A 40,997-nucleotide genomic window follows, 5' to 3' on the forward strand; every position below is an offset into this window, starting at 1 on the left:
CGAACTTGGCCGCCAGCACGGTGGTGATGGCCGCCGTCAGCGTCGTCTTGCCATGGTCCACGTGACCAATGGTGCCCACATTCACGTGCGGCTTGGTCCGCTCAAATTTCTCTTTTGCCATTTTTCAGCTCCAAAATCAAAATTGCCGAAACACCAGAACAAATATGGTGCCCTTGGCGGGAATCGGACCCGCGACCTCTCCCTTACCAAGGGAGTGCTCTACCACTGAGCCACAAGGGCCAAGACGCCTGACCAAGAACCAGACATCTCAAAAAACACACATCACAACAACACCCACCGATGAATGTGGAGCGGGAGACGGGAATCGAACCCGCGTGATCAGCTTGGAAGGCTGGAGTTCTACCATTGAACTACTCCCGCTCGAACCTTCTCGGCACAAACCGAAACACTCAAAGCGCTTTGATCCCAATCGCTCGCACAACAAAACCGGACGCTGGTGGAGGGGGCTGGATTCGAACCAGCGTACGCGTTAGCGGGCAGATTTACAGTCTGCTGCCTTTAACCACTCGGCCACCCCTCCGTAACGCAGCCCAACATTATGCCACGCTTTTTAGCGCTGCGTCAGCTGCAGGCACAACGCTCGACCAAGCCACGCCAGACAGTCCCTGGGCACGCAACCACCGATCGACCTCGCCAAAGTGTCCACAACCCAAAAAGGGCATCGGCCCGCGGCTGGCCGACAGGGGCGATGGGTGGTTGGCGCACAACACCCGGTGCCTCCCGCCGTCGATCAGCGCCGACTTTTTTTGTGCATGGGCACCCCAGAGCAGAAACACCTTGGGCGAACCGGTCTCGCTGCAGCACCGGATGACCGCATCGGTCAGCACCTCCCAGCCCTGACCGGCATGGCTGGCGGGCAGGCCGTCTTCAACGGTGAGACAGGTGTTGAGCAGCAGCACACCCTGCTCGGCCCAGTGCACCAAGGAGCCGTTTGCGGGCGGAACCAACCCCAGGTCGCGTTGCAACTCCTTGTACATGTTGCGCAGGCTGGGCGGAATCCGCTCTCCGGGCGCAACCGAAAACGCCAGCCCCTCGGCCTGTCCCCGTCCGTGATACGGGTCCTGCCCCAGGATCACCACCCTCACCTGGGACAACGGCGTCAGATCCAGCGCCCGCAGGGGCTGGGGTGGGTACACCACAGCCCCACTGTCCAGCCGTTGCTGCAGAAAATGCCGCAGCGACTGCCCCGATGCCGAGGCCCAGCAATCGGCCACCCAGGGCGCCCAGTCGGCATGCACCGGCCACTGGGCGGGGTCGGCATCTACCAGTCGGGCAGCCTTAGCCGCCCGAGAATCATCCCAATCAAGAGTACCTTGCACCGCCGCGCTCAGGCAAACAGCTCGGCCAATGCCAGGCCCGGGTCGGGCGCGCGCATGAAGGCCTCGCCCACGAGGAAGGCATGCACGCCAGCAGTGCGCATCTTCGTGACATCGTCTCGGCCCAAAATGCCCGATTCGGTGATCAGCAGCCGGTCGGCTGGCACGTCGGGCAGCATGTCCAACGTGGTCTCCAGCGTCACCTCAAACGTGCGCAGGTTGCGGTTGTTGATGCCGAGCAGCGGCGTTTTGAGTTTCAGCGCGCGTTGCAGTTCGGTGCGGTCGTGCACCTCAACCAGCACCGCCATGTTCAGGCCCAGAGCCAGCGCCTCCAGATCGGCCATCTGTGCGTCGTCCAGACAGGCGGCGATCAGCAGGATGGCGTCGGCGCCCATGGCCCGTGCTTCATAGACCTGGTAGGGGTCCACCATGAAATCCTTGCGCAACACTGGCAGATCGCAGCTAGCGCGGGCCTGTTTCAGGTAGTCCGAACTGCCCTGGAAAAACTGCTTGTCGGTCAGCACCGACAAGCAGGCGGCACTGACCTGGCCGTCGCCTTCGGCATAGCTCTGGGCGATGTCGGCCGGGATGAAGTCTTCGCGCAGCACGCCCTTGCTCGGGCTGGCTTTCTTGATCTCGGCGATCACCGCGGCCTGGCCGGCGGCGATCTTTTTGCGCAAGGCACCTTCAAAGTCACGGGTGAGCACGCGGCTCTCGGCATCAAAGCGAACCACATCCAGTGGCGTCTTCTTCCGTGCGGCAACGATTTCTTCGTGTTTGACGGCCACGATTCTGTTGAGGATGTCACTCATGGGTGTCGGTTTCGTTGGGTTGGGACGGTGGCGGCGCCTTGAGGATGCGCAGGAACGCGCGATGCATCACGATGCCCGCCAAGATGAAGAACAGCGAAACGCCGATGGCGATCCAGGCGCCTGCATTTTGTAGCCAGGCAGGCATGGCGGTCTCAAGGGCCGGTGCTCGTGGTGGTTGTCTGGGTGAAATCGGTCAACTCGCGCAGCTTTTGAGCCGCGGCGCCCGACTCGATGACTCGGCGGGCCTGCGTGATGCCCTCTTTCATGTCTGCTGCGAGGTTGGCGGCGTACAGCGCCACCCCCGCGTTGAGCGCCACGATGTCCTTCGCGGCCTTGAGTGCAGGGTCATCGCTGTTGTTCAACACGCTCATCAGCATCGCCTTGGAGTCCTCGGGCGTTTCCACCCGCAAGGTGCGGCTGCTGGCCATGGTCATGCCGAAATCTTCCGGATGCACCTCGTATTCGGTGATCTCGCCGTGCTTCAACTCGCCCACCATGGTGGCGGCACCGAGCGAGACCTCGTCCATGCCATCGCGGCCATAGACCACCACCGCGTGTTCGGCGCCCAGGCGCTGCAGCGCACGCACCTGGATGCCGACCAGGTCAGGATGGAACACGCCCATCAGAATGTTCGGCGCCGAGGCCGGGTTGGTCAGCGGGCCGAGGATGTTGAAGATGGTCTTCATGCCCAGCTCGCGGCGCACCGGCGCCACGTTTTTCATGGCCGGGTGGTGGTTGGGCGCGAACATGAAGCCCACGCCGACCTGCTCGATGCAACGCGCGATGGCATCGGGCGACAGGTTGATGTTGACGCCCAGGCTCTCCAGCACGTCAGCGCTGCCGCTCTTGCTGGAGACACTGCGCCCGCCGTGTTTGCTGACCTTGGCGCCCGCGGCCGCGGCCACGAACATGGAGCAGGTGGAGATGTTGAAGGTGTGCGATCCGTCGCCGCCGGTGCCCACAATGTCCACCAGATGCGTCTTGTCGGCCACGTGCACCTTGGTCGAAAACTCGCGCATCACCTGCGCAGCCGCCGTGATCTCGCCAATGGTTTCCTTCTTCACGCGCAGGCCGGTGATGAAGGCCGCCATCATGACCGGCGACATCTCGCCGCTCATGATCAGGCGCATCAGGTGCAGCATCTCGTCGTGGAAGATCTCGCGGTGCTCGATGGTGCGCTGCAGAGCTTCCTGCGGGGTGATCTTGTGGCTGTGGGGCATGGCGTGTCTCCGATGACTTTATTGAGCGGGATTGTCCGACATGGCCAGCTTCAGACCAAAGCCGACAAACATGACGCCGGCGGCGCGGTCCAGCCAGTGCATGGTGCGCTGCACGGCACCCACGCGCCCCGCAGCCCAGCCGGCGAGCCAGGCGTAGCCGAAGTTGATCGGCAGCGAGTTGATGTTGAACAGCAGGCCCAGCAGCAGGAAGGCCGTCACCTTGTCGGGCGTGCCGGGTGCGATGAACTGCGGCACAAACGCCAGGAAGAACAGCGCGACCTTGGGGTTGAGCACATTGGTGAGGAAACCCCGCATGTAGATACGCCGAAAGTCGGCCGGAACTTTGATCTGAGCGGCATCGGCTGGCACCACCGACGAACCGCCCTTGGCCAGCAGCAGCTTGATGCCCATCCACATCAGGTAGGCGGCGCCGATCCACTTGAGCACCGTGAAGGCGGTGGCCGAGGTTGCAAGCAAAGCACTCACGCCGAGCGCTGCCGCAAACACATGCACAAAGCAGCCGCTGACGATGCCCAGCGCCGCCACGATGCCGGCACGCACGCCGCTCTTGAGGGCGTTCGTCACGATGTAGAGCACATCGGGGCCGGGTGTGAGGTTGAGCAGCCAGCCCGCCGCGATGAACATCAGGAGTTGCGGGGTATCGGGCATGGTGCGCTCCTGTCGGGGGTTCAGTACGGGCCGGTGCGCGAGGCGCTCGCCGCACCGGCCGGCGCCTCGGCGAAGAAGCGGCGCACGGTGGCGATGGCGTGATCGATGCCCGCTGCGTCCACATCGAGGTGGGTCACAAAACGCAGGCCGATCAGGCCGGTGGCCAGCACACCGTGGGCTTTCAGGAAGTCCAGCAGCGCCGGCCCTCGGCCATCGGCCACATCGACAAACACGATGTTGGTTTCGGCCGATTTCACAGTCAGGCCCTCAATGCCGCTCAGACCTTCGGCCAGACGGCGCGCGTTGGCGTGGTCCTCGGCGAGGCGGTCCACGTGGTGGTCCAGCGCGTGCAGCGCGCAGGCGGCCAGCAGGCCGGCCTGGCGCAAACCGCCACCGGCCATCTTGCGGATTCGGCGGGCGCTCTTGATCAGTTCCTGCGAACCGCACAGCGCGGAGCCCACTGGCGCGCCGAGCCCCTTGCTGAAGCAGACCGAGAGACTGTCGAAGTGGTCGGCAATCTGGCGCACACGCTCGTGGGCGCCCTGTCCTGCGGCGGCCGAGGCCACGGCGGCGTTGAACACCCGAGCGCCGTCCAGGTGCGTGGCCAGCCCGTGTTCACGAGCCAGCGCCGTGGCGCCGCGCAGGTAGTCGTCGGGCATCACATGGCCGTTCCAGGTATTTTCCAGGCACAACAGGCGGGTGCGCGCGAAATGGGGATCGTCCGGTTTGATGGCGGCGGCGATATCGGTCAACGCCATACGGCCTTGGGCATCCTGCACCAGCGGCTGCGGCTGCACGCTGCCGAACACCGCCGCGCCGCCACCTTCGTAGCGGTAGGTGTGGGCCAGTTGACCGACGATGTATTCGTCGCCCCGGCCACAGTGCGCCAGGATGCCGCAGAGGTTGCTCTGCGTGCCCGAGGGCATGAACAGCGCGGCCTCTTTGCCAGTGAGGGCAGCGATGCGCTCCTGCAGCGCGTTGACGGTGGGGTCGTCGCCGAACACGTCGTCGCCCAACGGGGCGGCCATCATGGCGGCGCGCATGGCCGCCGTCGGCTGTGTGACGGTGTCGCTGCGCAGATCAATGGTCTTCATGCGGTCTGCTCCAGGAAATTCTTCAGCATGGCGTGCCCGTGCTCGGTCAGGATGCTTTCGGGGTGGAACTGCACGCCTTCAATGGCGAGCGTCTTGTGCTTCACACCCATGATCTCGCCGTCCGGCGTCCACGCAGTGACCTTCAGGCAGTCGGGGCAAGACTCGCGCTGAATGGCCAGCGAGTGGTATCGGTTGACCGTGAACTGCTCGGGCAGCTCGGCGAACACGCCTTCCTGCGTGGTGGTGATGACGCTGGTCTTGCCGTGCATGAGCTCCTGCGCACGGATGATCTTGCCGCCAAAAGCCGCACCGATGGCCTGGTGGCCCAGGCACACACCCAAGATGGGCAGCTTACCGGCGAAATGCTGGATCGCTGCGACCGAAATACCGGCTTCGGCCGGCGAGCAAGGGCCGGGCGAAATCACCAGACGGTCCACCTGCCCGGCGTCCACACGGCATTGGATCTCGTCCACCGTGATCTCATCGTTGCGCACCACGGTCACGTCAGCGCCGAGTTCACCGAAGTACTGCACGATGTTGTAGGTGAAGGAGTCGTAGTTGTCGACCATCAGGAGTTGAATAGGTTTGCTCATGGTGTTCACTCCAGCCCTTCTTCCACCAGCTCCGCCGCACGCAACAGCGCGCGAGCCTTGTGTTCGGTTTCCCTCCATTCCATCTCGGGAATGGAGTCTGCAACGACACCGGCCGCCGCCTGCACGTAGAGCATCTGGTCCTTGATGATGCCGGTGCGGATGGCGATGGCCACGTCCATGTCACCGGCGTAGCTGAGGTAACCGCAGGCACCGCCGTATAGGCCGCGTTTGGTGGGCTCCAGCTGGTCGATCAGTTCCATCGCGTGCACCTTGGGCGCACCGGTCAGCGTGCCGGCCGGGAAGGTGGCTTTCAGCACGTCCATATTGGTCATGCCGTCCACCAGCGTGCCTTCGACGTTGCTCACGATGTGCATCACGTGGCTGTAGCGCTCCACCGCGAAAGCCTCGGTCACTTTCACGCTGCCGATCTTGGCAATGCGGCCGATGTCATTGCGCGCCAGGTCGATCAACATCACGTGCTCGGCGCGTTCTTTGGGGTCGTTGACCAGTTCAATCTCGGTCGCCTTGTCCTTTTCGGGGGTGGCGCCGCGCGGGCGCGTGCCGGCGAGCGGCCGGATGATGACCTTCTGCCCCTCATCGACCTGCTCCTGGCGCACCAGGATTTCCGGCGAAGCACCCACCACGTGGAAATCGCCGAAGTGGTAGTAGTACATGTAGGGCGAGGGGTTCAGCGAACGCAACGCGCGGTACAGCGAAAGCGGCGACTCGGTGTAGCGCTTCTTGATGCGTTGTCCCACCTGCACCTGCATGAAGTCGCCGCCGGCGATCAGCTCCTTGGCGCGTTCCACCGCGGCGATGTAGTCGGCTTTGGCGAAGTCGCGCTCGGGCGGATGGCTCTGGCTGGGCTTGACCACCGGCGCGCTCACCGAATATTTCAGCGCGTCTTTCAGCTCGCGCACGCGCTTCTTGGCGTTGGCGAAGGCCTCGGGCTGGGCCGGATCGGCGTAAACGATGAGGTATAGCTTGCCCGAGAGGTTGTCGATGACGGCCAGCTCCTCGCACTGCAACAGCAGGATGTCGGGGCAGCCCAGGGTGTCGGGCGGGCAGGTGTTTTCGAGCTTCTTCTCGATGTAGCGCACCGCGTCATAGCCAAAGTAACCGGCCAGACCGCCGCAGAAGCGGGGCAGGCCGGGGCGCAGCGCGACCTTGAAGCGCTGCTGGTAGGCGGCGATGAAATCCAGCGGGTTGCCGTGATTCGTCTCCACTACCACGCCGTCGCGCACCACCTCGGTTTGGGCCTCAGCGCCGAAGCCACTGGCTCGCAGCAAGGTGCGCGCCGGCAGGCCGATGAAGCTGTAGCGGCCGAAGCGCTCGCCGCCGACGACGGATTCGAGCAGGAAGCTGTATTTGCCGTCGCCGCGCCCATGGGCCAGCTTGAGGTACAGCGAGAGCGGGGTTTCGAGATCCGCAAAGGCCTCGGCCATCAGCGGGATGCGGTTGTAGCCTTGGCTGGCCAGGCTCTTGAATTCGAGTTCGGTGATCATGTTCAGACGCTCCGTCGGCCTCTTGCTGCGGCGCAGCGGGGAAACCGTTTTTTGGGGTGCCCGGTCAGGCGCGCTGCCGGGTTCGGGGCTGGGGTGGCGCGGACTGGGTTCGCCTAGGGCGAGAGCCGGGTTCCGCGCACCGCCGGGGGGAGTGCACGTTTACGCTGGCTTGCGCCAGGGCCAGGCTCCCCGGCCATTGCGGCTCGGCAGACCACCTGTGAAGGATGTGCATGGATTGAACATGGGGCCAAAGTGTAGCAAAGCCCGCGAGAAGCGCCTGCAACCGACCATTGCACGCTTTGGTTCTACGGTTGAACCCTGTTGCGGGAGGTAGCGCTGCCGGTCAGAATCCATATTAACGAACGACCGTTCTATTTTTCACCTACCCGCACCAGCACCTGAACAAGGCCCTCCGCATGACCACCAACACCACGCCACCGCGCACAAGGTACACCGCCGCCATGGCCCTAGCATGGAGCCTGGGTCTGGCACAGGGCTCGGTGGGCGCCGCCACCGTCGAGGTGGCGGGCGTCAAGCTGGAGGACCGGATCACGGTCAACAGCGCCCCACTGCAACTCAACGGGGCGGGCGTGCGCCACAAGGCCGTGTTCAAGGTGTACACCGCCGGCCTGTACCTGAGCAGCAAGGCCGACACACCGGAAGCCGTGCTGGCCGCGACCGGCCCCAAACGCATGACCATCACCATGCTGCGCGACATCGATTCGGCCGAACTCGGCAAGCTGTTCTCGCGTGGCATGGAGGACAACATGGAAAAAAGCGCTTTCTCCAAGCTGATCCCAGGCGTGCTGCGCATGAGCCAGGTGTTCACCAACCACAAGGTGCTCAAGACTGGCGAAACCTTCGTGCTCGACTGGGTGCCCGGCACGGGCACCGTGCTCACCATCAAGGGCCAGGTGGAGGGTGAACCGTTCAAGGAGCCCGAATTTTTCAACGCGCTCATGCGCATCTGGCTCGGCCCGAAGCCGGCCGACTGGCAGCTCAAGGACGCGCTGCTGGGGGTCAAGAAGTGACGGACTAAAGCCCCCACACGCCACCGCTGCGCGGGTCGCTGCCCACCGAGGAGGCTCGGCCTTGCTTGGGGCGGCCCGGCGCTGCGGCCCCCACGCTGCTCGACGCGCCGTCAGTCAAGCAAATCGGCCAGCGAATCCACCAGAAGATCGTGCGGTGCATCGGCAATCGGATCGCCGTGGTTGTAGCCATAGGTGACCAGCACCACCGGGCAGCCCGCCGCGCGCGCGGCGATGCCGTCGTTCTGTGAATCGCCCACCATCAGCGTCTGCGCCGGCAGCGTGCCCAGCGCTTCGCAGGTTTTCAGCAGCGGCAGCGGGTCGGGCTTCTTGCGCTCAAAGCTGTCGCCGCCAAACACCTGTTGAAAGAACCCGCTCAGGCCTTTGATCTCCAGCAGCGCCTGCGCAAACGCCAGCGGCTTGTTGGTGAGGCAGGCCATGGGCAAACCCATCGCTTGAAGCTTCTGCAGGCCCGTCAACACCCCGGGGTACACATCCGAATGTTGCCCGTTGATGAACAGGTAGTGGTGTTGATAGCGCTCCAGCGCCAGCTCGCCCACCTGATCACGAGGCCAGCTCAGGGCCATGGCGCCCGAGGACGCCACCTCGGGAAGCGCCAGTTGGTGGTCGATCACGGTGCACACCAGGTGCTCGGAGCCTTTGCCCACCGAACGTTCGACCAGGGCGCGGTCCACCGGCGGCAGGCGCAGATCGTCCAGCGTGTGGTTGAGCGCGACGACGAAATCGCCCAGGGTATCGACCATCGTGCCGTCGAGATCGACGATGACTGCCTTGATGCCGACCAGCATCAGACCAACGCCTTGCGCATGTCGTCGATGACGCTTTTGTAGTCGGGTTTGCCAAAGATCGCGCTGCCGGCGACAAAGGTGTCGGCGCCCGCGTCGGCCACGCGGCGGATGTTGTCGGCCTTGATGCCACCATCCACCTCCAGCCGGATGTCCCGCCCGGTGGCCTCGATGCGCTTGCGGGCCGCTTCGATCTTGCGCAGGGCCGAGTCGATGAAGCTCTGGCCGCCGAAACCGGGGTTCACGCTCATGATCAGGATCAGGTCGATGTCGTCGATCAGGTAGTCCAGCACGTCCAGCGGCTCGGCCGGGTTGAAGGTGAGGCCGGCCTTGCAGCCCTTGGCCTTGATGGCCTGCACGCTGCGGTGCACGTGGGTGCTCGCTCCGGGGTGGAAGTTCACCAGGTCGGCCCCGGCGTCGATGAAGGCGCCTGCGAGCGCGTCCACTGGCTGGATCATCAGGTGCACGTCGATCGGCACCGGCGTGCCGTCGGGCTTCTTGGCGTGTGGTTTCAGCGCCTGACAGACCATGGGCCCGAAGCTCAGGTTGGGCACGTAGTGGTTGTCCATGACGTCGAAATGGATCCAGTCGGCGCCGGCGGCGATGACGCTTTTCACTTCCTCGCCCAGGCGGGCGAAGTCGGCGGTCAGGATGGACGGGGCGATGCGGTAGGTGCTCATGGTGGGGCGTCGGAAGGATGGCCGAGGTGGTGAAGCCCGCATTTTCGCAGGCGGGCGCGGAAATGCCGCGCCGCGGTAACATGCCGCCCATGCCGAAATACCAGTTCACCTGCGAGGTCGAGCCGCAATACCTCAGCGAGCAGTCCATGCCCGACGAGGACATCTACGCCTTCGCCTACACGATCACGGTCACGAACACCGGTGAGGTGACGGCACAGCTGATTTCGCGCCACTGGATCGTGGAAGACGCGCTGGGCCATGTCGAAGAAGTCAAGGGCCTGGGGGTGGTCGGCAACCAGCCCCTGCTGCGGCCGGGCGAGTCGTTCCAATACACCAGCGGCACCCGCCTGAGTACACGCTCCGGCAGCATGCGCGGCAGCTTTTTCTGCGTCGCCGAAGACGGCGAACGCTTCGAGGCCGAGGTGCCGGTGTTTGCCCTGATGGCCGAAAGCGGTCTGGGCGGCGAAGCGCCCCCGCGCGTGCTCCACTGACCGCCGGTCATTGACCCGCCGCATGGATCTGGTTCACCTGCTGGACTCGCTGGACCCGGACGCGCCGCTGGCGCAACGCCACCTCTGGCTGATCGAACTGCTGCGCTGGGTGCGCGGCGACACCAACGACGTGCAGACCAGCGTGGCCCGCGTGAGGCTGCTGCTCGATGCGGCGCAGGCTCGCCCCGATTGGCTGGTGCGCTGGCGAAAGTGGTGGAGCCGTTTCACCGGCACCGTGGACCTCACGCCGTTGCTGGCGGACTTTGGTTTTGCGCCGCGCACCGCCTTTCTCAGCGAGTTCGGCCACCGCCTGCGGCGCAAGATGCTGCCCGGCACACCCGAGACCACCGACCTGAGCGAGCTGTTTGGCCTGCTGCTGCCCGACCGCTTCGACGTGCGCTGGATCCAGGCGCTGGACACGGACACCCTGAAGCGCCTGCGCGCCTTGCTGCTTTCGGCACCCGAACAGGACGTCGCCCCCAACCACTGGCAAGGCGCCCTGCTCGATGCACTGACCTTCAGCATCAGCCAGGTCAGCGCCACCGGTTTTGCCTCGGAAATCCGCACCCGCATGTCGCCCGAGGCGCTGGCCGAGCGCCACTTCCACGCGCTCCCGGCACACTTTGAGCACCTGCGTCGGGCGGTGCTCACCCAGGGCGTCCGAAGCGAAGCCGCCCACGCGGCCGCCGAGATGCTCTCCGCCCAGCTCGAGGCTTGCCGCGAGGCGGCCCAGACGGTGTACGCCCACCTCGAAGCGAATGGCGTGTCAGTCGGCATCGTGTTCCGGCTGCGCCAACTCAGCGAACGCATCCTGCGCATCCGCCAACTGCTGGACTGCATGCTCGCCGAACAGACCGAGCGCGCCACCGCCGCCCTGGTGGCCGATCTGGTGCAGATCGGTCAGGACAACCGCAGCATCCGGGCCCTGATCGCCAGCAGCTCGCACCTCACCGCGGCCAAGGTCGCCGAGCGCAGCGCCGAAAGTGGCGAGCACTACATCACCCGCGACGCCGCCGAATACCGCGAGATGCTGGGCAAAGCGGCCGGGGGCGGCGCCCTGATCGGGCTGACCACCTGGGTCAAGTTCCTGCTGGTCGGACTGGGCCTCTCGGCCTTCTGGGACGGGTTCGCCGCCGGCACGAACTACGCCTTCTTCTTCGTGCTGGTGCAGCTGCTGCACCTGACCGTCGCCACCAAGCAGCCGGCCGTCACGGCGCCGGCCATGGTGGCCAAGCTGCGCGAGATCCGTCAGCCCGGCGCGGTGCGGCGCTTTGTCGACGAAGTGGCCCACCTGCTGCGCTCGCAGATCGCGGCCATTCTCGGCAACGTGGGCCTCGTGGTGCCCGTGGTCATGCTCATCAGCGTCGGGCTCAGCGTGTCCACTGGCGCGCCCATGATCACCGCCGAGAAGGCCCACCACGTGCTGCACGACCTGCACCTGTTCGGCCCCACCGTGCTGTTCGCCGCCTTCACCGGGGTGCTGCTGTTCGCCTCCAGCATCATCGCGGGCTGGGTCGAGAACTGGTTCGTGTTTCACCAACTCGATTCGGCCGTGCGCCACAACCCGGCCTACACCCGTTGGCTCGGTCGCGACCGGGCGGACCGCTGGGCCACCTTCATGCGCGCCAACATCTCGGGCCTGGCCGCCAACATCTCGCTGGGCATGATGCTCGGGCTGGTGCCGGCGTTCGCCGAGTTCTTCGGCCTGGGCCTGCAGGTGCGCCACGTCACGCTGTCGGCCGGCCAGGTGGCCGCCGCCGCGATGGCGCTGGGCGCCGACGTGTGGCGCGAACCCGCGTTCTGGTGGGCCGTGGCCGGCGTGTTGGCCATCGGCCCGCTCAACCTCGCCGTGAGCTTTTACCTGGCGTTCCGCCTCGCGCTGCGTGCGCAGAACATCAACGCCGCGCACCGCGGCCGCATCTACGCGGCCATCCGCCACCGCCTGCGTCACGCACCGCAGAGCTTCCTCTTGCCGCCGCGCGTCGACACCGAGCCACCGCCCGACGCGAGCGACGACGCCCTCGGCAACGAAGGCATCGCCCCATCGCAGGGCCGCCCGCGTGGGTGAGTTCGAGCTGATCCGGCGCCACTTCCAGCGCGCCGCCAGCGGCCCGTCGGTGACCCTGGGCATCGGTGACGACTGTGCGCTGCTCCAGCCCAGCCCGGGCCACCAGCTCGCCATCTCCAGCGACATGCTGGTCGAAGGCCGCCACTTCTTTTCCGACGTCCACCCGCAGGCCCTCGGCCACAAGGCGCTGGCCGTCAACCTGAGCGACCTGGCCGCGATGGGCGCGCGCCCGCTGGGTTTCACCCTGGCGCTGGCGCTGCCGCACGCCGACGACGCCTGGCTGCGCGGCTTTTCGGATGGCCTGCTGGCCCTGGCCGACGCCCACGCCTGCCCGCTGGTTGGCGGCGACACCACGCGCGGCCCCTTGAACATTTGCATCACCGTCTTTGGCGAGGTGCTGCCGGGCCAAGCCCTGCGGCGCGACGCGGCCCGGCCCGGCGACGACCTCTACCTGAGCGGGCGCACCGGCGAGGCGCGGCTGGCGCTGGAGCGGCAACGCGGCACGGCGTGGGCGCTGACGGCAACGCCAGACGACGGCTGCCGCGAACGGCTGGAGCGGCCCACACCCCGGCTGGCGCTGGGCCAGGCGCTGGCCGGTCTTGCGCACGCGGCCATCGACCTCAGCGACGGCCTGGCCGGCGACCTGGGCCACATCCTGCTCGCCAGCGGCGTGGGCGCGGACATCCGCCTGGCCGAGTTGCCGCTCGCGCCATCGCTGCGCGGTTTGCCCGAGGCCCAGCGACTGGAGTGCCTGCTGCACGGCGGTGACGACTACGAGTTGCTGTTCACCGCGCCCCCCTCGGCACGCGACGCCATCGCGGCGGCGGGCGCCGCGAGCCAGACACCGGTGCAGCGCATCGGCGTGATCACGCCGCAGACCGGGTTGCGCCTGATTCGGCTCGACGGCGTCACCGAGCCCCTGAGCGCCACCGGTTTCGACCACTTCGCGTGAAATGAAACACCCCCCGCGCCGCTGCGCGGCACCCCCCTCTCTCGCCTTCGGCGGGAGGGGGGCGGCACTGGCCGTCCGGCAAAGCCGGCCCGGCGGTGCCCCCGGGCTGCACCGTTTCATGCATCGGGTTCACGCTCCGACAACGCGCAAGGCAGTTTCATAATCGGCCCATGTCCGACACCCTTGCGCCTCCCGTTGCCGCTTCCGGCCCTGTGCTGCGACCCACGCTGCGTTTCATGCTCGCGCACCCGGCCCATTTCATTGCGCTCGGTGCGGGTTCCGGCCTGTCCCGCGTGGCGCCGGGCACGGTGGGCACCCTGTGGGCCTGGGCCGCTTTTGTGGTGCTGCAGCCCTTCATGAACGACCTGCGATGGGCCGTGCTCATCGCCCTCGGCACGCTGATCGGCTGGTGGGCCTGCACGCTGACCGCCCAGCACATGCGCATCGCCGACTCGGGCCACATCGTCTGGGACGAGGTGGTCGCGTTCTGGCTGGTGCTGTGGCTGGTGATGCCCTCCGGCTTCTGGGGGCAACTGGTCGCGTTCGCCCTGTTCCGCTTTTTTGATGCGGTGAAATTCGGCCCCATGGCCTGGGCCGACCGCGCCTTCAAGGGCTTCGGTCCGCGCGGTGGCTTTGGCATCCTGCTGGACGACTTCGCGGCGGCGGGTTGCACGCTGCTGGTCATCGCGGCCTGGACATTCTGAGATGCCCACCATTCCCGACCTGGTCGAACACCTCGCCGCCGAACTCAAGGCGCGCGGTCAGATGATGGCCACGGCCGAAAGCTGCACCGGCGGGCTGATTGCGGCCGCATGCACCGAGATCAGCGGGTCGAGCGACTGGTTCGAGCGTGGCTTCGTCACCTACTCCAACGCCGCCAAGAGCGAGTTGCTGGGCGTGCCGGCGGCGCTCATCCACGAGCATGGCGCGGTGAGCGAACCGGTGGTGCGCACCATGGCGGTGGGCGCTGTGGCCAACGCGCACGCACACTGGTCGGTGGCGGTGACCGGCGTCGCCGGCCCCACCGGCGGCAGCGCTGAGAAACCGGTGGGCACGGTGTGGTTCGGCTGGGCCACCCCCGAAGGCGTGTTCACCGAACACCAGCGTTTCGACGGCGACCGCGCGGCCGTGCGCCGTGCCACCGTGGCGCACGCACTGGCCGGCTTGCTCGCCCGCCTGCGATCAGGCGCCTGATCGCCAGGTCAGGGCCAGCCCCTCGCCACAGAGCGTGGGCTGCAGGCCCAATGCCTGTTCGATCTTGCCGCTGTCAAAGCGGTAGGCGTTTTGGTACTGGTACATCATCTCGTCGTTCTCGCGCAGCACCGGCACGAACCAGCCCATGGCCTTGAGCAGCCAACGCGGCGCCACCTGCAGGCGATCGCGCTGGCCGGCCAATGCGCACGCGACGCGCGCCAGCGCACGGCCAGTCACCGGGCCGCCGTCCATGGTCTGCGCCGTGGGCAGGTGCCAGGTCTGTCCGAACGCCTCCGGGGCCTGACCCAGCGCGGCCAGCGCTCGGCCGGCATCGGGCGTGAACGTGAAGGTGTGGGCGAGATCGGGGTTGCCCACCCACTGCGGTGCCTTGCCCGCTCGCAGCCGCGCGAAGAACACCGCCTCCAGCAGGCTCAGCCGGGCGCCCGGCCCGTAGAAATCGGCCGAACGCGCGATCAGCGCCTGCAGCTCACCGCGCTGCATCGCGTCCAGCAGCGTGGTGGCGATGGCGGCGCGCACCTCGCCCTTGCGGCTGCAGGGGTTGAACGGCGTGTCCTCCAGCATGGCGCCGTCCACGCGCCCATAGGCATAGACGTTGTCGAAAAACACCAGGCGCGCACCGTGGCGGAGGCAGGCGTTGATCGCGTTCTGCATCACGCGCGGCCACTGCGCCTGCCAAACCGTGGCGCTGTAGGGCAGCCCGGCCACCAGGTACACCACCTCGCTGCCCGCGACCGCGTCGGCGGTGGCGCGTTCGTCCAGCAGGTCGGCGGTCTTCAGCCCATCGCCCGCCTGCACCGCCACCGGATGGCGGCTCACCTGGCGGATGCGCTGCCCGTCGCGTGCCAGTTGCAGCGACAGTTCGCGGGCGATCACACCGCCCGCGCCGAGAACGGTGTGCAGGCCGGAGCCCGAAGAAGAAGCGGTGTGCGGTGCAGACATGCGGCCATTGTGGGCACGTCCGGCGGGCGGCACAATCCACCAGGCGGGCACGGCCGCTATGCAATTCTGAACATGTCTGATTTCAACTGGCAGCTGATCCCCTCGTTCCTCGCGGCGCACCAGCACGGCAGCCTGCTCGGTGCCGCCCGGGCGCTGGGCATCAGCCAGCCCACGGTGGGCCGCCATGTCTCGGCACTCGAAGTGCAGCTGGGCACGCCGCTGTTCGAGCGCACCGGCCGGGGGCTGGTCCCCACACCCGCCGCCGCCCGGCTGGCCGAAGCGGCACGGGCCATGGAGACCGGCGCGCAGACGCTGATGCGCGGCGCGCAACAGGCACAGGCCACGCTCTCGGGCACTGTGCGCATCTCAGCCAGCCAGCCCGTGGCCTGCTTTCTGTTGCCGCCGCTGCTGGCCCGGTTGCGCACCGAGCTGCCCGGCGTCCAGATCGAACTGGTGGTCAGCAACGCGGTGAGCGACCTGCTGAAGCGCGAGGCCGACATCGCGGTCCGCATGCTGCGCCCGACCCAGGGCTCGCTGGTGGCGCGGCGCATCGGACAGATCGGCGTGAGCGCCTGCGCCCACCGCGACTACCTGGCCCGGCGCGGGATGCCGAAGCAACCGGCGGACTTGCTGCAGCACACACTGGTGGGCAACGACAAAGTGCAGGAGATCTACCATGGGTTCGCCGCCCTGGGCCACCCAGTGGGGCCTGAACAGTTCGCCCTGCGAACCGACGACCTGATCGCCTACTGGGCGGCGGTGCGTGCGGGTCTGGGTATCGGCTTCGTCGCCAGCTACCTGCTGCGCAACGACCCCGACCTGGTGCGGGTGCTGCCCGACTTGCCACTGCCCTCGCTCCCGGTGTGGCTGGTGGTGCACCGCGAGATCCGGACCAGCCGCCGCATCCGCGCGGTGGTCGATTTTCTGGCGCGCGAGCTTCCGCCCCTCTTCTGAACCTGCCCCCATGGAACCCTTCAAAAACCTCATCAACGCCGGCACCGTGCAACGCGCCGGCCAGCACCTGCAGCGTGTGTGGCCCGCGTTCGACCGCCAGGGCTTCGAACACCGCGCCACCCACGGCCTCGACACGCTCGAATTCAAGGCCCGCGCCATGCAATTGGCCGAGGCGCTGCAGGCCACGCTGCCCACCGACTTCGGCGACGCGGCCAGCCTGCTCGAAGCCAGCCTCGCGCCGCCGATCCCGCTGGACGCCCAGGGTGAACCCGCGGGCCTGAGCGCGGCGCAGAGCGAACTCGGCCTCTCGGGTTGGGTGGTGTGGTCGATGGGCGAGTTCGTGGCACGCCAGGGCATGGGCGACGTGGCGCGCGCGCTGCAATGCCTGCACGCGCTCACACAGCGTTTCTCGGCCGAATTCGCGATCCGCCCCTTCATACAGCAGCACCCCGAGACCAGCCTGGCCACGATCCGAACCTGGGTGGACGACCCCAGCGCGCACGTGCGCCGCCTCGTGAGCGAGGGCTCGCGACCGCGCCTACCCTGGGGCCTGAGGCTGCAGGCGCTGGTGGCCGACCCGGCGCCCACGCTGCCGCTCCTGCTGGCGCTGCAAGACGACCCCAGTGCGTATGTTCGACGCAGTGTGGCCAACCACTTGAACGACATCGCCAAAGACCACCCCGATCTGGTGGCGCAATGGGTGCGCGAGCACCTGCCCGCGGCCAGCCCACAGCGCAGCGCCCTGCTGCGCCACGCCAGCCGCAGCCTCGTCAAGCAGGGCCACGCTCCCACGCTGACGGCATGGGGGCTGGAACACGGTCTGAAAGGTGACGCGGTGCTGACCCTGACGGCGACCGAAGCGAGGGTGGGCGGCGACATCGGCCTGGCCCTGCGGCTGCGCTCTCGCAGCCGCCAGCCGCAGACCCTGGTGATCGACTACGTGGTGCACCACGTGCGCGCCAACGGCAGCACCAGCCCCAAGGTGTTCAAGGGCTGGAAAACCGAGCTCGATGCCCACGGTGAACACACCCTCAGCAAACGCCACAGCCTGCGCCCGGTGACCACCCGCACCCTGTACCCGGGCCCCCACCGCATCGAGATCCAGGTCAACGGAAAGGTCTGCGCTGGTGCCGACTTCGAGCTGTTGCCCTGAGACTGCACAACGCTTTGAAGGTGTGCAATAACGCACACCACTGACGCCCATGCGCCCGTGTGAAGTGACAATGTGAAGCCGCCTCACTCCTTTTCACACGGGGGCGCAGGGACCCGCTGCCACGCCCACTAAGCTCGTGTCCACACCCGACACCGAAAGACCGGCGCCCTTGATCCGGCCCAGTCCACACTGCGATGAACCTGCAACAACTGCTCGCACGCCTGCCTTGGCCACGTTCGCGCACCGGACAGCAGCCCAAGGGCCCGGCACCCGCACGCGCGCCGGTACCGGCGCCCGAGCCCGTGGGTGTCGACACCGTGATCTCACCGCTGAAGCTGGACCGCCTGGATGTGCAGACCGCGATCATTCACCACCTGGAGTGGTGCATGTTGTTCAACGAGCACCTGTCGGTGGACCCGGCCCACGCGAGCCACACCACGCCGCTGCCCGACGCGCACCAGAGCGCGCTCGGCCACTGGCTCGCCAAGATGCGCCTGCGCGCGGCCGGCGGCCACCCCCAGTTCATCGAGCTGAAGAAAGAGCACCTGCGGTTCCACAAGCTCGCCCGTCAGGCGCTCGACCATGCGCACAATCAGCGCATGGACCTGGCCAGCACCCTGCTCAACACCGAGTTCGAGCGCAGCCGCGCCCGCGTGCTGGACATGCTGCGCGGCATGCAGAAGGGTTGACACCCGCGCGGCCTGACTCCGTCGGATTCAAGCCCCGTGGCACTTCTTGTATTTCTTGCCGCTGCCGCAAGGGCAGGGGTCGTTGCGGCCGGGTTCGACCGCCTTGCGTGCCGGCTCCACCTTCGGGCCCAGGCTCTGCCAGAGCTGGCGCAGGTCGTACACCGCCCAGATCGCGGCACCCAAGGCATTGAGCCGCTCGTCGCTCACGCTGGGCGGGCCGTCTTCGTCGTGCATGCAAACCGTGGGCTGGCCGGCGTCGTCTTCGGTCAGCTCCACGATCGCGTCCAGCGCGTCGTTCAGCATCTCGGCCGCTTCCTTGTCGCGCGGCTCAGCCCATTCCTCCGACCAGTTTTCGACCACGAACATGAAACCCAGCGCCCAGACCTGCGCAAACGCGGGCAGTTCCTGGCCCTCCAGCTCGGGGCGCTCGGCCTCGGGCAGGCCCCACACCGCACCGCGCACGTCCATCACCTCGGGGTGGTAGGCGCGCTCGTCGTCCAGCGACTCGACGTTGGCAGACAGCGAGGCCGCCACCTCGGCCCAGCGGCGCGTCCACAGCACCATGAACTGTGCGTACTGCGCCTCGTCAGCAAACCAGGTGTCGCCCTCTTCACCGCTGGCCACGCCGGGCTGGCTGTCGCCCGTGCCCAGCAGCAGCGGCAAGCACTCGTCGGGCAGCACGAGACGGCGGGTGCACAGCAGCGCGGCGATGGCGCCTTCGCAGAATTCCCATTGCGGCACGTCCTCGCCGCGGGTGCGCAGATCGTCCAAGATGGCGTCGAGCGTGTCGAAATCGTCGTTCTCCATCGGTGGGGGCAGGGTTTCGGTGGTCATGGCTATCGGGTCCGGGTCTTAATATGCGGTGCAGTGTAGCCGCGCAGCGGCAGTGAAAGGCCCCATGCTCGACCGCCTCAATACCCTCTACCCCGTGCGCTACACGGCGCTCGCCCTGTGTGTGCTGTTGGCCCTGCTCAGCCTGTTCACCCTGGTGGGCTTCGGCGTCGGCGGCCCCTGGTTTCTGCTGTTCACCGGGCTCTCGGTGCTGGGCTGGTGGGACATGCGCCAGACCAAAAGCTCGGTGCTGCGCAACTACCCCGTCATCGGCCACCTGCGCTTCATGCTGGAGAAGATCCGCCCCGAGATGCGGCAGTACTTCCTTGAGAGCGACAACGAGGCCACCCCTTTCTCGCGCAGCCAGCGCAGCCTGGCCTACGCCCGTGCCAAAGGCGAGACCGACAAGCGCCCCCTGGGCACTCAGCTCGACGTCAAGGCCGACGGCCACGAATGGCTCAACCACTCGCTCGCACCCTCGCACATCGCCTCACACGACTTCCGCGTCACGATCGGCGGGCCGGCCTGCAAGCAGCCCTACGAAGCGAGCGTGTTCAACATCTCGGCCATGAGCTTCGGTGCGCTCTCGGCCAACGCGATACAGGCGCTCAACGCAGGCGCCAAACGCGGCAACTTCGCGCACGACACCGGCGAAGGCTCCATCTCAGCCTGGCACCGGCTCAACGGCGGCGACCTGATCTGGGAAATCGGTTCGGGCTACTTCGGCTGCCGCGACGAAACCGGCCACTTCAGCGAAGACCGGTTCAAGGCCAACGCGCAGGATGCACAGGTCAAGATGATCGAGATCAAGCTCAGCCAGGGTGCCAAGCCCGGCCACGGCGGCGTGCTGCCAGGCCCGAAGGTGACGCTTGAGATCGCCGCAGCGCGCGGCGTGCCGATGGGCCAGGACTGCGTGTCGCCCGCCGCCCACAGCGCCTTCGCCACGCCCATGGAGATGATGCAGTTCATCGCCCGTCTGCGAGAGCTCTCGGGCGGCAAACCCACCGGCTTCAAGCTCTGCATCGGCCACCCCTGGGAGTGGTTCTCCATCGTCAAGGCCATGCTCGAGACCGGCATCACGCCCGACTTCATCGTGGTCGATGGCGCCGAAGGCGGCACCGGTGCAGCGCCGCTGGAGTTCACCGACCATGTGGGCGCGCCGCTGCAGGAAGGCCTGCGCCTGGTGCACAACACGCTGGTGGGCGTGAACCTGCGCGACCGCATCAAGATCGGCGCCTCGGGCAAGATCATCAGCGCCTTCGACATCGCACGCGCCATCGCCATCGGCGCGGACTGGTGCAACAGCGCACGCGGCTTCATGTTTGCGCTCGGCTGCATCCAGGCCCAGGCTTGCCACACCGGCCAATGTCCCACCGGCGTGTCCACCCAGGACCCGTTGCGCCAGCAGGCGCTGGTGGTGCCCGACAAGGCGGTGCGCGTGTTCAACTTCCACCAGCGCACGCTGCATGCCCTGCAAGAGCTGGTGCAGGCCGCCGGGCTGCACCACCCCAGCGAGATCACCGCCCACCACATCGTGCGCCGCGTGAACCAGAACGACGTGCGCCTGCTCGCCACACTGCTGCCCGAAGTGCCCGCCGGAGCGTTGCTGCAAGACAGCATCGAAGGCCTGCAGAACGTGTACGCCTACTACTGGCCGCAGGCGCGGGCCGATCAGTTCGGCGTGGCCTGACGAAGGGTAGCCGTCCGCAACCGTCTTCTCACCTTCGGTGCGAATCCGGGGCTCCACCGCTGGGTCGCCCCAAGCCGAATCGCTAGGACGCGTACTGCGCGGCCAACGCCTCGGCCAAGCGTCCGATCAGTTCGAGCGGCAGTTCCTCGTTCAAAGGGAACGACAGGTTGCCCTTGGGGCCTCGGTAGCGCGCGGTCTCAGTCATCAGCGCCGCGTCAGCCGTCACCGGCGGGTAGACGCCGATGTGCTTCTTGAACGCTGCAAAGTAGAAAAACACGCGCCGCTGCCGGAACGCCGGCATCTGGTAGCTGATGCAGCGCTTCGCGCCCGGCACGCGGCGCTCCACGGTTTGCTGGATGCGCTCCAGCTGTTCGCGCACTTCGGGCGCCAGGGTGGCGAAATACGCCTCGTGGGATTCAAACGTCATGGGGCGTCACTGGTGCGCGGCGGGCTCAGTTCGTCCACCACCACAAACCCGTTGTCGGCGGCCCAGGCCTCCAATGCGCGCCGGGTGGCGTCGGCCTCAAAGACATACCAACGTTCCATCAACTGCGTGCGCTCAAGCAAGGCCTTGAACTTGGCGTAGGCCCCTTTGTGTCGGAAGAACGATTCGATCATTTGAAAGTGCATTGGCGCGTGCGCTTCCGCAAAGCTCAGCACCAGGCTGCGTCCAAGGGCGAGATCTTTCTTGTGCGGCACGGCCACATAGAGTGAACCATCTTCAATGTCATCCGGCAGATCGTCGTCGGCGTCGCCGTAGGTGGAGGTGAAATACATCTGGCCTGTGGCCCGCGACAGCAGCGCCTCATTCTCAAGCGGCTCGCCACCGGAAGACCACAGAAGGGCCGATTCCAGGGTATCAAAGGGGATGGGGATCGGGTCAGGCATGGGGTTGCGCTCGCAATGGGTATGTAAACTTTCGCCGCCGGTCCTTCGCGTCAAACTACACCACCGAGCACTTTCGGACGGTTTCCAGCGTTCTGGTCGTCATCGCCTTGCCGAATGTCTTCTCCAGCAAAGCCATGAACACAGGCCCCTTCTCGTTTGGAACATAGGCCGAGAAGATTTCAGTGCGCTCCAGCTTGAGAATGGACGCTTGTGCTTGCACGATGGGGAGCGCAAGGGCGCCTTCGTACGGCTTGCGCAAGAAGGTAACGACCGGCTTTGCGTTGGCGGGAAGGTCGAACTCGGAGAATGGCGCCCGCTCGACCAGCAACTGAAGAAATGAGGATGGCCGGACAATGGTTTGAAAAACCTTTCCAAGGTGCTTTTCCATTGCCACCTCGGCTGTCTTTTCAAGGGCAGGAACAATTTCGGGCTCTGCCGAAAATGCCACGTTGCCACTGGACAGAAGCGTCTTGACATCGTCAAAGCCCGCAGCCTCGAAGCAGCGCTTTAACTCGGGCATCTTGCAATTCATGGGGCTGACACCCCGAAGGAAAGCTACATAGCGCTTCACGGAAACTCCTGATGAGGCCCGACATTTGACATGAGGGATGTACCGCATACCCCGGCCCGGTTTGGTGACCGGCCGTTGGCACTCCGCTGGAGCGATGGAGGAGGCATCAACTGGCCGCCTCAAGCATCGACACGTTGGAACAGATCCGGATAGTCGAGCACCAGCCCGTCCTCGTCCAAAGAAAGTTCGGCCTGAAAGCCGCTGCCATCCAGGCTCTCAAAGAGATAGAGGTGCTCCGCGAGCCTTGAATACGCCTGAGACTTTGCTTCAACCGTCAGCGCCGTTCCGTCGATCCACGCCACGCGGAACGCCTCCTGCTGACCAATGGTCAATGGCGTGCGCCAGATGGGGAAACTGTTGGTGAACGGGGTGGGCCAGATGTCCACATCGATGCAGCCATCAAGCTCAGGGATGTGTTGTCCGTCCGCATGCTTCCAAGGACCTTTTCCATCCGCACGCAGCCCCATTGATCGTTCTGACCGGCCCTTGACCAATACCAGGTCTGCTTCAAGCAGGCATCCGGACTGCGCCCAGCGGAGGTGGTAGTTGAGCCTGAAAGCTGTGTCGTCTTCGTCAATGGCAAGGATCACGCTATCGGCCGTGCTCTTTGTCAGGACAAGATGCTCCAGTCCCGTCCTTTCGTGGTGCTTGTTCCAGATCGGGGACCAGCAAACGGTGCGGATTGGAGACATGGGACTCCCCTTTTCGGCTGATGGACCTTTTTGAACTGAACCGCGGGCGATGGCGGCGTGGTTTTCTTCATCTGTGAATGAGCAGTGTACGTTTCAACCGCCGATTCGGGCGGTGCATCCCTGCGCTCGTGGTGGCCTTCGCCACCCAGCTGCTGAAGGTGGCAGCGGGTGGCACGGCCAGCCCGCCGGACGCATGGAGCGTCGGCCATGCGGGCTGGCTTTGATACGGCGGTCAGCCCGCCAGCGCGGCCTTCACCACCGCCGCCAACGGCGTGGTCGGGCGGCCGATGAGTTGGCTGAGCTGGTGGCTGTCGTCGAACAGCGCGCCTTTGGAGGCACCCACGTCGGAGTCGGCCAGCAGCGCGGCGAAGCCTTCGGGCAGACCCACTTGCACCAGGGCGGCGGCGTAGTCAGCCTCGGGCAGGTCGTTGTAGACCACGGCCTTCCCCGATTGCTTCGCGATCTCGGCGGCCAGTTCGCTCAGGGTGTAAGCGGTGTCGCCCGCGAGTTCGTACACCTTGCCGGCCTGGTCGTCTTTCGTGAGCACGGCGGCGGCGGCGGCGGCGTAGTCGGCCCGGGCGGCGGAGGCGATACGGCCTTCTTTGGCGCTGCCCATGACGGCACCGTACTGCACCGCGGCACCGACGCTGCCGGTGTAGTTTTCGGTGTACCAGCTGTTGCGCAGCAGCACATGGGGCAGGCCCGAGGCGCGCAGCATGGCTTCCGTCTCTTTGTGTTCAGCGGCGAGGCCAAGCGGCGAGCTGTCGGCGCGCAAGATGCTGGTGTAGGCGAGCAGCTTCACGCCGGCCTTTTGCGCGGCGGCAATGACGGCGGCGTGTTGGGGCGCGCGCTGGCCGACTTCGCTGGACGAGATGAGCAGCAGCTTGTCCACGCCCTGGAAGGCGGCTTCGAGCGTGGCGGGCTGCGCGTAGTCGGCCTGGCGGACCTGCACGCCCAGGGCGGTGAGGTCGGCGGCCTTTTCGGGGCTGCGCACGGCGGCCACGATCTGGCTGGCGGGCACGGTCTTGAGCAGGTTCTGGATGACGAGGCGGCCGAGCTGGCCGGTGGCGCCGGTGATGGCAATCATGGAAAAACTCCTTGTGTGGAAACGATGAGGAGCGGAGAATACCTATCTAACAAACTTTTTGTAAGTACATACTTAAAGGTAAGTATCCCATGCACGCCACCAATTCACGGTCACCGGACTCAACCCCCGCCATCGCCACGCTGATGGAGCGTGGTGAGCTGTTCGCGGCCGAGTGCCCCTCACGCGCCGTGCTGCAGCACGTGACCAGCCGCTGGGGCGTGCTGGTGTTGGTGGCGTTGCTGGCGGGCACGCACCGCTTCAGTGACCTGCGCCGCAAGATCGGCGGCGTGAGCGAGAAAATGCTGGCGCAGACGCTGCAGTGGCTGGAGGGCGACGGTTTTGTGCTGCGCCAGCAGTTCCCGGTGGTCCCACCGCACGTGGAATACAGCCTCACACCGATGGGCGTGGAGGTGGCGCGGCAGGTGGAAGGCCTGGCGGACTGGATCGAGGGCAACCTCGGCCGCATCCTGAGCGGGCGGCGCGAGCGGGCCGACGGGCTGGCGACCCAGTCGCTGCCCGGCGTGCGCGCCGGTGTGCGGACGCCGGCATGAGCGAGGTACAGGGCCCGCTCAACCTGAGTCCCCTGAACGAGGGCGTGTTCGCCGTGCTGGACGCCGGCGGCCAGCAGGTGGGCAACCTGAAACGCATCGGCGCGGTGTGGAAATTCAAGGCCGTGGGCAGCACCGCGCAGGGCGAACTGGTGCCGGGCGGTGGGCCGCTGACGGCGCGACACAACGCGGTGTTTGAGCGGCCGGACGCGGACGAGGTGAGCGCTGGCTTGCTGGAAGGCTGAGCTCTGCTCAGCGTCCGGCCATCAGGCCGTGGCGAAACGCCCGCGCAGGTACGCCACGATCGCGGCCGAGTCGGTCAGCCACTGACTCTGACCCGCCGCATCGGTGATTTTCAGACAAGGCACTTTGGTGGCGCCGCTGCCCTGCAGCAGTGCGCTGCGGTTGACGGCGTTGTGCTGCGCGTCGCGCTGCTCGATGGGCAGCGAGAGGCGGCGCATCTCCTGTCGCACCTTGATGCAGAACGGGCAGGTGCTGAACTGGTAGAGCGCCAGGTTCTGGCACTGCAGATTGACGGTGGTCTGCAACGCGGGCTCGCGCACCACGCCGCGCGGCTGGGTGAGGCGCTCTTTCAGCAGCATGAACGGGCCGAGCACGGTGCGCAGGGTTCTGAAGAAGGCTCGGATGACGGTTTTCATGAAGTGGTTTCTGTGGATTGAATGGCCGCAGGCGCCCATTGGCGGCTCACGCTCACACCGAGTCTGGCCAGGCGCTTGGCCATGCACAGCACGGCCTTGTCTTTGCTCAGCAGCACGGCGGTGTGCGCGACGGCGAGGTCGATGAACTGCTGGTCGTCGGCGTCTTTACAGACGTAGGGCGCCTTGGTCGCAATGTCAGCAAGCAGCGCGCGGGCATCGAAAGCGGCGAGCACGGCCTCGGCCGTCTGCGACCGGGCCAACAGACGTTTGACCACCTGCGGATAGGCCAGCACGCGGCGCAGCTCTTCACGCATCACGGGCGTGGCCAGCCAGCGGGTCTGCGGGTCGGCAAGCAGCTCACCCAGCGGCAGCGTGGCCGGGTCTTCGTAGACGAAGAGGTCGAGCACGACGTTGGTGTCGATCACCAGCGTCACCGAGGCGCCCCCGCTCATGGCGCCGGAAGCTTGCCGTCGGGAGCGCGCCTTGCGGTGAGATCGAAGCGGAACAGGCGGCATTCGATCGGGCCGTTCCACAGCGGCACGCGGCGCGATTCCTTGAAGCGCATCTTGCCGGGCAGCTTGAGGTCGGGCGTGAGCAGCCAGGCGCTCCAGCCGGCGTAGTGGCTTTTCCAGTGGGCGGCGAGTTGCTGGAAAAACTCGCTGCCGTCGCCGCCGTCGCTCATCTGAGCGCTCTCGCGGCCGAGGCCGGGTGCGGGGGGCGCGGCCTTGCCGGCGGTGAAGACGCGCGGGGCGCGGGGCTCCATGCGCTGGGCTCGGGCGCTCGCATTCTCACCCGCCACACCAGCGGCGGCGATGCGCTCGCCATACGGTGGGTTGAGCAGCATCAAGCCCGGTGTCGGCACGGGTGGCATGCGCTGCAGCGCGTCGCCGCCGCGCAACTCCACGGCGTTCGCCACGCCCGCGCGCTCGGCGTTGCGCTGCGCAAAGTCGACCATGCGGAACGACACGTCGCTGCCAAACACGATGGGTGCATGCCCCTCGGGCCAGTCGCGCATGTCGCGCTCGGCTTCGTCCTGAATGGCGGTCCACACGTGTTGCTGGAAGGGCAGCATCTTTTCAAACGCAAAACGGCGCAGGATGCCCGGCGGGATGTTGAGCGCGATCTGCGCGGCCTCGATCACCACCGTGCCACTGCCGCAGCAGGGGTCGTACAGCGGGGTGATGGCGTCCAGCGACTCGGCATCGCCGCCGTTCCAGCCGGTGGCGGCGATCATGGCCGCGGCCAGTGTTTCCTTCAGCGGCGCGTCGCCCTTGTCTTCGCGCCAGCCGCGTTTGAACAGCGGCTCGCCCGAGGTGTCGATGTAGAGCGTGAGCTCTTCGGTGGTCAGGTGCGCGTAGATGCGCACGTCGGGCCAGGTGGTGTCCACGCTGGGGCGCTCACCGCGCTTGTCGCGGAACCGGTCGCAGATCGCGTCCTTGATCTTGAGCGCGGCGAAGTTGAGGCTGGTGAGCGGGCTGTGCTGCGCGGTGATCTCGACCTTGATGGTCTGCTTGGGCGTGAACCAGATTTCCCAGGCGATCTCGCCGGCCGCGTTGTACAGGTCTTGCTCGCTGCGGTAACCGCCGTGCCAGAGCTGCACCAGCACGCGCTGGCTCAGCCGGCTGTGCAGGTTCAGGCGCATGGCGTCGCGCCACGAGGCTTTCACCCCGACACCGCCGCGCGCCTTGAAGGCCAGCGGCTCTTGGGTGATGCGCTGCACTTCGTCGGCCAGCATGTCCTCCACGCCGGCGGCGCAGGGGAGGAAAAGTTTGAGTTGATTCATGGCAATTTCGAAATGCGGTGCCGAAAAAGATCGTCGGAGCCAGCGGCGCCGCCCCACCTCCAGCACATGCCGCGGAACCGGCTTCGCCGGGCCGCTGGCATGGCCCCCTGGGGGGTGACGCGCAGCGGCGCGGGGGGGTTACAAAGATTTCCGCAAGTTCGCCGGCGCGATGCGCAGCGCCTCGCGGTACTTGGCCACGGTGCGGCGCGCACACTCGATGCCCTGCTCCTTGAGCAGGTCGGAGAGTTGGTTGTCGGAGAGCGGCTTGGCCGCTTCTTCGGCCGCGATGAACTGCTTGAGCAGCGCGCGCACCGCGGTGCTCGACGCGTTGCCACCGGTCTCGGTGCCGAGGCTGGAGCCGAAGAAGTACTTCAGCTCGTAGGTGCCGAACGGCGTGGACATGTACTTGGCGGTCGTCACGCGGCTGATCGTGGACTCGTGCAGACCCAGCTCGTCGGCGATCTCGCGCAGCACCAGCGGGCGCATGGCGAGCTCGCCGTGCATGAAGAAGTTGCGCTGGCGCTCGACGATGGCGCTGGAGACGCGCAGGATGGTGTCAAAGCGCTGCTGGATGTTCTTGATGAACCAGCGCGCCTCCTGCAGGCGCTGCTGCATGGCGGCGTGGCCGGCTTCGCCACCGTTGTCGCGGCCGCCACGGCTGCCGCGCATGGCGTTGGCGTAGACGTCGTGCACGCGCAAGCGGGGCATGACTTCGGCGTTGAGCGACACCTTGAAGCCGCGGCCGGCGCGCGTGACGATCACGTCGGGCACGACCACGTTGCGCTCCACGTCCACGAAACGGCGGCCCGGCTTGGGTTCCAGCCGAGCGATCAGCGACAGCCCAGCGCGCACGGCCTCGTCGTCCAGCCCGCAAAGGCCACACAGGCGCTTCACATCGCGCTTGGCCATGAGCTCCAGCGGCTGACCACAGATGGCAAGCGCCGCGCGGGCAGCCGGCGAATTGCGCAACTCCAGGATCTGCAGGCGCAGGCATTCGCCGAGATCGCGGGCACCGACACCGGCGGGCTCCATCTGCTGCAGCCACTGCAGCGCGGTGTTGAGCCGTTGTTCGATGGCCTCGATGACCTCAAACGCGGGCTCGGCGTGGGACACCGGTGAGGCCGAGAGTTGCCACCAGGCGCGCGCCAGCTCGGTCATGCGGTCTTCGAGGTAACCGTCGTCGTTGAGCGACTCGATCAGGAAATACAAGGCGGCGCGGTCTTCGTCGGAGAGGCGCAGGCAACGAGCCTGGTCGTGCAGGTGGTCCTGCAGGCTGACGGGCACACGCGCCAGATCGGCCGCGCTGGCGGTTTCGTCGTCTTCGCCGGAGGAGCTGTTGTTGCGCGCCGGGGCGTCACCGCCCCACTCGCTGTCGTCGGGCGCCATTTCGACGGTGCCGTCGCCTTCCCAGCTCTCTTCGACCGGGCTGGCGCCTTCAAGCCGGCTTTCCAGGTCGTCGGCGGGGGCGCTCTCGGACGGCGCGCTGTCGGTGCTGGACACGCGGCTGTCGAACTCGGTGGCGGCGGTGGGCGCGTCACCCGCCGGCGAGGCCGCGTCGGCAATCTGCTCGGCCACGCTGACCGGTGCATCGGTTTGCGCCAGACCAAAGTCCTCGCGCTCGGCCGTTTCTTCACCGCGCTCCAGAAACGGGTTTTCGTCGAGCATCTGCTCGACCTCTTGCGCCATTTCCAGCGTGGACAGCTGCAGCAGCCGGATCGACTGCTGCAGCTGGGGCGTGAGTGCGAGGTGCTGCGAGACCCGCAGCGACAGACCTTGTTTCACAGAGCGTGTCCCGCCTGCTCGGAAGAACGATTCGCCGCCGGGCCGCCCCAAGGCGAATCAGCCCCCGTGGGGGGCAGCGAACTACACGAAGTGAGAAGCGTGGGGGTCATGCTCACATGCGGAAGTTTTCGCCGAGGTACACGCGTCGCACCTCGGCGTTTTCAACGATCTCGGCAGAGGTGCCGCTGGCCAGCACGTGGCCGTCGCTGATGATGAAAGCGTGGTCGCAGATGCCCAGCGTTTCGCGCACGTTGTGGTCGGTGATCAGCACCCCGATGCCGCGCGCCTTGAGAAACCCAATGATGTGCTGAATCTCCAGCACCGCGATCGGGTCGATGCCCGCGAAGGGTTCATCGAGCAGGATGAAGCGGGGCCGCGTGGCCAGTGCGCGCGCGATCTCGACGCGTCGGCGCTCGCCGCCCGACAGCGACGGCGCGGGCGAGTCGCGCAGGTGGTCCACCCGCAGGTCTTTGAGCAGTTCGTCGAGCCGGCTTGCGATCTCGGATTCACCCAGCGGCTTGCCGTCGGGCCCGTGCTGCAGCTCAAGCACGGCGCGCACGTTTTGTGCGACCGTGAGTTTGCGGAAGATCGACGCCTCTTGCGGGAGGTAACCCAGGCCGAGCCGGGCGCGGCGGTGGATGGGCAGGGATTCGATGCGTTGTCCATCGAGCAGAATTTCACCGCCGTCGGCACGCAGCAGACCCACGATCATGTAGAACGACGTGGTTTTTCCCGCACCGTTGGGGCCGAGCAACCCCACGACCTCCCCTTTGCTCACTGACAGCGACACGTCTTGGACCACCTTGCGGCTGCCATAGGACTTCTTGAGGCCCCGAACTTCCAGGCGGCTGTTCGACGCCATCCCACCCTTTGGGCTGGAGACCACCTCTGTCACTTGCGAGGCTCGGTGATCTTGCCGCTGGGACGCAGCTTGGCCGGGTCGGTGGGCACAGGCGCCGGCGCGTTGGCGGCTGGCGCATCCGGGATCGGCGTGAGCATGGCGCGCACGCGGCCGGTCGGGTTCGCTGCGGTGCGGCTGGCGTCGCCGCCGCCCTTGACGGTGAACACCTCGGTCAGGCTGTTGTAGAGGATCTGGCTGCCCACGCTTTCATCGTTGAGCTGGGTGCCACGGTAACGGCGCAGCACGGCCCGCCCGGTGAACAGCACCGTTTCGGCCTTGCTGTCGTACTCGATGCGATCCCCTTCACCTTCGATCCACTCGTCCAGGCCTTCGCGCTTCTGGCGAAAGAACCCCGGCTTTTCAGGGGTGCCCACCAACAAGCCGAACTGATTGCCCGCGGGGTCCTGGCGCACGTCCATCTTGGAGCCGCGCATGACGATGGTGCCTTTGGTGAGCACCACATTGCCCGTGAACACGCTGGTCTGGCGCGTGTCTTCGTAGCGAAGTGCATCGGCCTCGATGTTCATGGGTTTGTCTTTGTCGGCCTTTTCAGCCCAAGCAGCTGCAGGCAGCGTCAGCGCGAGGACCGCGACAAACAACCAGGCGAAAGGACGGTGGGGCGTGGTGTGATGGGGCATGGCTTTGGGGAGGGCACAAATCTTGCATTCATTGTAGCGGTGCAAAACACGATTGTTTGCCCCGCCAAGACTTTGTTCCCCGTCTGAAAGCGCAAGGCCCGCTGTCTGCGGGCCTTGCGCTTTCAGACGGGCGAAAGGAATCAGCCTTTGCGAACCTCTGCGATCAGCGTGTCGGCGACCAGCAGGGTGCGCGGACCCTGGCCGCCCACGTAGAAGCGCCCCGCGACGCCCAGCGCGGGCGTGCCTTCAACCTGATAAGCGTCCTGAAGGCCGACGGCCTTTTCGCTCAGCTTGGCCGCAGCGCCGTTGAAGATGCCGGTGAACTGGTCGCGGTTCACGCCCTGCTTTTCCACCCAGGCCAGGATGGCGGGCGCGGTGGTCAGCGGCAGACGCTCTTCGTGGATCGCCTTGAAGACCTTCTCGTGCAGTTTGTCGACCAGCCCCATGGCTTCCAGCGTGAAATACAGGCGCTGCATCGGCACGAAATTCTGGTTGAAGGCCACCGGCATGCGGCGCACGTTGACGTGGGCTGGCTTGCGCTTGACCCAGTCGTTGAAGACCGGCTCGAAGTTGAAACAGTGGATGCAGCTGTAGGCAAAGAACTCGACCACCTCAACCTGCCCGGCGGGCGATTCGGTCAAAGCGGGCTTGGCCAGGCGCACAAAGTCCTTGCCCTCCTGGAAAGCGACACGCTGGGCCAGCGCGGGGGTCAGGCTCATACCGGCCGCTGCGGCGGCGCCGGCAGCGAGCAGATTGCGTGAAAAATCTCGACGGTGCATGGATTCAGACTCCTTGAATGGGATTGTTGGGGCTCTGGTCAAAGCGAAAAGTTCCGTGATGCGGCACCGCCAGCGTTCAACGCTGCACGCGCACCAGCGCGGCCTCCACGCCGTTGACCTCCAGCTGCTCGCGGGTGGCATCGGCCATCGACTTCTGGTTGAAGGGGCCCATGCGCACCCGGAACACGGTGCGCCCCGCCTGCTCGCGCTCGCTGACGGTGGCGTCCATGCCCAGCATCGCCAGACGGGCTTTCTGGGCTTGCGCTTCTTCAGGTGATCTGAAAGCCCCGGCCTGGACGAAATACGCGAACGGGTCCGCGCCCGCGGGGTCGGCGGCATCGCCCGTTTTGGACTTCATGAGATCGCCCAACGGATCTGCCGCCGGCTTGGCCGTGACCGCATCGGCAGGCTTGGCAGCGGGCTTGGCCGGATCGGCGGTAGGCGGCGTCGGCGCCGTGGTCTGTTCGGGTGCCACGGGCGGCTCCGGCAATGGCGCGGGTTTGCCGGCCAGGCCGGCGTTCGGGTTCCAACCCTTGTTGCGCTCGGCCTCGGCCGCGTCTTGCGCTGGCTTGCGCGACACACCCCGATCCACGAAAGGCACGGGAACGCGGGTGACGTACACCGCCACCGAGAGGGCCAGGCCCAGACCAACGAGCAGGCCGACCACGAAACCCGTGAGGGTGCCGCCGTGGTGCTTTCTCGCCTGCGTAGCTTGAAGTTTCATGGGTGCTTTCAATTCACATCTTTTGCGGTGCACTCACGCCCAGCACCGCCAAACCATTGTGCAATACCTGCGCGGTGGCAGCGACCAGCGCCAGGCGGGCTTTTTTCACGGCGTCGTCGTCCACGAGGATGCGCTCGGCGTCGTAGTAGCTGTGGTAACTGGCGGCCAGCTCGCGCAGGTAGAAGGTCAGGTCGTGCGGCGCGAAGTCGCGCGCGGCGTCGCTGAGCATGGCCGGGTATTTCTCCAGCAACAGCATGAGCGCCTGCGCGGCCGGGCTGTCGAGTGGCGACAGATCAACCTCTTTCAGGGTGTCCACCTCACCGCCCCAGGCGGCGAGCACCGAACAGATGCGCGCGTGGGCGTACTGCACGTAGTACACCGGGTTGTCGTTGTTCTTCTGCACGGCCAGATCGACATCGAAGGTGTATTCGGTGTCGGGCTTGCGGCTCAGCAGGAAGAAGCGCACGGCATCCTTGCTGGTCCATTCGATCAGATCGCGCAGCGTCACGTAGCTGCCGGCGCGCTTGCTGATCTTCACCTCTTCGCCGCCGCGCACCACGCGCACCATGGTGTGCAGCACGTAGTCGGGGTAGCCTTCAGGAATGCCCACGCCCGCCGCCTGCAGGCCGGCGCGAACGCGCGCGATGGTGCCGTGGTGGTCGGTGCCCTGGATGTTGATGACCTTGGTGAAGCCGCGCTCCCACTTGCTGATGTGGTACGCCACGTCGGGCACAAAGTAGGTGTAGCTGCCATCGCCTTTGCGCATGACCCGGTCTTTGTCGTCGCCGTAGTCGGTGGACCTGAGCCACAGTGCGCCGTCCTGCTCGTAGGTTTTGCCTGCGTCCACCAGCTTCTTCACGGCGGCGTCCACACGGCCGCTGGTGTAGAGGCTGGATTCGAGGTAGTAGTGGTCGAACTTCACCTGGAAGGCCTGCAGGTCCAGGTCCTGTTCATGGCGCAGGTAAGCCACAGCGAACTGGCGCATGCCGTCGAGGTCGTCCACGTCGCCGCTCGCAGTGAACTCGCGGTCGTCGGCGTGCACCGTCTTCTTGGCCAGAAAGTCGTTGGCGATGTCCTGGATGTAGTCGCCGTTGTAGGCGGCCTCGGGCCATTGTTCGTCGCCGGGCTTGAAGCCCTTGGCGCGCAGTTGGGTGCTGTTGGCCAGGGTGCCGATCTGCACGCCGGCGTCGTTGTAATAGAACTCGCGGTGCACGGCCCAGCCCTGGGTCTGGTACAGGCTGCAGATGGCGTCGCCCAGCGCGGCCTGGCGGCCGTGGCCCACGTGCAGCGGGCCGGTGGGGTTGGCCGAGACGAACTCGACCATCAGGCGCTGGCCGTTGGCCGCTTGTTGCCCGAAGCCGGCGCCGGCCTCCAGCACTTCCCGAATCACCTGCTGTTTGGCGGCGGGCGTCAGGCGGATGTTGATGAAGCCGGGGCCGGCGATCTCGATCTCGCGGACCCAGCGCTGATAGACCGGCAGCGCCAGCAGCGCCGCCTTGAGCTGTTCGCCGACCTGGCGAGGATTGAGCTTGAGCGGCTTGGCCAGTTGCATGGCGGCGGTCACGGCGAAATCGCCATGGGCCGCGACCTTGGGCGATTCGAAGGCGGCTTTGTCGCCGGCGCCGGGTGAGAGCTGGTCCAGCGCCTGGGCGAGGCCGGTCAGCAGTTCCTGTTTGATCTTGAGCATAGGGAGGGGATTTTAGGCGGCGGGCCGCCCACCCCCGCCCGGGGCCAGGCCGCTCCCACGACGACCGCAGCGTCCGTGGCGTGCTCGCGACACCCGTCCGGCGGAGCGCACGCTGGTGGCCGATCCGTTCGTTGACGCGCCGTCCTCTGCGCCGGGATGCGGTATGGTCGCGACGCCCGTTGCCGGGCAACGCTCACCCAGAGCCGCTGGGGCCTTCACGCAAGGAATTTCCATGAAAAAGCGCATCACCCTGCTGGCCCTCGCCGGCGCCTTCACCATGGCCCTGGCCCAGACCGCCGCTGCCCCGGCAACGGCGCCCGCTGAGGCGGCGCCCACGGCCCAGCAGAACCGCATGGTCAGCTGCAACCAGGAGGCCGGCGCAAAGAAGCTCGCGGGTGACCCGCGCAAGGCGTTCATGAAGTCGTGCCTGAGTGGCGAGACCGAACCCACTTCTCAGCAAAACCGCATGGTGATCTGCAACAAAGAAGCCGGTGAAAAGGCCCTCAAGGGCGATCCGCGCAAGGCCTTCATGAAGACCTGCCTGAGCGGCGAACCCGCCGCGCCCCTCACCCAGCAAGGCAAGATGACCAGTTGCAACGCCGACGCCACCGCCAAGGCCCTGAAAGGCGACGAGCGCAAGGCTTTCATGAGCACTTGCTTGAAAGGGTAGGTTCACAGCCCCCCACGCTCCGCCGCTGCGCGGGTCGCTGCCCACAGGGCCTGATCCGCCTTGGGGCGGCCCGGCGGCGGCTCCCCCTGCGCCGCTTCGCGGCTTCCCCCTTGGGAAAGGGGGACCGCACCAGTGGCCCGGCGAAGCCGGTTCCACGGTGTGTGCTTGGAAAGACACTTGCTCCGGCAAAGCAGGGCTTGGCTCAGAACCTGACGCTCAGTTCAGAGAAACCGGCGGCAGGCTCGCATGCGCCGCTGCTTTGACCGCCGCCGTCAGCCGCTGCGCCGACAGCGACTCGCGCTCCCAGTGTTGCCAATACAAGACCACGTCCACCGTGGCGCCGGGCAGCACGTCTTGCAGACCCGGGCGGTTGGACAAATCCTGCTCGGGCACCATGCCCCAGCCCAGCCCCAGCTCGATCGCGCGCTCGAAGGCGTCCACCGCAGGTGCGAAGTGGCGTGGGTAGTTCGGCTGTTTCAAGCCGAAGTGCTGCTCCAGAAAGGCGTCCTGCAGCGCGTCCTTGCGGTTGAAGATGATGGCCGGGTGCGCCAGCAGCTTGTGCGGTGACACGGCGCCGCGCGGCGTTCGACAGCGCTGCACCACCTCGGGTGCGGCCACGCAGCGGTAGCGCATCACGCCCAGCGGCTCGGCCACGCAGCCGCGCATGGGCTGGGCCAGCGTGGTCACGCAGCCGATCACGTCGCCGCTCTTGAGTGCGTCGTGCGTGTGGTCCTGGTCGTCGATCACAATCTCCAGCAACGACCGGTGGCGCTGCAGCAGCGGCGCCACGCCGGGCAGGAACCAGCTCGCCACCGAATCGGCGTTGATCGCGACGCTGAGCGACTGCCAGGCCGCATCGGCGCGCGCCTCACCGCCGCCCTGCAGGCCCGCGAGCAAGTCGGCCTCCATCATCTGCAGCTGCTTCACATGCGCCACCAGGGTCTGGCCGGCTGCCGTGGCGCGCACGGTCTTGCCGCGCACCAGCAGGCGTTGGCCCAGGTGCGCTTCCAGCGACTTGATGCGCAGCGACACCGCCGCCAGCGTGAGGTTGAGCGATTGCGCGGCCGGGCCGAAGCCGCCGTGTTCGACCACGGCGGCCAGGGCTTGCAGTTGGCGGGCGTCCAGCATGGATGAGGAAAACTTGATCGAACCAAAGATGGTTCAGATCAGTTTAACCAGCATCCGGGGGCAGATCGGCGTTGGCAGCGGTCGGGCCCGCCACCATGGACAAGCCGCTGTGGTCTTTGAGCCCCACGCCGGTCGCGCCCAGGCGCAGGCCTTCGCCCACCAGCCAGGCCAGGCGCCGCGCCGCGGTGAGCGGGTCCTGCCCGGCGGGCCGCACGTTGGAGATGCAGTTGCGCTCGGCGTCGTGGCGGCCCACGCGTGGCGCGTGGGTGAGGTAGATGCCCACGCTGTCGGGAGAACTCAGGCCCGGACGTTCGCCCACCACCATGGCGACCATGCGCGCGCCCAGCAGTTCGCCCACTTCGTCGGCCACCGCCACACGGGCCTGGCGCACCAGCACCGGCGGGCTGAGCGTCAGGCGCCCACCCAGGGCGACGCGGATGGCCGCCAGCAGGGGCAAGGCATGGCGCTGGATGCCCAGCGCCGAGAGGCCGTCGCCGATCACCAGCGCCAGGTCGGGCGCGGCGTGTTGCGCGCGCCAGGCCCGCAGCGCGTCCCCACTGGCGTCGTCGAGCCGACGCCCCAGATCGGGGCGCAGCAGGTATTCGGCCCGGTCGTGCGCCCGGCTGTGCAGGCACAGGGGCGCCGGCCAGCCGTCGGCCTGCAGTTGATCCGCCAGCGTGGCCAGGTCCAGCGGCAGGTGGATGGCATCGCGCGCCTGCGCATGGGCGAGCGAGAAACCCAACACCTCACGCGTGGGCAGGCTCACGCCGACACGCCCGAGCGCGATGCGCGCGGGCGTGTAGCGCTTCAGCGACGCCCAAGGATCGGCGCCGGGGTCGATCTCGGTGCGGGCGTCGGTGGGTGCGGGTGTCTGGTCGGGCGTCATGTGGGCTCCGGCAAGGTCCACAGGCGTTGTGACAGCGCGCCCTGCGCGGCGGCGGGGCGCAGGCGGCCGTCGGCCCCGGTCACACCGACGCGCTGGAGCCAAGCCTCGAATTCGGGCGCGCGCTTCAGCCCCAGCAAGTCGCGCAGCACCAGCGCGTCGTGGAAGGACGTGCTCTGGTAGTTGAGCATCACGTCGTCGGCGCCGGGCACGCCGATCATGAAGTTCAGCCCCGCGCTGGCCAGCAGCACCATGAGGTTGTCCATGTCGTCCTGGTCGGCCTCGGCGTGGTTGGTGTAACAGATGTCGCAGCCCATGGGCAGGCCCAGCAACTTGCCGCAGAAGTGGTCTTCCAGGCCGGCGCGGATGATCTGCTTGCCGTCGTAGAGGTATTCCGGCCCGATAAAACCGACCACGGTGTTGACCAGCATGGGCCGGTAGCGCCGCGCCACCGCGTAGGCGCGGGCCTCGCAAGTCTGCTGGTCCACGCCGTGGTGGGCGTTGGCCGACAGCGCGCTGCCCTGCCCGGTCTCGAAATACATGACGTTGTCACCCACCGTGCCGCGCTTCAATGCCTGCGCGGCGGCATGGGCTTCGTCCAGCAGCGCCAGGTCGATGCCGAAGGACCGGTTGGCCGCCTCGCTGCCGGCGATGGACTGGAACACCAGGTCCACCGGCGCACCCAGGCTGATGGCCTGCAGCGTGTTGGTGACGTGGGTGAGCACGCAGCTCTGCGTGGGCACGGCACCGCGCTCGATGACCTCGGCCAGCACCTGGTTCAGGCGCACCAGATCGGGCACGCTGTCGGACACGGGGTTGATGCCGATCACCGCGTCGCCCGCGCCGTGCAGCAGGCCGTCGATCAGGCTGGCGACGATGCCGGCCGGGTCGTCGGTGGGGTGGTTGGGCTGCAAGCGCACCGCGAGGTGGCCGCGCTGACCCACGGTGTTGCGAAAGCGGGTGACCACTTCGCACTTGCGCGCCACCAGCATCAGGTCCTGGTTGCGCATGAGCTTGCTCACGGCGGCCACCATCTCGGGCGTGAGGCCCGGTGAGAGCCGCGCCAGCGCGGCGGGCGTGGCGTGGTCGCCGAGCAGCCAGTCGCGGAACCCGCCGACCGTGAGGCTGGCCACCGGCGCGAACGCGGCGTGGTGGTGGCTGTCGATGATCAGCCGCGTGACTTCGTCGGTCTCGTAGGGAATCAGGGCATCGTCCAGAAAGCGCTGCAGCGGCACGTCGGCCAGCACCCAGCGCGCGGCCACCCGTTCCTGCTCGGTGGTGGCGGCCAGCCCGGCCAGGCAGTCGCCCGAGCGCAAGGGGGTGGCTTTGGCCATCACCTCGCGCAGGCTGTCGAAGCGGTAGGTCTGCAGACCCAGCGTCGCACTCAGGTTCACGTCAGCGGCTCCTCGGTGCGTGCTGTCGCACCGTGTGGTTCATTCTGCCGTGGCGGCGAGCATCGCGTCGTGCGGCGCGGCATCGCGCTGCGCGGCGGTCAGGCGGAAGTAGGCGTAGCCCAGCGCCATCAGGCCCAGGAAGATCAGCGAGAGCAGCTGGTTGAAGTACACCACCGCCGCCAGACAGACCACACCGCAACCGATGGCAATCGCCGGGAACAGCGGGTAGATCGGTGCGCGGAACGGGCGGGCCAGCCCTGGTTCACTGGCGCGCAGCTTGAACAGGGACGCCATGGACATGATGTACATGACCAACGCGCCCAGCACCGCCATGGTGACGATGTTGGCCGTCAGCGGCAGGCCGCCGATGGTGACCCACTGGTCGCTGAACACGGCCGCGATGCCCACGATGCCGCCGCCGACCAGCGCATTGACCGGGGTGCGGAAACGCGGGTGGACTTTGGCGAACATCGCCGGCAGGTAGCCGGCGCGGGCCAGGGCGAACATCTGGCGCGAATAGCCCAGCACGATGCCGTGGAACGAGGCGACCAGGCCGAACAGGCCGATCCAGACCAGCATGTGCAGCCAGCCGCTGGACTCGCCCACCACCATCTTCATGGCCTGGGGCAGCGGGTCGTTGATGTTGGCCAGCTTGGACCAGTCTCCCACGCCGCCGGCCATGACCATGACCAGGAAGGCCAGCGCCACCAGCGTCAGGATGCCGGTGATGTAGGCGATGGGGATGGTGCGCGTGGGCTCCTTGGCCTCTTCGGCCGCCATGGCCGCGCCTTCGATGGCCAGGAAGAACCAGATGGCGAACGGGATGGACGCGAAGATGCCGGCCCAAGTGCCCATGCTGAAGTCGGGCGAGCCGGCCCAGCCGTTGGCGGTGAAGTTGGCCAGCGACCAGCCCGGGGCCACCACGCCAGCGAACACCAGCAACTCGATCACCGCCAGGATGGTGACGAACAGCTCGAACGCGGCCGCGATGCCCACGCCAAGAGCGTTGAGCGCGATGAAGATCACGTAGGCGCCGACCGCCGCCCACTTCGGGTCCAGCGACGGGTACTGCACGTTCAGGTAGGCGCCGATGGCCAGCGAGATGGCCGGCGGCGCGAACACGAACTCCACCAGCGTGGCGAAGCCGGCGATGAACCCGCCGGTCGGCCCGAAGGCGCGGCGCGCATAAGCGAACGGGCCGCCGGCGTGCGGGATCGACGTCGACAGCTCGGTGAAGCTGAAGATGAAGGTGGTGTACATCAGCGCCACGAACAGCGTGGCGACCAGGAAGCCCAGCGTGCCGGCGCTGGCCCAGCCGTAGCTCCAGCCGAAATATTCGCCGGAAATGACCAACCCGACGGCAATGCCCCAGAGGGAGAAGGTGCCCAGCACGGGCTTGAGCTCCCGGGCAACCTGTTTGGATGTGGTGGACATGGCGTGTTCTCTTCTTGAAAGGAAATGAAGCCCGAACGGCTCGGGCGGCCCTGCCCACATCTTGGGCGGCCGCCGGCGGCGGCGGTATCCCGTTTGGGAAAGAGCGGCGCCAGCCAACGCGTTTTTTCCCAAACGGGATAGCGGTGGGCGGGTTTCCATGGAGCTGTACATGGCACGGAACTTGATACACCGTCAACACTGCGGCGCCCGGCGCGCCGAAAGAGGCCTCCATGCCCGCATCCGACCCCACCGATACCGCCCTCGCCTGCTTTCGCGTCAAACGCACCCGCGAGGTGGATGTGCACGCCCGCAACCTCGACGCCTGGGACCAGGACTACGTGCAAACCTCGCCGGGCGTGTTCCAGGGTCAGGTGCGCGAGCTGTTCGATGGGCCACTGCAGGCCTTCGAGGAGGTGGCCAACTGCGCCACCAGCCAGCACTGCCGCCCCTGGCAGGGCGGCGTCTGGCTGGGCCTGTCGGTGCCCGAACGGCCGGTCGACCTGCGCTTCATGGGCCGCACGGTCGGTGGCCACGAACTGATGATCTCCGACGGCAGCGAGGCCTTTGACCTGCAGGTGCCGGCCGGTCATGGCCTGTACGGCCTGGTGTTCGATCCGGGCGAACTGCGGCAGCATGTGCGCGCCCTAGATCAGGCCGAGGCCGCCCCGACGCGCAGCCCGGGTGTGCGCCTGCAGGTGCTCACCCCCACCCAGCGCTTTCGCCTGGTGGGACTGCTGCGCGAGGTGCTGCGCGGCCTGGAGGCCAACCCCGGCGCGCTGGCCCACGCCGCCAGCCGTCGCAGCCTGCGCGAAGCCCTGATGACCGTGCTGGCCGACACCCTGATGCCCGCCGACCAGGCCGACGCCGTCACCCCGCGCCAGCAGCGCCGCCAGGCGGTCGTGCGCCGGGTGCGCGAACTGATCACCGAACAGCCTCTGGAATACCTGGGCGTGGAGCGCCTGTGTTCGGAACTGCACGTCACCCGCCGCACGCTGCACAACTGCTTTCAGGACAGCCTGGGCATCAGCCCCGCGAACTACCTGCGCCTGGTGCGCCTGAACGCGGTGCGGCGCGAACTGCTCAATGCCCCGGGCGACAGGACCATCGTCGACGTGGCGGCGCGCTGGGGCTTCTGGCACATGGGCCACTTCAGCCAGGACTACAAGACCCTGTTCGGCGAACCACCTTCACACACCCGCCCCATGGCGCGAAGGTTCGACACATCATTCGATCAATCATTTTTTAACAAATGCTAGTTTTGATTGAAATGGTTTAACTGTTTTGGCGGCGGCGGCACACTCTGAGCCCTGACCGATGCGCCCCAGCGAGGGGCGCCGGCAAACCCCGGAACACCGCCATGACCCTGAGTTTCCCCACCTTTTCCGCCGGCATGGTGCTGAGCATGTCGCTGATCATGGCCATCGGCCCGCAAAACGCGCACGTGCTGCGCATGGGCCTGCAACGCCAGCACCTGTGGCTCACCGTGGCCGTGTGCGCGCTGTCCGACGTGGTGCTGATCGGCCTGGGCGTGCTCGGCCTGGCCCAGCTGGGAGGCCTGTCCGACAAGATGCTCGGCGCGCTGGTCGGTGCGGGTGTGCTGTTCCTCGGCGTGTACGGCTGGCGGGCGTTCCAGCGTTTCCTGAAGCCACAGGCGATCCCCGCGACGGACGGCCCCATCGATGGGCCGCGTCGCGCGCCCTCGTTGACACCGCGCCAGGCCATCCTGTCGGCGCTCGCTTTCTCCTGGCTCAACCCGCACGCCTGGCTCGACACCGCCGTGCTGATCGGCACCGCGTCGCTGGCCTATGGGCAAGGCAGCACCCTGTTCGGTCTGGGTGCCGCCACCGGCTCGCTGGTGTGGTTCTTGTTGCTCGGTGTGGCCGCTTTCTGGCTCGGCCGTCGGCTGAATTCACTGCGCATCTGGCGCTTGCTGGACGGCGCGGTGGCGCTGATGATGTGGGGCACAGCCGCCTGGCTTCTGACTTCGCTGGTTTGATCACATGACCCCCACCCGCCCCCACTC

46 protein-coding genes and 3 tRNA genes are annotated in these 40,997 nt (G+C 66.9%); 15 read left to right on the top strand and 34 right to left on the bottom strand.

The window, feature by feature from the left end; translation table 11 throughout:
* The 12 genes from B0E41_RS06125 to trpE form a co-directional block, all read right to left on the bottom strand.
* The coding region (locus B0E41_RS06125; protein WP_253194645.1) for a GTP-binding protein at positions 1–121 on the bottom strand (121 nt) is incomplete at its 3' end.
* Between the two features lie 44 nt (positions 122–165).
* A tRNA-Thr gene (locus B0E41_RS06130) sits at positions 166–240 on the bottom strand.
* A 67-nt stretch (positions 241–307) separates the two neighbouring features.
* Positions 308–381, bottom strand: a tRNA-Gly gene (locus B0E41_RS06135).
* 74 nt (positions 382–455) lie between these two features.
* Positions 456–541 (bottom strand) — tRNA-Tyr (locus B0E41_RS06140).
* A 16-nt stretch (positions 542–557) separates the two neighbouring features.
* Positions 558–1,259: a uracil-DNA glycosylase gene (locus B0E41_RS06145; RefSeq protein WP_363350375.1), complete on the bottom strand. Its 702-nt coding sequence runs from the start codon at positions 1,257–1,259 to the stop codon at positions 558–560.
* A gap of 89 nt (positions 1,260–1,348) precedes the next feature.
* Positions 1,349–2,149: an indole-3-glycerol phosphate synthase TrpC gene (gene trpC / locus B0E41_RS06150; protein WP_077330004.1), complete on the bottom strand. Its 801-nt coding sequence runs from the start codon at positions 2,147–2,149 to the stop codon at positions 1,349–1,351.
* Positions 2,142–2,294 (bottom strand): hypothetical protein, encoded by a 153-nt coding sequence (locus tag B0E41_RS27050; RefSeq protein WP_171984684.1) that lies wholly within the window; start codon positions 2,292–2,294, stop codon positions 2,142–2,144. The genes trpC and B0E41_RS27050 overlap by 8 nt, the downstream gene beginning before the upstream one ends.
* 7 nt (positions 2,295–2,301) lie before the next feature.
* Positions 2,302–3,369 (bottom strand): anthranilate phosphoribosyltransferase, encoded by a 1,068-nt coding sequence (trpD, locus tag B0E41_RS06155; RefSeq protein WP_077330006.1) that lies wholly within the window; start codon positions 3,367–3,369, stop codon positions 2,302–2,304.
* An 18-nt stretch (positions 3,370–3,387) separates the two neighbouring features.
* Complete coding sequence (locus B0E41_RS06160; RefSeq protein ID WP_077330008.1) at positions 3,388–4,038, bottom strand: LysE family translocator; 651 nt, start codon at positions 4,036–4,038, stop codon at positions 3,388–3,390.
* A gap of 20 nt (positions 4,039–4,058) precedes the next feature.
* Positions 4,059–5,132, bottom strand: coding sequence for a low-specificity L-threonine aldolase (ltaE, locus tag B0E41_RS06165; protein WP_077330010.1), 1,074 nt, complete (start codon positions 5,130–5,132; stop codon positions 4,059–4,061).
* Positions 5,129–5,725, bottom strand: coding sequence for an aminodeoxychorismate/anthranilate synthase component II (locus tag B0E41_RS06170; RefSeq protein ID WP_077330082.1), 597 nt, complete (start codon positions 5,723–5,725; stop codon positions 5,129–5,131). The genes ltaE and B0E41_RS06170 overlap by 4 nt, the downstream gene beginning before the upstream one ends.
* 5 nt (positions 5,726–5,730) lie before the next feature.
* On the bottom strand, positions 5,731–7,230 hold the full coding sequence (gene trpE / locus B0E41_RS06175) for an anthranilate synthase component I (RefSeq protein ID WP_077330012.1): 1,500 nt from the start codon (positions 7,228–7,230) through the stop codon (positions 5,731–5,733).
* A 461-nt stretch (positions 7,231–7,691) separates the two neighbouring features.
* On the opposite strand from trpE, the gene B0E41_RS06180 reads away from it, so the two are divergent.
* Positions 7,692–8,261, top strand: a complete 570-nt coding sequence (locus B0E41_RS06180; RefSeq protein WP_143433695.1) for a chalcone isomerase family protein — start codon at positions 7,692–7,694, stop codon at positions 8,259–8,261.
* Between the two features lie 110 nt (positions 8,262–8,371).
* Here the strand turns inward: B0E41_RS06180 and gph are convergent, their stop codons facing one another.
* The gene (gene gph / locus B0E41_RS06185; RefSeq protein WP_077330016.1) at positions 8,372–9,067 is read right to left on the bottom strand and encodes a phosphoglycolate phosphatase; all 696 of its coding nucleotides are present in this window, start codon (positions 9,065–9,067) and stop codon (positions 8,372–8,374) included.
* Positions 9,067–9,744 carry a ribulose-phosphate 3-epimerase gene (gene rpe / locus B0E41_RS06190; RefSeq protein WP_077330018.1) on the bottom strand — a complete coding sequence of 226 codons (678 nt, stop codon included), beginning with the start codon at positions 9,742–9,744 and terminating at the stop codon, positions 9,067–9,069. The genes gph and rpe overlap by 1 nt, the downstream gene beginning before the upstream one ends.
* Before the next feature lie 89 nt (positions 9,745–9,833).
* Here rpe and apaG point away from each other — a divergent pair, with 89 nt between their 5' ends.
* From apaG to B0E41_RS06215, 5 genes are all read left to right on the top strand, one after another.
* Positions 9,834–10,235 (top strand): Co2+/Mg2+ efflux protein ApaG, encoded by a 402-nt coding sequence (gene apaG, locus B0E41_RS06195; RefSeq protein ID WP_077330084.1) that lies wholly within the window; start codon positions 9,834–9,836, stop codon positions 10,233–10,235.
* 22 nt (positions 10,236–10,257) lie between these two features.
* On the top strand, positions 10,258–12,303 hold the full coding sequence (locus tag B0E41_RS06200; RefSeq protein ID WP_171984686.1) for a site-specific recombinase: 2,046 nt from the start codon (positions 10,258–10,260) through the stop codon (positions 12,301–12,303).
* Positions 12,296–13,255 carry a thiamine-phosphate kinase gene (gene thiL / locus B0E41_RS06205; RefSeq protein WP_077330022.1) on the top strand — a complete coding sequence of 320 codons (960 nt, stop codon included), beginning with the start codon at positions 12,296–12,298 and terminating at the stop codon, positions 13,253–13,255. Before B0E41_RS06200 ends, thiL begins: the two co-directional genes overlap by 8 nt.
* Positions 13,256–13,425: 170 nt before the next feature.
* Entirely contained in the window at positions 13,426–13,959 is a 534-nt protein-coding gene (locus B0E41_RS06210) for a phosphatidylglycerophosphatase A (protein WP_077330024.1), read from the top strand.
* A 1-nt stretch (position 13,960) separates the two neighbouring features.
* Positions 13,961–14,449 (top strand): CinA family protein, encoded by a 489-nt coding sequence (locus tag B0E41_RS06215; protein WP_077330026.1) that lies wholly within the window; start codon positions 13,961–13,963, stop codon positions 14,447–14,449.
* Here B0E41_RS06215 and B0E41_RS06220 read toward each other — a convergent pair.
* A complete protein-coding gene (locus B0E41_RS06220; protein ID WP_077330028.1) occupies positions 14,438–15,409 on the bottom strand; it encodes an NAD-dependent epimerase/dehydratase family protein in 972 nt (323 codons plus the stop codon). The two genes, B0E41_RS06215 and B0E41_RS06220, sit on opposite strands and share 12 nt — an antisense overlap.
* A gap of 72 nt (positions 15,410–15,481) precedes the next feature.
* On the opposite strand from B0E41_RS06220, the gene B0E41_RS06225 reads away from it, so the two are divergent.
* The 3 genes from B0E41_RS06225 to B0E41_RS06235 all read left to right on the top strand — a co-directional run bounded on the left by B0E41_RS06225 (position 15,482) and on the right by B0E41_RS06235 (position 18,205).
* On the top strand, positions 15,482–16,363 hold the full coding sequence (locus B0E41_RS06225; protein WP_216350735.1) for a LysR family transcriptional regulator: 882 nt from the start codon (positions 15,482–15,484) through the stop codon (positions 16,361–16,363).
* A 10-nt stretch (positions 16,364–16,373) separates the two neighbouring features.
* Complete coding sequence (locus B0E41_RS06230; RefSeq protein ID WP_077330030.1) at positions 16,374–17,516, top strand: DNA alkylation repair protein; 1,143 nt, start codon at positions 16,374–16,376, stop codon at positions 17,514–17,516.
* A 194-nt stretch (positions 17,517–17,710) separates the two neighbouring features.
* On the top strand, positions 17,711–18,205 hold the full coding sequence (locus B0E41_RS06235; RefSeq protein ID WP_077330032.1) for a CZB domain-containing protein: 495 nt from the start codon (positions 17,711–17,713) through the stop codon (positions 18,203–18,205).
* A gap of 27 nt (positions 18,206–18,232) precedes the next feature.
* On the opposite strand, the gene B0E41_RS06240 is transcribed toward B0E41_RS06235, so the two are convergent.
* Complete coding sequence (locus B0E41_RS06240; protein ID WP_077330034.1) at positions 18,233–19,039, bottom strand: UPF0149 family protein; 807 nt, start codon at positions 19,037–19,039, stop codon at positions 18,233–18,235.
* Between the two features lie 64 nt (positions 19,040–19,103).
* On the opposite strand from B0E41_RS06240, the gene B0E41_RS06245 reads away from it, so the two are divergent.
* Positions 19,104–20,726, top strand: coding sequence for an FMN-binding glutamate synthase family protein (locus B0E41_RS06245; protein ID WP_077330036.1), 1,623 nt, complete (start codon positions 19,104–19,106; stop codon positions 20,724–20,726).
* Between the two features lie 82 nt (positions 20,727–20,808).
* Here the strand turns inward: B0E41_RS06245 and B0E41_RS06250 are convergent, their stop codons facing one another.
* The 5 genes from B0E41_RS06250 to B0E41_RS06270 form a co-directional block, all read right to left on the bottom strand.
* A complete protein-coding gene (locus B0E41_RS06250) occupies positions 20,809–21,153 on the bottom strand; it encodes a DUF1801 domain-containing protein (RefSeq protein WP_077330038.1) in 345 nt (114 codons plus the stop codon).
* On the bottom strand, positions 21,150–21,614 hold the full coding sequence (locus tag B0E41_RS06255; protein WP_077330040.1) for a hypothetical protein: 465 nt from the start codon (positions 21,612–21,614) through the stop codon (positions 21,150–21,152). Before B0E41_RS06255 ends, B0E41_RS06250 begins: the two co-directional genes overlap by 4 nt.
* Positions 21,615–21,669: 55 nt before the next feature.
* Positions 21,670–22,185, bottom strand: coding sequence for a DUF1697 domain-containing protein (locus B0E41_RS06260; protein WP_253194643.1), 516 nt, complete (start codon positions 22,183–22,185; stop codon positions 21,670–21,672).
* 119 nt (positions 22,186–22,304) lie between these two features.
* Positions 22,305–22,877: a putative glycolipid-binding domain-containing protein gene (locus B0E41_RS06265; RefSeq protein WP_077330044.1), complete on the bottom strand. Its 573-nt coding sequence runs from the start codon at positions 22,875–22,877 to the stop codon at positions 22,305–22,307.
* A gap of 232 nt (positions 22,878–23,109) precedes the next feature.
* Complete coding sequence (locus tag B0E41_RS06270; protein ID WP_077330046.1) at positions 23,110–23,964, bottom strand: SDR family oxidoreductase; 855 nt, start codon at positions 23,962–23,964, stop codon at positions 23,110–23,112.
* Positions 23,965–24,053: 89 nt separating this feature from the next.
* Between B0E41_RS06270 and B0E41_RS06275 the strand changes: the two genes are divergently transcribed.
* Together B0E41_RS06275 and B0E41_RS06280 are read left to right on the top strand one after the other, a co-directional pair.
* Positions 24,054–24,515 (top strand): helix-turn-helix domain-containing protein, encoded by a 462-nt coding sequence (locus tag B0E41_RS06275; protein ID WP_077330048.1) that lies wholly within the window; start codon positions 24,054–24,056, stop codon positions 24,513–24,515.
* On the top strand, positions 24,512–24,757 hold the full coding sequence (locus tag B0E41_RS06280) for a hypothetical protein (RefSeq protein ID WP_077330050.1): 246 nt from the start codon (positions 24,512–24,514) through the stop codon (positions 24,755–24,757). Before B0E41_RS06275 ends, B0E41_RS06280 begins: the two co-directional genes overlap by 4 nt.
* A gap of 21 nt (positions 24,758–24,778) precedes the next feature.
* Here the strand turns inward: B0E41_RS06280 and B0E41_RS06285 are convergent, their stop codons facing one another.
* The 9 genes from B0E41_RS06285 to argS all read right to left on the bottom strand — a co-directional run bounded on the left by B0E41_RS06285 (position 24,779) and on the right by argS (position 33,465).
* The gene (locus B0E41_RS06285) at positions 24,779–25,171 is read right to left on the bottom strand and encodes a glutathione S-transferase N-terminal domain-containing protein (RefSeq protein ID WP_077330052.1); all 393 of its coding nucleotides are present in this window, start codon (positions 25,169–25,171) and stop codon (positions 24,779–24,781) included.
* Positions 25,168–25,623: a putative toxin-antitoxin system toxin component, PIN family gene (locus B0E41_RS06290; RefSeq protein ID WP_077330054.1), complete on the bottom strand. Its 456-nt coding sequence runs from the start codon at positions 25,621–25,623 to the stop codon at positions 25,168–25,170. Before B0E41_RS06290 ends, B0E41_RS06285 begins: the two co-directional genes overlap by 4 nt.
* Positions 25,620–26,954 carry a THUMP domain-containing protein gene (locus B0E41_RS06295; RefSeq protein ID WP_077330056.1) on the bottom strand — a complete coding sequence of 445 codons (1,335 nt, stop codon included), beginning with the start codon at positions 26,952–26,954 and terminating at the stop codon, positions 25,620–25,622. The genes B0E41_RS06290 and B0E41_RS06295 overlap by 4 nt, the downstream gene beginning before the upstream one ends.
* Before the next feature lie 138 nt (positions 26,955–27,092).
* A complete protein-coding gene (gene rpoN, locus B0E41_RS06300) occupies positions 27,093–28,736 on the bottom strand; it encodes an RNA polymerase factor sigma-54 (protein WP_077330058.1) in 1,644 nt (547 codons plus the stop codon).
* Positions 28,737–28,848: 112 nt separating this feature from the next.
* Positions 28,849–29,598, bottom strand: a complete 750-nt coding sequence (gene lptB, locus B0E41_RS06305) for an LPS export ABC transporter ATP-binding protein (RefSeq protein WP_077330060.1) — start codon at positions 29,596–29,598, stop codon at positions 28,849–28,851.
* 29 nt (positions 29,599–29,627) lie between these two features.
* Positions 29,628–30,275: a lipopolysaccharide transport periplasmic protein LptA gene (gene lptA, locus B0E41_RS06310; RefSeq protein WP_077330062.1), complete on the bottom strand. Its 648-nt coding sequence runs from the start codon at positions 30,273–30,275 to the stop codon at positions 29,628–29,630.
* Positions 30,276–30,415: 140 nt separating this feature from the next.
* Positions 30,416–31,054 carry a thiol:disulfide interchange protein DsbA/DsbL gene (locus B0E41_RS06315; protein WP_077330064.1) on the bottom strand — a complete coding sequence of 213 codons (639 nt, stop codon included), beginning with the start codon at positions 31,052–31,054 and terminating at the stop codon, positions 30,416–30,418.
* A 76-nt stretch (positions 31,055–31,130) separates the two neighbouring features.
* Positions 31,131–31,778 carry an SPOR domain-containing protein gene (locus B0E41_RS06320; RefSeq protein WP_077330066.1) on the bottom strand — a complete coding sequence of 216 codons (648 nt, stop codon included), beginning with the start codon at positions 31,776–31,778 and terminating at the stop codon, positions 31,131–31,133.
* 13 nt (positions 31,779–31,791) lie between these two features.
* Positions 31,792–33,465 (bottom strand): arginine--tRNA ligase, encoded by a 1,674-nt coding sequence (gene argS / locus B0E41_RS06325; RefSeq protein WP_077330068.1) that lies wholly within the window; start codon positions 33,463–33,465, stop codon positions 31,792–31,794.
* 232 nt (positions 33,466–33,697) lie between these two features.
* Here argS and B0E41_RS06330 point away from each other — a divergent pair, with 232 nt between their 5' ends.
* A complete protein-coding gene (locus B0E41_RS06330; protein ID WP_143433694.1) occupies positions 33,698–34,135 on the top strand; it encodes a PsiF family protein in 438 nt (145 codons plus the stop codon).
* 216 nt (positions 34,136–34,351) lie between these two features.
* Here B0E41_RS06330 and B0E41_RS06335 read toward each other — a convergent pair whose 3' ends face one another.
* From B0E41_RS06335 to eat, 4 genes are read right to left on the bottom strand one after another with little or no spacing between them, the layout of a single operon-like run.
* Positions 34,352–35,263, bottom strand: coding sequence for an HTH-type transcriptional regulator ArgP (locus tag B0E41_RS06335; RefSeq protein WP_077330070.1), 912 nt, complete (start codon positions 35,261–35,263; stop codon positions 34,352–34,354).
* A gap of 43 nt (positions 35,264–35,306) precedes the next feature.
* The gene (gene eutC / locus B0E41_RS06340; RefSeq protein WP_077330072.1) at positions 35,307–36,149 is read right to left on the bottom strand and encodes an ethanolamine ammonia-lyase subunit EutC; all 843 of its coding nucleotides are present in this window, start codon (positions 36,147–36,149) and stop codon (positions 35,307–35,309) included.
* Positions 36,146–37,540: an ethanolamine ammonia-lyase subunit EutB gene (locus B0E41_RS06345; protein ID WP_077330074.1), complete on the bottom strand. Its 1,395-nt coding sequence runs from the start codon at positions 37,538–37,540 to the stop codon at positions 36,146–36,148. Before B0E41_RS06345 ends, eutC begins: the two co-directional genes overlap by 4 nt.
* Positions 37,541–37,579: 39 nt before the next feature.
* On the bottom strand, positions 37,580–38,974 hold the full coding sequence (gene eat, locus B0E41_RS06350) for an ethanolamine permease (protein ID WP_077330076.1): 1,395 nt from the start codon (positions 38,972–38,974) through the stop codon (positions 37,580–37,582).
* Between the two features lie 230 nt (positions 38,975–39,204).
* Between eat and B0E41_RS06355 the strand changes: the two genes are divergently transcribed.
* Both B0E41_RS06355 and B0E41_RS06360 read left to right on the top strand, forming a co-directional pair.
* Entirely contained in the window at positions 39,205–40,230 is a 1,026-nt protein-coding gene (locus tag B0E41_RS06355) for a helix-turn-helix domain-containing protein (RefSeq protein ID WP_077330078.1), read from the top strand.
* Positions 40,231–40,331: 101 nt separating this feature from the next.
* On the top strand, positions 40,332–40,970 hold the full coding sequence (locus B0E41_RS06360; RefSeq protein WP_077330080.1) for a LysE family transporter: 639 nt from the start codon (positions 40,332–40,334) through the stop codon (positions 40,968–40,970).
* Positions 40,971–40,997: the final 27 nt, after the last annotated feature.

This window comes from Hydrogenophaga sp. A37, from assembly GCF_002001205.1.
GTDB lineage: Bacteria > Pseudomonadota > Gammaproteobacteria > Burkholderiales > Burkholderiaceae_C > Hydrogenophaga.

Excerpts from the sequence above, each read along its gene's own strand:
- gph (WP_077330016.1), bottom strand. The coding sequence starts at position 9,067 with ATGCTGGTCGGCATCAAGGCAGTCATCGTCGATCTCGACGGCACGATG.
- B0E41_RS06290 (WP_077330054.1), bottom strand. The coding sequence starts at position 25,623 with ATGAGCGGGGGCGCCTCGGTGACGCTGGTGATCGACACCAACGTCGTG.
- B0E41_RS06220 (WP_077330028.1), bottom strand. The coding sequence starts at position 15,409 with ATGTCTGCACCGCACACCGCTTCTTCTTCGGGCTCCGGCCTGCACACC.
- B0E41_RS06210 (WP_077330024.1), top strand. The coding sequence starts at position 13,426 with ATGTCCGACACCCTTGCGCCTCCCGTTGCCGCTTCCGGCCCTGTGCTG.
- B0E41_RS06235 (WP_077330032.1), top strand. The coding sequence starts at position 17,711 with ATGAACCTGCAACAACTGCTCGCACGCCTGCCTTGGCCACGTTCGCGC.
- B0E41_RS06255 (WP_077330040.1), bottom strand. The coding sequence starts at position 21,614 with ATGCCTGACCCGATCCCCATCCCCTTTGATACCCTGGAATCGGCCCTT.
- B0E41_RS06360 (WP_077330080.1), top strand. The coding sequence starts at position 40,332 with ATGACCCTGAGTTTCCCCACCTTTTCCGCCGGCATGGTGCTGAGCATG.
- eutC (WP_077330072.1), bottom strand. The coding sequence starts at position 36,149 with ATGACGCCCGACCAGACACCCGCACCCACCGACGCCCGCACCGAGATC.
- argS (WP_077330068.1), bottom strand. The coding sequence starts at position 33,465 with ATGCTCAAGATCAAACAGGAACTGCTGACCGGCCTCGCCCAGGCGCTG.
- B0E41_RS06270 (WP_077330046.1), bottom strand. The coding sequence starts at position 23,964 with ATGATTGCCATCACCGGCGCCACCGGCCAGCTCGGCCGCCTCGTCATC.
- B0E41_RS06295 (WP_077330056.1), bottom strand. The coding sequence starts at position 26,954 with ATGAATCAACTCAAACTTTTCCTCCCCTGCGCCGCCGGCGTGGAGGAC.
- B0E41_RS06280 (WP_077330050.1), top strand. The coding sequence starts at position 24,512 with ATGAGCGAGGTACAGGGCCCGCTCAACCTGAGTCCCCTGAACGAGGGC.
- B0E41_RS06355 (WP_077330078.1), top strand. The coding sequence starts at position 39,205 with ATGCCCGCATCCGACCCCACCGATACCGCCCTCGCCTGCTTTCGCGTC.
- B0E41_RS06215 (WP_077330026.1), top strand. The coding sequence starts at position 13,961 with ATGCCCACCATTCCCGACCTGGTCGAACACCTCGCCGCCGAACTCAAG.
- B0E41_RS06230 (WP_077330030.1), top strand. The coding sequence starts at position 16,374 with ATGGAACCCTTCAAAAACCTCATCAACGCCGGCACCGTGCAACGCGCC.
- trpE (WP_077330012.1), bottom strand. The coding sequence starts at position 7,230 with ATGATCACCGAACTCGAATTCAAGAGCCTGGCCAGCCAAGGCTACAAC.
- B0E41_RS06265 (WP_077330044.1), bottom strand. The coding sequence starts at position 22,877 with ATGTCTCCAATCCGCACCGTTTGCTGGTCCCCGATCTGGAACAAGCAC.
- rpe (WP_077330018.1), bottom strand. The coding sequence starts at position 9,744 with ATGAGCACCTACCGCATCGCCCCGTCCATCCTGACCGCCGACTTCGCC.
- B0E41_RS06315 (WP_077330064.1), bottom strand. The coding sequence starts at position 31,054 with ATGCACCGTCGAGATTTTTCACGCAATCTGCTCGCTGCCGGCGCCGCC.
- B0E41_RS06240 (WP_077330034.1), bottom strand. The coding sequence starts at position 19,039 with ATGACCACCGAAACCCTGCCCCCACCGATGGAGAACGACGATTTCGAC.
- lptA (WP_077330062.1), bottom strand. The coding sequence starts at position 30,275 with ATGCCCCATCACACCACGCCCCACCGTCCTTTCGCCTGGTTGTTTGTC.
- B0E41_RS06170 (WP_077330082.1), bottom strand. The coding sequence starts at position 5,725 with ATGAGCAAACCTATTCAACTCCTGATGGTCGACAACTACGACTCCTTC.
- trpD (WP_077330006.1), bottom strand. The coding sequence starts at position 3,369 with ATGCCCCACAGCCACAAGATCACCCCGCAGGAAGCTCTGCAGCGCACC.
- lptB (WP_077330060.1), bottom strand. The coding sequence starts at position 29,598 with ATGGCGTCGAACAGCCGCCTGGAAGTTCGGGGCCTCAAGAAGTCCTAT.
- B0E41_RS06320 (WP_077330066.1), bottom strand. The coding sequence starts at position 31,778 with ATGAAACTTCAAGCTACGCAGGCGAGAAAGCACCACGGCGGCACCCTC.
- B0E41_RS06275 (WP_077330048.1), top strand. The coding sequence starts at position 24,054 with ATGCACGCCACCAATTCACGGTCACCGGACTCAACCCCCGCCATCGCC.
- B0E41_RS06160 (WP_077330008.1), bottom strand. The coding sequence starts at position 4,038 with ATGCCCGATACCCCGCAACTCCTGATGTTCATCGCGGCGGGCTGGCTG.
- eat (WP_077330076.1), bottom strand. The coding sequence starts at position 38,974 with ATGTCCACCACATCCAAACAGGTTGCCCGGGAGCTCAAGCCCGTGCTG.
- B0E41_RS27050 (WP_171984684.1), bottom strand. The coding sequence starts at position 2,294 with ATGCCTGCCTGGCTACAAAATGCAGGCGCCTGGATCGCCATCGGCGTT.
- B0E41_RS06330 (WP_143433694.1), top strand. The coding sequence starts at position 33,698 with ATGAAAAAGCGCATCACCCTGCTGGCCCTCGCCGGCGCCTTCACCATG.
- B0E41_RS06285 (WP_077330052.1), bottom strand. The coding sequence starts at position 25,171 with ATGAAAACCGTCATCCGAGCCTTCTTCAGAACCCTGCGCACCGTGCTC.
- B0E41_RS06180 (WP_143433695.1), top strand. The coding sequence starts at position 7,692 with ATGGCCCTAGCATGGAGCCTGGGTCTGGCACAGGGCTCGGTGGGCGCC.
- B0E41_RS06200 (WP_171984686.1), top strand. The coding sequence starts at position 10,258 with ATGGATCTGGTTCACCTGCTGGACTCGCTGGACCCGGACGCGCCGCTG.
- ltaE (WP_077330010.1), bottom strand. The coding sequence starts at position 5,132 with ATGAAGACCATTGATCTGCGCAGCGACACCGTCACACAGCCGACGGCG.
- B0E41_RS06335 (WP_077330070.1), bottom strand. The coding sequence starts at position 35,263 with ATGCTGGACGCCCGCCAACTGCAAGCCCTGGCCGCCGTGGTCGAACAC.
- B0E41_RS06250 (WP_077330038.1), bottom strand. The coding sequence starts at position 21,153 with ATGACGTTTGAATCCCACGAGGCGTATTTCGCCACCCTGGCGCCCGAA.
- B0E41_RS06225 (WP_216350735.1), top strand. The coding sequence starts at position 15,482 with ATGTCTGATTTCAACTGGCAGCTGATCCCCTCGTTCCTCGCGGCGCAC.
- trpC (WP_077330004.1), bottom strand. The coding sequence starts at position 2,149 with ATGAGTGACATCCTCAACAGAATCGTGGCCGTCAAACACGAAGAAATC.
- apaG (WP_077330084.1), top strand. The coding sequence starts at position 9,834 with ATGCCGAAATACCAGTTCACCTGCGAGGTCGAGCCGCAATACCTCAGC.
- B0E41_RS06245 (WP_077330036.1), top strand. The coding sequence starts at position 19,104 with ATGCTCGACCGCCTCAATACCCTCTACCCCGTGCGCTACACGGCGCTC.